Source organism: Butyricicoccus sp. OF10-2 (genome assembly GCF_003481925.1).
GTDB classification, from domain to species: Bacteria; Bacillota; Clostridia; order Oscillospirales; family Butyricicoccaceae; genus Agathobaculum; species Agathobaculum butyriciproducens.
Genome location: NZ_QUMC01000001.1, coordinates 112,312 through 169,982, shown reverse-complemented (window position 1 = coordinate 169,982; position 57,671 = coordinate 112,312). Strand labels below are relative to the sequence as shown.

Genomic DNA, 57,671 nt, shown 5'->3' with positions numbered 1-57,671 from the left:
GCTGTGACAATCCCCCGTTCCGGGTCGAGTGACAGGGTACCCGCTGTCAGCGTATTCCCGGCATTGAGGCCCCGCGCTCGCCGCAGGAGCGCCAGTGCCTTGGCGTACAACACCGCCAGCGAGAACGGCTTGACCACATAATCGTCCGCACCGAGGCCGTAACCGTGCAGCTTGTCCTGTTCGTCCTCGCGCGCCGTGACGAACAGAATGGGCGCGTCTCCCTGCCGCCGTGCCGCGCGGCACAGCGCAAAGCCGTCCGTGCCCGGCAGCATGATATCGAGCAGCAGCAGGTCGAACCGCCGGGTTTCGATTAAGTGCAGCGCCGTGTCGCCGTCCGGCGCAGCCACGACCGTAAAATCGCCGCCGCTCTTCGCGGTGAAGTAGTCGGTCAGCACCTCACGCATGGCCTGCTCATCCTCGGCCAGTAAGATCGTTGCTTTCATGCTCTCTCCCTCCTTTGATTACAGTATAGCATGACCGTCTGCCCTTTTGATGTTCTTTGCAAATTTGGCCGAAAAAAGTTTTTCAAAAAAATTTGAAAAAAGATGTTGACATTATAGGGTTTTATTGATATACTAAATGAGCGTCAGAAAGACCCGCGGGTGTAGTTCAATGGTAGAATGTCAGCCTTCCAAGCTGAACACGTGGGTTCGATTCCCATCACCCGCTCCATTTTCTTCGAATGGGTTTATCGGAATTGATATGCGCCAGTAGCTCAGCCGGATAGAGCAACTGCCTTCTAAGCAGTAGGCCGGGGGTTCGAATCCTCCTGGCGTGCCATTTCCGTCGGCTGCAAACTTTATATGGTGGGTATAGCTCAGTTGGTTAGAGCATCGGATTGTGGTTCCGAGGGTCGAGGGTTCGAGTCCCTTTACCCACCCCATATAACCCTGTGACGCGCTGCGAACGCAGCGCGTTATCTTTAGGGTAACGCTGTTTCGAGCAAACGAATACGGGGGCGTCGCCAAGCGGTAAGGCATCGGCCTTTGACGCCGACATTCGCTGGTTCGAATCCAGCCGTCCCTGCCATTATGGCAGATTTTGAATCCTTGGATTCGAAAGGCGGCTCTTGAGAATAATCCGGTGGATTATTCGAACCGCCGTGGCTTTCCCGTTGGAAAGCGAATCCAGCCGTCCCTGCCATTACGGCATACGACTTAATTTCATACTCAGCGCAAAACTTTTTTGACCTGACCCAGTAGCTCAGTCGGCAGAGCACCTGCCTTTTAAGCAGGGTGTCCGGGGTTCGAATCCCCGCTGGGTCACCAAAATGGAAGTTTAGCTCAGCTGGGAGAGCATCTGCCTTACAAGCAGAGGGTCACAGGTTCGAGCCCTGTAACTTCCACCATCAAGCACTTACGAAAGTAAGTGCTTTTTCTTTGCCTTTTTGCAGCCGGGTTCGTCATGTACCAACCGGCAGAGGGTCACAGGTTCGAGCCCTGTAACTTCCACCAGTAGCCACTCACGAAAGTGAGTGGCTTTTCTTTTGCCTTCTGCAGAGGCTTTGCTGGGCGCACGAGGTGCGTATGCGCTACGCCCTTTCCGGGCGGCAGCCTTTTTCAGCACCGGCTGAGCGGAGTACTCGAACTGCGTAAGCGTGTTCGTCCCTAACGGACGGAATGTTTTTCGCTGAGATTCAGCGGGGATTTGCCTACCCGGCAGGGGCACAAGAGGGTAAACACCTACGGTTTCCACCCTCTAATTTTCATCCCTTTCCCTTGTTTGTTAGTCTGGCGCAGACCAGAGACCGGCGACCGCTCCGAAATGGGGAACGGCAGTCGGTTACCGTCGAGTGTCTTTCGTGAAATATTCGCAGTGCACAGACAGCGTACTGCTACACATACGGTTAAGACAATACCGCAAGCGCGACACGAGGTGAATCGCCGAAGATCAAGAGAGGGGTCCTGGGTGATAACAGTGCTGCACAACTCGTCAGTCTGGTGGCGATGGACAACACCTGCGAATCTAACAATTAGTACAATCTGCCCCACAAGGTGCGCCGAGGTCGGTACATCATCCGGAATGTCAACGGTCGGCTTGCTGCTGCCGCCGCCACCGCCGGACGATCTGCGGGTCCATACGCCGATCAGCTTGACATCCTGCTGAATGTCCTTGATCTCGGTTACAACATCACCACTACCGTTGATCCGCCAGCCGCTGAACGTGTAGCGGCTCTGCGAGGTGGTCTGTACCGGTGCGACGGTGTAGCTGCCGCCCTTCTTCACCTTGGCTGCCGCCGGAACTGCGCCTGCATCAGACGGAATGTCGCCGGTTACTTCGTAGGTTACGCTGCAGAGCTGACCGTGTGCAGCCTTGAGCGCCAGTGCATCGGAAACAGCCTCTTCGCTAACCGTATATTCGTCAGCGTAGTAGGCATCGCCTTCACCATCACCGTTCCAGCGCTTGTAGGTATTGTCCGTCAGCTTTTCCTTGCCGTCGTGATACCAGCCTACGATCGGGTCGTTGCAGTCGTCCAGTACCCAGTCCTTGCCGACAGGTGCAAAAGTGATGCGGCCATCGCAAGTGTAAGTTTTATACTTATAGGTACCGTTGTAAATATCATCGCCAGCAATCAGTGCATGGTTGTTATACAGCTGTGCACCAGCAGAAACAGTAATTTCACCGTAATTGCGGATACCGCCGCCATACTGAGTTTTGCTGCCGTTGCTCTTGATAACCGTGTCGGCACCGATTTCGATCATACCGCAGTTTCTGATTGCGGAAACTGCATTGTCAATCAAATTTACGGTTGCATTATCTGCAAACCGGACATTTGCGTTAGCCGGATCAGCGGTTCTTATAGCCAGAGCACCGACATAGTAACCCTCTACGACTTCCTTGGATACAGAATTACCGGTGCCGGTAATTGTCAGCGCTGTACCGTTCTGTGCATCAACTTTGCCGCCGTACATGAAGATACCGCTGTGAGCGTTATCCTTATTTGCTTGTAATTTTTGTACAGCCTGTATAAACTGCAGAAAGCTTCAATTTTCAGGCAAAAAGGACGTGCCAAAAGGCACGTCCTTCCGTTTACGCTTTATCCAGCAGCTTGATGATCTCTGCGATCTTCTGCTCACGCTCGTTCTGATCTCCGGTCTCAAACGCATCCTGCACACAGCCGGAAAGATGTCCGCGAAGAACCTCTCTCTGCGCCTTATGCACCAGCGATTCCACCGCCTGCAGCTGCATCATAATATCCATGCAGTAGCGGTTGTCCTCGATCATTTTGAGCACGCCGTCGATCTGCCCGCGCGCGGTCCTGAGCAGCGGCTCGACCTTTTTACGATCTGCCCTCATTTGATGTCAACCACCTCATAGCCCGCCTCGGTGACGGCTGCGGTCAGAACGGCATCCTCCGGCAGCGTTTTGCCCGAAACAACTGCCTTGCCTGCATCCAGATCGACCGCAACATCACAGCCGGCTGCTGCACCCTCGAGCGCCTTTTTGACATGTGCCACGCAGTGCTGACACATCATGCCATCAACCTTGATTGTCTTTTCCATAACATTTTCCTCCTTTTTATGTGCCGTAAGCGGCTTTTCGCCGCTTATGGGCAAAACAGCAGGCGTCCCCGCCGTTTTTCGCGGTGTTGCGCTGAAAAAGCGCAGGCGCAGCGCGTTGGATACCACGCAGACGGACGACAGGCTCATTGCCGCCGCGCCAATCATCGGGCTGAGCTTGATGCCGAACGGTACCCACAGCAGACCCGCCGCAATCGGAATGCCGATGCAGTTGTAGAAGAACGCCCAGAACAGGTTCTGGCGAATGTTGCGCATGGTCCGGCGCGACAGCCGGATGGCGTCCACCGCGTCCATCAGGTCGCTCTTCATCAGCACAACGTCCGCAGACGAGATAGCCACGTCCGTGCCCGCACCAATCGCAATGCCGACATCGGCACGCGCAAGCGCCGGTGCATCGTTGATGCCGTCACCGATCATGGCAACCTTGCGGCCCTTGCCCTGCTTCTCGCGCACGATACGCTCCTTGTCCTGCGGAAGCACCTCAGCGATCACATCGGTCACGCCCAGCTCGGACGCGATGGACTGCGCGGTTTTCTGGATGTCGCCGGTGAGCAGCGTTACGTCAATGTGCATACTGCGCAGTGCTTCGACTGCCGCCTTACTGGTCGGCTTGAGCACGTCAGCGACCGCAAAAATGCCGACGATCTGACGGTTTGCCGCAAAGAACAGCGGCGTTTTGCCTGCTGCGGCGAACTCGTCACCCAGCTTCTGCATCGAGCCGGACAGCGCGAGTCCGTTAGCGAGCAGCATCCGGCGGTTGCCCGCAAAGCACGGCACGCCGTCCACAGTTGCGCGGATACCCTGTCCCTCTATCATCTCAAAGTCGGTGACCGAACGCTCCTGCGCATTCTTTTCGCGTGCATAGCGCACAATGGCGTCCGCCAGCGGATGGTCGCTGCGGCTCTCGAGTGACAGTGCCAGCGAGAGCAGGTCACCGGACTCCACGCCGAAGGATTTTACGTCGGTTACGACCGGACGTCCTTCGGTTACGGTACCGGTCTTGTCCATGATGACCGCGTTTACGTTGTGCAGATTCTCGAGCGCCTCCGCCGACTGGAACAGCACGCCGTTTTTCGCACCGACACCTGTGCCGACCATGATAGCGACCGGCGTAGCCAGTCCCAGTGCGCACGGGCACGAGATGACCAGAACCGAAATCGCGCGTGTGAGCGCAAAACTCGGCGTTTCGCCGGCCAGCAGCCAGATGATTGCCGTCACGAGCGCAATACCCATAACGACCGGCACAAACACGCCTGCCACCTTATCCGCCAGCTTGGCGATTGGCGCCTTGGACGCGCCTGCCTCCTCTACCAGACGGATAATCTGGCTCAGGGTCGTATCGTCGCCGACACGCAATGCCTTCATAACAACATAGCCGCTCTTGGATACGGTTGCGCCGATTACGGTATCGCCGACGTGCTTTTCGACCGGCATGCTCTCACCGGTGATGGCGCTTTCGTCCAGATAGGCGCTGCCCTCGGTAATCTTGCCGTCAACCGGCACGGACTGACCGCCGCGCACGATAACAAGATCGCCAACCTGTACCTGCTCAATCGGCAGCTGCATGGTCTGACCGCCACGGATGACCTCGGCAGTCTGCGGACGCAGGTCCATCAGTGCCGCAATGGCTTCGCCGGTCTTGCGCTTGGCACGCGCTTCAAAGAACTTGCCGAGCGTTACCAGCGTCAAAATCATGCCTGCGGACTCAAAATACAGGTCGTGCATAAAGCTGTGGGCTGCCTCCGGCGTGGGTGCGAGCGCGATTTGAATCAGCGCGTAAATGCCGTACACGAGCGCCGCACCCGAGCGACGGCGATGAGTGCGTCCATAGTCGGGGCACGATGCAGCAGCGTTTTGAAGCCGTTGATATAATATTTGCGATTGATAATGACAATCGGCAGCGTGAGGATCAGCTCCGTGAGCGCCAGATTGAACATGCCGTCCATACCTGCCGCATAGGACGGCAGCAGCAGCCCGACCATCTCACCCATCGAGAAGTACATCAAAACGACCATGAACACCGCCGAAACGATAATGCGGGTCTTCATTTCCTTCAGCGCCTCGTCCGCCTGCGGGCTTTGCGCCGGAGCCGAGGTCTGCCTGCCATCGTCCACCGCAGCCGTGTAGCCGCCGGACTCGACCGCCTTTATAATCGTCTGTGCGTCGCACGCGTTTTCGTCGTACTCGACCGCCATGCTGCCGGCGAGCAGATTTACCTGCACGCCGCTGACACCCGGCACCGCCGAGACGCTTTTCTCCACATGGGCGGAGCAGGCCGCGCAGCTCATGCCGCCCACCCGAAACCGTTGTTTCATATCGCATCTCCTATCTGCACCCCTCCCCCAAGGGAGGGGGTTCTCATTTACAGACACAGTATACACCCAGGGAACAGTATTGTCAAGAACGAAGTTAGCCTTGACGAACACCCACAAAATATGGTATGATATTTATAATTAATGGTAGTTGAAGTAGTCCATAGGACGAAGTAGACGAAAGTTTACTTCGTCCTATTTTTTTGCGTTCAGCTGCATTTCTATTCGTTATCAAAAAATATTTCACATACACAAAAAGGAGAAAACAAAATGCCAAAAAACAAATTTCAGGACGTTATTTACACCATTATCATGGCTTCTGTCATGGTATACGGCATGGTAGCGTACAACATCGTGCTGAACACCGGTTCCATGCAGAACTGGGTATTTCTCGCAGTGTTCCACGAGTGGCCGATCATGACTGTTATCGCAATTCTGCTCGAGCTGGTGTTTGTCGGCAAGCTGGCGATGAAGGTTGCATTCCGTCTTGTCAATCCGCGCGAAGCCAGCCAGACCAGCATTATGCTTGCTATCTCGGCCGCATCCGTATGGCTGATGTGCCCGTGCATGAGCTTCTTTGCCACCCTGCTGTTCAAGGACAGCCATAACTCACAGTTCTTTGCAATCTGGGTGCAGACCACCGTTATGAACTTCCCGATGGCGCTGCTGTGGCAGTTCTTTGCAGCCGGTCCGCTGGTGCGCCGCATTTTCGGTCTGCTGTTCCGAGAGAACGCAGACAAGTCCTCTGCGGCGGAGATGGAGTCGGTTTAATCTTCAATCGAAAATTTTGATTTGCCGGTTTACTCGGCACCGGTTTTGCGGGACACACGAGTTGCGTTAGCAATACACCCTTTCCGGGCGGGAAGGTTTTCGCTTAATCCAAGCAGGGAATTGCGCTCTGCGGAGCGCGGGGACGTGCGCTGACGCCGCGCGGGCGCATAAGAGGGATGGACACCTAAGGTTTGCCCGTAGGCCACTAAACCTTTTTCCCGCGCCGTGCGCGGATTTAATGAGTGCGTACCCCTCTTATGAATCTCCCCGTTTCCTCTTAGCACGGCGAAATTTGCAGAACTGAGACTATAAAGGAACGGCAGAGGATTCTTTCTACCGTAGGGGCGGCCATTGGCCGCCCATTTCTTTCCCTCTACGCAATGCCAGATTCCATACTGCTACACATATCGGCTACTCTCCGCAGGCGCGACACAAGGTGAATTGCCCGAAGGGCAAGAGAAGGTCCCCTGAGGGATACCCGTGTCGCGCAACTCGTTTGTCTGGATATTACGGACGGCACCTGCGGATTTCACCTATCCATCAACTCCTACCTCCTACCTTGCAGAACCGCTCACCTTGACACCAACAAAAAAGGAGAACCCACCCGGGTTCTCCTTTTTCATTACGCCATATCCTTGAGCAGACCATGCTTCTCATAGGTGGTGGTGCGGACGATCTTATTTTCCTCATCCACGAACACGACCTGCGGAGCATAGCCGTTCTTGACCTCCTCCGGCGTCAGCTGCGCGTACGCCATCAGAATGACCTTATCACCGACGCTGACACAGCGTGCTGCGGCGCCGTTCAGGCAGATCATACCGCTGCCGCGCTCACCGGCGATGGTATAGGTCTCAAAGCGGTTGCCGTTTTCAATATCCACGATGGCAACCTTCTCATATTCGTAAATGCCGGCCGCATCCAGCAGGTCGGCGTCAACCGTGATCGAGCCGACGTAGTTCAGCTCGGCCTGCTTGACCGTTGCACGGTGGATTTTACCCTTGAGCATCTGTACTGTCATGACTTAGCCCTCCACCGAAAAGTTGTCGATCAGGCGTGTTTTGCCGATATAGACCGCCATAGCGACCAGTTCGCCGCCGTTGATCTCATGCACCGGCAGCATGGTCAGGCCGTCCACTGCGGAAACGTAATCAATACGCGCGAGCGGCTCCTGCTCGATAAGCGCACGCATGGCACCCACGACCTTATCCGCGTTCTTCTCGCCGTTCTGTACCAGCTCCTGGCCGAGCTTTACAGCGCGCGACAGCACGAGTGCCGCCTTGCGCTCCTCTGCGCTCAGATAGGTATTGCGCGAGGACTTCGCCAGACCGTCCGCCTCACGGATGATCGGGCAGCCGACGATCTCAATGCCCATAGACAGGTCGAGCACCATACGGCGGATGATCGCCAGCTGCTGTGCGTCCTTCTGACCGAAGAACGCCTTATCCGGCGTTACGATGTTGAACAGCTTGGAAACGACCGTGCACACGCCGCGGAAATGAATCGGACGGGTCTTGCCGCACAGCTGGCGCGGCATTTCGGACTGCACCTCAACAAAGGTGGCAAAGCCGTCCGGATACATCTCGGACACCTCGGGATGGAACACCATGTCACAGCCGCACTCGGTCAGCAGCGCACAGTCGTGCTCGAAATCACGCGGATAGGTCTCCAGATCCTCACCCGGACCGAACTGGGTCGGATTGAGGAACACGGACGCTACCGTGCGGTCGCACTGCTGCACGGACGTTTTGACCAGACTGGCGTGTCCTTCATGCAGATAGCCCATGGTCGGCACCAGACCGACGGTCAGACCCTGCTGTTTCCACTCGCGCACCTGTGCGCGTACTTCTGCGATGGTTGTTGCGATTTTCATTGTATATGCTCCTGTTTCTCTCAAAATTCAGCGTCGAGTTTGGCGAGATATTCATCGCTGCAGTCGGACTTGACAAAGCTCTGCTTTTCGGTCGGGAACGTGCCGTTCTGCACCTCGTTCATGTAAGCGCGGAACGCGTCCACCATGCGCTCACCGATATTGTCGAACTGCTTGGCGAACTTGGGCGTAAAGTCCATGTTCATGCCGAGCATATCCTGATAGACCAGCACCTGTCCGTCACAGCCTGCGCCCGCGCCGATGCCGATAGTCGGGATGGTCAGCTTTTTCGAGATGAGCGCCGCCAGCTTGGGCGGTACGCACTCGAGCACGACCGAAAATGCACCGGCCTCCTGTACGGTAAAGGCATCCTCGAGCAGCCGCTTTGCCGCATCCTCGCCCTTGCCCTGTACCTTAAAGCCGCCGAACACGTTGACGCTCTGCGGCGTCATGCCGATATGTGCCTGCACCGGAATACCGGCGTCTGTAATCGCGCGAATCTGCTCGGCAACGGCTGCGCCGCCCTCCAGCTTGACCGCATGTCCGCGCGCTTCCTTCATCAGCCGGCCTGCGTTGCGCACGGCTTCGGAAACCGACGCCTGATAGCTCATAAACGGCATATCCATGATGACCATGGTGTTCTCGCACGCGCGCACGACGCATGCACTGTGGTGGATCATATCCTCCATCGTAACCGGCAGAGTCGTGTCATAGCCCATCATGGTCATGCCGAGCGAATCGCCCACCAGAATGGCGTTGATGCCCGCTTTTTCCACCAGCTTGGCGGTCGTGTAATCGTAGCTGGTAATCTCGGTGAGGCGCTCGCCGTTTTGCTTCATCGAGAGAAATGTACTCACTGTGTTCTTCATTCTTTCTGCTCCTTTTCCCTGTTCAGCAGGGCGGCAAGCGTGCCGTAATCCTGCTCAGGATGTTTTTCCTGTGCCATTTTGACCTGTTCGAGTCCCAGCAGCGCGTAAAGCTGCCGATCGTCTCGTTCCGTCAGGCACGACAGATGCTTTTGCACGGTCTGCGTGTCGCCGCGCTCAATGGGGCCGGTCAGCGCTGAGACGGCACCGTGCTCGATCACATGCGCCAGATTGCTCCGCATGAGCGGCGCAAGCGCGTGCAGTGCGTCCGTTTCGGAGATCCGCAGCCGCTCAGCAGCTCTGCGCTGCGCTGCACGAGTGCACAGACAAAGTTGCTCGCCAGCGCACAGCTGAGGTGGTACTGCGCCTTGCTCTCCGGCGAAATGGTCTGCACCTGCAGTCCCAGTCCGCGCAGCAGTGGCACAAAGACCTCGACCGCCTGCGTGTCTCCCTCGACGCAAAAAAAAGCACCTGCCAGCTCCCGCCAGCAGTTATACTTGCTGCTGATCGGAAATAGCAGATGAATGGATATTGCATAGGCTCCCTGCGCGTGAATACCGGGAAAGGCTTCCCCGGCTGTGCAGGCGCCGCTGCAATGACATATATACTTGTCCTGAATTTCAAATTCTGCGACCTGCCGATATACCTCGGTAATCGCATTATCCGGAACGGTGATGAAAATCGCGTCACTATCTTCGATGAGTTTGCCCAGGTCGGTATAGTGTCCGGAATTTGTAAATTCTGCGGCTTCTCTTGCGCTGTCGGAATTGCGGCTGTAATAGCCGGATATCCGCACGCCTTTTTCGGCAAGCAGTCTGCCGAAGGAAAAGCCGACTTTTCCTGCTCCAACAATGCCAATGTTCATGCTGTCACCCGCTTTCTGTGGTGTGACGCAACGTAAAATCACTGTCGGAAAAATTTGAAAAACATGTTGTGACAAGGTATAGCTTCCGCTCTGCGGAATGCCATCCATCAATGGGTATTATACCCGCTTGAAATGAGAATGTAAAGGAAAAGTTTTCGGCTCCGGGGAGTCAATCAATAATGAACGTCAGTTCATTTATGCGAATTTCGTTCTGTAATTCTGTTCATAATCGTTAAAACCGCTCTGTATCAAAAGATACAGAGCGGTTTCCGGTTATGCGTAATACGCGATCCTGAGCAGCTCCTCCGGTGTAGTAACACCCTGTTTTACCAGCTCCAGACCCTTTTCCTTCAGGCTGCGCATGCCCTGCTGCTCCCGCGCGTAGGCCTCGATCTCCTCGGTTTCGGCGCCGCGGCTGATCATGCGGCGGATATTGCGGTCGATCGTGACGATCTCATGCACAGCAATACGGCCGCGGTAGCCGGTGCCGTTGCAGTGCGTACAGCCTGTGCCGCGCTTGATGGTCGTGATATCCTTGCCGAGCAGCGCCTGCTCCTGCGGCGTAACTGCGACCTCTCTGCCACAGTGCGGACACACCTTGCGCATCAGTCGCTGCGCGACCAGACCGACCAGCGAATTTGCGATCAGATAATGGTCGATGCCCATATCGGCCAGACGGACGATACTCGAGACCGCATCGTTGGTATGCAGTGTACTCAGCACCAGGTGACCGGTGATGGCGGCACGAACCGAAATACCGGCTGTTTCGCCGTCACGGGTCTCACCGACCATGATGATATCCGGGTCCTGACGCAGCAGCGCGCGCAGACCGGACTCAAACGTCAGTCCGGCAACCGGATTGACCTGCGTCTGGTTGATGCTCGGCACGTTCTTCTCCACCGGATCCTCAACCGTGGAGATATTCACCTGCCGGTGCGACAGATACTCGAGCGCCATGTACAGCGTAGTGGACTTACCCGAACCGGTAGGACCGGTGATATAAATAATACCGTTCGGTGAGTTGAGCATAGGCAGGAACCTTGCATAGCTTTCGTCATCCATGCCGAAGTGGCTGGCGTGATCGACCTGACCCGCCGTTGCCAGAATTCGCAGCACGGCCTTTTCTCCGAACACGGTCGGCAGCAGCGATACACGGATGTTAACGTACTCGCTCTGTCTCACACGGATACGGAAATGACCGTCCTGCGGCAGACGGCGCTCGGCAATATCGAGGTTCGCCATGATCTTGATTCGCGCAATCAGCGGCTGATGCACACTGCGCTGCAGCGTTACATAATCGACGATCGTGCCGTCGATACGCATGCGCACGCGCGTGCTGCCCTCAAACGGCTCGATATGCACGTCGCTCGCACCGGTGCTGATTGCACGGTCGAGCAGGCTGTTGAGCAGCTTGACGATCGGCGCTTCCGGATCGCCGCTTTCGCTTTCTTCGACCTGCAGCATCTCCACATTACGCTCTGCAAAGTCCTCGTTGGCGGTCTGTGCCGCCTGCTGCGCGCCGACCTCGGCGTAATAGTAGCGAATCGCGCTCTGCAGCGGACCCATTTCACTCAGGCGGATGACCACCTGACAGCCGGTCAGCTGGCGCACTTCCTCAAAGGCAAAGTAGTTCAGCGGATCGTTCGTCACGACCTCGAGGCTCTTGTCCGCAAAGCCGACCGCAAGCAGGTTCTGCTTTTCCGCCAGCTCGCGCGGAATCATGCGGACAGCGGTCAGATCGACCTGCATCTGTCCGATGCTCACAATTTCCAGTCCCAGACGGGCAGCCAGCGCCTCGATCACCTGCGTCTCGGTGACAAAGCCCAGCTCGATCAGGATTTGACCGACTCGCTTTTCACGGTGCTCCTTCTGGTAGGCGAGCGCCTGCTCCATCTGCTCCTGCGTGATGTAATTGCGCTCCATCAGCACTTCGCCGATACGCAAATTGGTTTTCATGCGTCTGCCTCCTTGTCGCTGACACACATATAGATCTCCAGCGTGCCGGTGATCAGATTGGTGCTGACTGCCTGCGTGTTGTTCTCCACATAATCATAGTCTGCAATACTGAAATTGGTCACGCGCAGACCCTTATACCTGTGCTCTACCTCATCGAGAAAGTTCAGCCACTGGGTTACGGCGCCCTGCGCCGAGATAGTCGCAGTGCCGATGTAAACGCAGTTGACCGGCTGCACCGGCGCTGCCGATGTATCGTCGGTCGAATCGGCGGATTCCGCATCGGACGAGGTGTCCGCACTGCTGTCCGTCTGTGCAGCTTCCTGCTCGGCGAGATACGCGCTGACCGCACCCGGAGCGGCCTCCGTCAGCGTCAGCGACTGCGGAAACAGTCCGTTCTCGAGCGCGATACCCGTGATGATATCGTCCATCTGACGGGTTTCCAGATCGCCCTTGTAGTATTTTTCGCTTGCCGTGTTCAGCGCGGCTTCATTCTGCGCGATAATATCGTCAATCGTCGCGAGTGTGGCAATCTGCGTCTGATATTCCTGTTGTTTCTGTTCGGCGGCGTCATACTCGTTCTGCAGCGTTTCGTGATTTTTCATCGCAGGACGGATGAGATACATGCCGAAAATGACGATTATCGCCAGACAGGCCACCAGCCGGAGCAGCTTTTTATCACGTTCGGTTACAACGATGTTCATTCGGCTGCCTCCTCTCCCAGCAGGATACAGTTCAGGCTGAGAACGTACACGCCGTCCTCATAGGTATAGCCGGTGTAGTCCACCTTGCGAAACAGACCGGTTTTCTGCAGCTTGAGCACATAGCTCGGAATGTCGATAACGCTGCCGCTCTGTGCATCAAACTGCAGCGCGCCGGTGGCCGCATCGTAGCCGGTCAGCACCATGCTGACCTGAGCGCCGCCTGCCGCGCCGATTTTGCTCATCAGGGTGCTGTCCACCTGCGGATAGGTGGCAAGCGCGTCCGTCAGATTGCGTACCTGCTGCAGTCCCTGCACCAGATTGTCATTGCGCTGCTGCTTTTCGGCAGATTCGTTGTACTGCTCGATCACGGTCGGATCGTTCAGCCAGTCGTTGATGTCGTCGGTTCTGTGGCTCAGGCTGCTGTTCATCCGCAGGAACACACACCAGACCGCGGCGCACACCACCAGACACACCGCAATCGGTGTGTAGAAGCTGTGCAGCAGGCCGGTCTGCTTTTTGCTGCCGCGGGACAAACGCCGATAGCTGCGGAGCAGATCCAGTTCCTTGTTTGCACGAAGCACGGTTCGAATCAAAGCCTCGGCACAGCCGAGCCAGTCGTTCAGCCGCTCGCCGTTCGGCAGGGCGCGGAACGCACGGCATTCGGGCAGACGGCTCACTTCCAGACCCAGACCGCGGATACCCGCCAGACACACCTCGAAATCATCATCCGAGCAGCCGGCGTAATACACATCGGTCAGCGTGCCGCCCGAGCGGCTTGCCGTGTGGAACTGCATCGTACCGGAGACATCCCTCGTCATCTCAGTGCCGAAATCCACCGTGCCCGGCTCACTGAAAATACGGCTGCGGCTGGAATAACGGTACTCTCCGTTCTCGACCAGCAGCGAAAGCACGCTGCTGCCCTCAAAGCACAGCCAGATACAGGTCTTGCCCTGCATGGGCTGCATGGCATGCAGGAGCTTGAGCCGTCCTGCCATGGTAACGGTAACGTTTTCCAGGCGCAGACCGAGCCGGTCGGTCATTGCAAGGTATTCCTCCATCGTTTCCTTGCGGCAGGCAGCGCAGAACAGCTGCTGACGGCCTTCGGCATCTGTGCCGAGCGGCACATAGTCCGCCGCCACAAGCTGATCCTCCCGCGGACGCATTTCGTGCCGCACAAGCTCCTCCAGCTTGTTTTCCGGCATGCTCGGTGCGGTGATAGTCTTGGTGGCAACCGCCTCATCCGGCAGGACGAGCGTGATGCCGCGGGTCGGCAGCCTGTGCTGCTGCCAGAGTGCGCCTATCGCCTTCTCCCAGTTTTCCATGCCGCCGCCGTGTGCGGGGGCACTGTAAAGCGCCTGCACGGAAGGCTGCGCGCCGGACTTGCCGACCGCGACAAGCACCTGCTCCTCCTGCAGCGCCAAAACGGTTGTGTTCATTCTCATTTCTCCCCTTTTGTGAGGTTTACACGTTTCCGAGGTTATACGTTCCCCGAACTCTCTATCGCGCTGTACGAGCCGATGATCGGCGACATGACCGCGATGATGATAAAGCCGACCACAAACGCCATCAGCACGATCAGCATCGGCTCCAGAATGGTCATCATGCGCTTGCTCGCCTGCTGTGCATCGTACTCCATCGAATCCGCAATGGAATCCAGCATGGAGTCCAGACGGCCGGTCTCCTCGCCAACTGCAATGCTGCTGCACAGCTTGCGCTGAAAGCCGTCTACGGTTTCGAGAGCGGCGGACAGGCTGACGCCCGAACGCACCTGCACGAGCACATCATCGAACTGCGAAACGATGTAGCGTTGCCGATGGTATCACGGGCGGTCTGCAGCGCAGTGACGATCGGCAGACCGCTCGAGTACAGGCTGCTGATGGTTCGTGCGAACCGCGCCGTGCAGATAACCTGATTGAGCGGACCGAAAACCGGCATTTTGAGCTTGCGTCGGTCCATTTCCAGCCGGACGGCCGGAATGCGCAGCAGAGTGCGGATAACCATGACCACTGCCGCGACACCCAGTATCATCAGATACCATTTGGTAGCCATAAAATTTGAAAACGCCATCAGCGCCAGCGTAACGCCCGGCAGCGAATCCATTGTGGAGAACAGATCGCTGAACTGCGGCAGCACGAAGGTTACGATAACGATAACAACCGCGATCGCCAGAATCGCAAGGATCATCGGGTACATGAGCGCCGACTTGACCTGCTGGTTCATCTGGTGCGCCTTCTCGTAGTGGATGGCGAGCCGCTCCGCGACCTGATCCAGCTTGCCGCTGCCCTCGCCTGCGCGGATCATGCCGAGCATGAGCGTCGGGAACACCTGCTGTGCCTCGAGTGCGGCAGAAAGGCTCGAGCCTTTCCGGACTTCACCCAGCACACTCTCGTAAATGCGGCGCAGACCCGCGCTGATGCCCTCATCCTGCGAGATGATCGTCAGCGCGCGCACCAGACTGACACCCGAAGCCAGCAGCGTGGACAGCTGACGGCACAGGTCGCTCAGCTCCTGCGGACGCAGGGTGCGCGGCTTGCGGCCCGCACCGCGGCGGGTCGCACTCTGCAGATACAGCCCCTGAGCGAGTAATTGGGTATACAACGTGTCATAGTCCGCAGCCTCCATTGCGCCGCGGACTATCTTTCCGTCTATGTCCTTTGCCGTGTAGCGGAACAGCGTGTGACTGCTGTTCGGTTTGACCGTGACGGTCAGCCTGCGGTTGTTGGATGCAGCCATGCTGACCCTCCTCTCCATTCATTACAATAATCCCATATACCAGTCCGCGATCGTTTCTCCGAAAAACATGGCGATCGCAATGCCGATGCACAAAAACGGACCGAATGCGAACTGGCTTTTCCGGTTTGCCTTCTTTTGGGCGAGCAGCAGCGCGCCGAAGCCGCCGCCGAGCAGAATGCCGATGAACGCGGCAACGACCGTCAGCTTTGCGCCGAGAAAAAAGCCCGCGCCGAACATCAGCTTGATATCACCGCCGCCGAAGCCGCCGGGCACGATGAGCGCCAGAAGCAGCATCGGTACGCTGACGATCACGCAGCCGATCAGCCGCGATTTTATCCCCAGGCTGGGGATAAGTATGTGCGCAGCGATGCCGCAGACAAACAGCAGCGCCGGAAACCGGTCGTAGATTTCAAGCGTGTCCATGTCCATGAGCGCCACGACCGTCAGAATACCGAGCACGACGAACGCCAGCGCCGCCTGTGCGCTCTCGCCGCCAAAGGCATATGCACAGGCACAGGAGCACAAGCCGCCGAGCACCTCGATCCAGAAATCCCTTGCGGGGATTTTTGCACCGCAGCCGCGGCATTTGCCGCCCTGCAGAAGATAACTCAGGCACGGGATCAGCTCCGCCGCCGACAGCGTGCGCCCGCACGCCGGACAGTGACTGCGTCCCTTCACCACGCTCTCTCTGCGCGGCAGGCGCCATACCACCACTCCGAGAAAGCTGAATACGCATGCGCCCAATGCAAACCGTAACAGCCATAATACAGCATAGGCAATGTAAAGCATTGGTTTCCTCCTCGTTTGGGTTGGTTTGGAATGATTTTTTACAAATAGAATCTACCATGCAAAAACCGCATGACAGGTCACAGCCACTTAAACGTTAAGGGGCTGTGACCCGCCATACCGTCCGCAAGCCGAACGCAGGCACCGTTACTGCGTTCCGCATCGTTACAGCGGTATGAATCAAGTCACCACCGACGTGCACCGTACCGCACCGTGGTTAGACGGTGCGGTGCGGGCGGGGTGGTTGATGGGGTTAGGCATTAATCGCCAACTACATACGTACCCGAGCCAGTAGCCGAACCCGTGTAAGTGCATGCTTTTCCATCGGTATATACCAAGCTAGTAATCTTGCCACCACTTGCCGCTACGCTAGTAATCTTGTTTTCGTCAACCTCTGCCAGCTGTGCAACATTCTTCTTGGTGAACTTACCGCTAGTAGCAAAATCGGACAGCGCGCCCGTATTGTTGCCAGCACCATAATCTTCATCCAGCAACGTCTGTGCTGCCATTACACACTGACGAGTCTCAGCAACGATTCTCTTCTGCTTCGCCTTATCGATATAACCAGTCAGCGCCGGAATCAGCAGCGCTGCCAGAATTGCCAGAATAACCAGAACCACGATCAGCTCTACCAGCGTAAAGCCGCCCTTCTTGCTGCGGCGCTTCTGCTGCAGCGCGATCATTTTTTCCATCATGATCTTATTCCTCCAATTTCATTTTTGTTTTTCTATCTCTGTAAGCTGCGGCGGTGCTCCGCAGAATTACACATATTACATTGCCGTTATGCCGGCTTTTTCGTTGCCGTTACCTCGGTTTTCACCGGAATATCGTACCGCAGGTCGATAATGAGCGAATCCGAATAGATTTTATCGGTCAAATCCTTATCGCGGTAAATTGTCACGGTGGCGGTAACGGTGTGCTTTGCTTCGTCGATTTTGAAATGCAGTCCGGCGCGGAGACCCATATAAAAGCCCTCTGCGTAGGTTTTCGTCATGGCTCGGGCAATGGGATTGCCGTCCGCATCCTGACTGTAGCCATCTTTATAATAACGCTCGACAAGATAACCCTTTTCCACCCGAGGCTGCTCACCGGAGTCCTTATCGGCAATCACGATTTTGGTTGGTTCGCAGCCGTCTGCCGTCAGCAGTTCCGCCGCGTTATATCCCTGTTCAGTCTCATAGCCAAACTCGATCGCCGAGCCTTCGGACGAACCGGTTTTATTCGTTACGTCCGTGCCGTTATCGTAGCATTTGATGTAATCCGTGGCGGTCTCCACCTTGCTGCGCACGGTTTCGAGCAGGTCGTCCGCGATCAGCTCGGCGCTGTTCAGCTCCTGCGTGCGGTGCGATACCTCGGCCGCCGGCCGCAGCGACGCACTGAATACGCCGATGACCAGACACAGCAGTCCGGCGCCGACCACCAGTTCCACCAGTGTCATGCCTTCCCGGCCGCGCAGGATTGAGCGAATGCGTTTCATGCCGTCACTCTCCCTTCGCAAACCGGTAGAAGGGCACGGTTTTGCCGTCCTCGGTTTTGGCGTTTACGGTCTGCTTTTTTACCTTTACGCGGAAGGCGTCAATATCGGTATCTTCGCCGTCCGACGTCGTCACCTTAAAATCGTATGCGGCAGCTTCGCCGTCCGCGACTTCTGCATTTTCGCGCACGCTTTCCTGCAGTTGGGTCGCGTCCCTGCGGAGCTGCTCCGACTTGCGCTGCGCATTTGAGGCAAAGCCGACTGCGCCGTTCAGCGCGCCCAGCAGCAGCATGAACACCACCGTGGAAACCAGAATTTCCACCATGGATTCGCCCCTGCGGTCGCGCAGCACGCGAATCAGTCTATTCATCGGCTGCACCTCCGGTTGTCCGAGCTGCCGGCTTGTGGATGGGTTCGTATCGGCTGTACGTTGGATTGTTGATATCATAGGTGTAGCTGATCTCTACATGCTCCGTGCGGGCATCCTTGCCCTCGCCAATGACCTTGGGTTCTACCGGCTCCTCGCCGTTGGCACTTCGGCAAAAGCGGCCGTTTACCCAGTAGACCGGGAACTGTCCGCTGACGCCGTCTTCCCCTTCCCATGTGTAGATCGGCTGAAAACTATCCTTCCGGCGGTATTCTGTGGTGTACATGTAGCTGTCCGCTCCCTTTTCCGCCTTGACGCCTACCCAAACCTGATGTCTGTTAAAGGTTGTCTGCTCTGCCTTTTCGGTGCCTTTGTCCCGAGCATCGTATGCAAAGGTATCGCCTGTGATCGGGTCCTGCGCATCGGTAACATCACGGAGCAGAATCGTAATCCTGCCGTAGTTATCCTCGGTCGAACCCGCATTATAGCAGGCAGTGGTTTCATCCGAACGGTCCGGATCGTAAATACCCAATCCCGTATCTTCCGCTAAAATGTTGTTCACTTCACGGTAGAAACAGCCTTCCGGCGCAAAATTGGTATCCAATTCCGGCTTTATTGTTTTGTATTCCTGCAGTTCGCTGTCCAGCACCTGCGCAAAGGACTGCGCCAGCTGATAACAGCGTTCCCTGCCGATCTTGCGGTTGGCCCGCGAGAGCAGCATGGATGAGGAATACACGATACTGAGCGAAAGCCCGATCAGGACGGCGACAGCACAAAGTGCTACGATCAGCGAAACACCGCTTCGCCTGCTGCGCCGCAGGGTGTTCCATCCCTGACGTATCCGCTTCATGTCTGCCGCCTCCCTTCGTAACTAAAATCTGCGCTCAGCAGGATCGGATTCCGTATAACGGTCGCTCTTGCTGTCCGCAATGACAGTTACCCTGCTGATCTGTATACCATTCGTCAGCTGCAGGGTCTGATTCTCGTGCGTTACCACGGAGAAAATGTTAGGCAGCTTCAAGGTAAATGTGCCGTCCTTCACCTGCAGCATGGTATCCGGCTGATAGCTGTAATAACGAATGCTGCCATTGGTAAGGCTGTATCTGCCGTTGACCGCACTGCCCTGTTTTACAGTATACCAGTCATCCCCTGCAACTGCAAACGTATTTTGACCATTCATGATAATCTCCGGCAGGTTCCCGCTCATATCGACGGTAACCGTCGTGGAATGATCGTCCTTATCGGTCAATTCAATCCGATACAGGTCAGCCTCTGCCACCTCGTCCCACGAGAGCGCGGTAAGCTGTGCAGCCCACTCTGCCGTGTTGATAAGGCGATTCATCGGGCCATAGCTGACAGCAAGCGCCTCATTCACGTTTGCCAGCGACGCGCTCGGTGCTTCCAGCTTCACACGCGGGAATACCACATCGCCGCTCGATACCCAGGCCGAGCTTACCTGTCCCGCCGACTGCGAAATACGAGCCTCAAACCGTACAGAACAGCCTGCGTATTTCGTATCCAGATCGGTCAGGCTGCAGACGTAGCTGCCGCCGCTTTCGCTCATTGCGGAAACGGGGTAAGTTACCGTTGTGCCGTCCGTCCCGGTGATTTTTGCCCGCAGCAGATAGGTGCTGCCGCCGGGCGGTACGCTGGCCGCATTCTCCGGCGTAACGGTGACCTGCAGGCCGCCGCTTCGGAAGCCGGCCGCCGGAATCGGGTTGTTTGCTGTCGCATTCCAGTTGTACGACCACTTGACGCTCGGCGTATCCAGACGCTTCGGCACGGTCATCGTGTACACGATACCGTTCGGGCTGTCCGCGTAACCGGAATCGTCAGCAGCCACCGCCACCAGATAGAGGTCGATGGTCTTGCCGGCGTAATCTTCCAGACTGCGGCTTACCGAGCAGGTGCCGCCCCTGACGGGCACAAGCTCACCCAGGGCAGCGGCCGTTTCGCCCTCCGGCTGCACATAAATCTGATAGCCTGCACAGCCGTTTTCGCTGCCGATGGCACTCCAGCCGATGGTGTATTCCAGCTCGTTGGTATCCGGGTTGATTACCAATGGCTGTCCCGGACGCTCGAGGCGCTGCTTGACAGCGTACTTCTTCGTCGTACTCAGGCCAACCTCGCCGTATGCCTGTCCCAGACGGGTAACGGTCAGCTCAACCTCGGCGTACTGCCAGTCGTCCGCGTTGATGGTGAACGATTGGGAAGTATTCGGATTCTCCTGCGTACCGTAAACCTCGTTGACCGGAATGCCGATTCTTGCGCCTGCCGCAGTAATGCCGGTCAGCTTGACGCTGTAGTGCGGCGCTGCAGTCCCCTGCCCAGGCTGCGTCCACGAGAACCGGTAGCTGATACTGCCATTATCTTCCTGCATCAGTTCCGGGTCGTTCAGCTCCGGCGCCGTCAGCGGCTTGATGTTCAGTACCGCGGTTCTAATGTAGTTTGCAAAGTCATTCGCGTGGCCAAGGACATGACTGTAAATGATCTTGTCCTGCTGCTGAACGCCCTCTGCGCTGTAAGTCCGCAGCGTAACAGACGCATCGCCGGTCTGCCGGGTATCACCATAGGTGTAAACCGGTCCCAGACCGGAGGCGGCGTACCATGCACGCACCCGACGATTTGTGACATTCTCCGCGAAATACTCCTTCGGCAGGTCGCGGAAGTTTGCCGTAACCGTGTTGCCCGCCGAGGTCAGCACATCCTCATACGCAAACACATACTCATTTGTGCCAACCGTGCCGAGCACCTCGATACGGTAAATCGGCGGTGTTTCCATCTGCGGCTCGTTGACCGTCAGTGCAGCCGTGACCGTGCAATCATCCACCGTACTGCCCGAGTACGATACCGACAGCTGGTTAATACTGCCGTCCGGCTTGTACTTCGGCGTGTCGGTCGGGATGGTATCCGTCACGGAGGCCGGCTGAATGCCGTTCGTAATGCCTGCCGCTGCCGTGACGATCAGCTCCTTCAAATCATCGCCGTTGATCTCGGCGGTATGGCTGTTCCGATCAATGGTCACGGTCTGCGAGCCAAGCCTGAAGGTGACTTTCCAGTTGCTGAATACCGCATAATCCGCAAGGTTTTTCAGCGAGATCTGGTATTTAGCGCCATTGTTCCAATGGCTCACCAGTCGGATATTGACATCCGGTGTCGGCAGTACCGACACATCCTGCGTCGCCGCAGTTTTCCATGCAGAAGGCGCGGTATCCTCAAACAGACTGACAGCACGAACCGACAATGTAATGGTCTTGCCTGCTGTGTCTGCCGCAAGGCTTGCCGGCAGCTGGAACGAACCGCTGGTCGTACCGGAGCCGTACGCCTGCGTGCCGTTCAGCTTCGGGTCCCACTGTCCCTGTCCCTTTTGGTTCGGGATAAAGCGCAGATTGGACATTACTTCCTTGTCATCAACGAGCACTGTACCCTCGTAGTACAGAGGACGGTCCGTATCCTCGATGGATACATCGAAACTGCCGTCTGTCTGCTGTTTCAAATCGACCATGAACGAGGCATCCAGCTTTTTGTCGGTTTGGCCGTGCTCCATGTCGCGATAGTTCTCTCGAACATACTCATCAAACAGCTTTTGCTTTGTGTTGAACACCGTATTCTTTTGATACAGCAGCGGGCGCAGCCACGAAGCACCGTGTCCATTCGTCTGTGCAATCTCTCTATATGTTGGTGTATCCGGCATGGTGAACAAAATCCGTCCCGTAATTTGGTCAGAACCATTGATATTCGTACGGATAATGCCATGCTCATCGATCGTAGAGTTTGCCGTTGTTACATTGTAATACATCCGGTTGTCTGTATAGTCGATCACGCCAAGCTGCGGACCGGCAATGGCGGCAAAGCTCTTATTCGCCCATTTTCCGTCACTGCCTGCCCAGTATCCATAGGCAACCATGCGGGAAAATCCCTTTCGTGATTCATTGCGCGTATTACTGCTGTCAAAGATTCGTCCGGCAGTGTTCGTCAAGCCCCATGTATCAAAGAAATAATAATTGTTTCCCACCTTATCACCGCTCAGGGAGCTGCTCAGGCTGGCGTTATTCAGCGATACGATGCCTGTACTGGTACCCGCATCCGAACCGATGACCGAGTAACAGTTCTGGATATAAGTATTATCCTGCGCCACAGTGCCGTCCTTATACCGGTCGCCAAAGATGCCGGCGATATAATTGTTGCCGCCGACCAGTGTTTCCGCATAGTTGCGGCAGCGGTCGATATTCAGCACGATATTTGCGGTCGAAGTGCCGATTGGACCGCCGTTCTTGCTGCTTGCCGTATCTGTTGAGAAGTAACCCACGATACCGGAGGCCATGGAGGATGAATAGATCTTAACGCCCGGCGCATTGACACAATCCGAAACGTTAATGGTGAACTTCTGTGCAGCATTTATATCATACGTCGTATAAACCGTAACGTTGCCAAGGATGCCCGCACTGTCGTTCGCGCAGTCCTTGACCTTCCTGCTGTTCTCCCAATGATAATAGCTTGCACCATCCCGGCCAAAAACGCTGCCGTGATTCTGACAGCTGATGATATTGAAATCCTGACCGGAGGCCGCATGATACAGCTGTGCCACGATACCGCCGGATGCACCGACCCAGCCGGTTTCATACGTCGTCTGCAAATTGCCGTAATTGTAGCAATCCTCAACCGTACCGCCGTTATTCGTCCACTGGCCGACAATGCCGCCCGAATAGTGCGATTGATAGCCGTACACCGTGCCATAGTTGACACAGTTTTCGATCGTCCAGTCGGTTGTGGTCTGGTTGGTCTGTGTGCCGATGATACCGCCTGCAAATCGGCTGGTCGCGCCGTTTGCCAGCTGGCGGCCGACAAACGCCTGATTGAGCAGATAGGACAGGTCCTTTTCGCTCTCGTTCATGCCGACAATACCGCCGGTGCCGACACCGATGCCGTCCGACTTGTTGACCAGCAGCCAGCTGCCGCTGACGCAGCGATTCAGCTCACCGGTCGGCGCATTGTAGCCCGCCACGCCGCCAAGGTTGCCGTTGCTCGATACGATGATCTGCATGGTGCGGTCTGCCGCTACGCTCTTGCTGCCGCCGTTGTAGGACAGCTTTTCCACATCCGTCCGGTCTGCCCACTTTACCCAGGTGGAATCCGCAGACAGCTTCTGTGCCTCGGCATTGGACAGCAGGTCGCTCACCTTGCTGACATTTTCCATCAAGGTTTCGGTGCTCTTATCGCCGGACATGGTGATCGTGCCCTTGTTATAGCCGGTCACACCGCCGACCATACCGTTTTTGACCGTGATCGTACCGGTTCCGGTATTGTCTATGTAGCACTGCTCGATGATGCCGGTCGTATCATTCTTACCTGCAATGCCGCCGATATGCGAGGACAGGCGTTCCTTCTCTGCCGCCGAACTGGTGGAGGTTGCGGTGTACACACCGTCCGCCGTCAGCGTCAGCCTGGAAACTGTGCTGCCCTGCAGCAGACCGCCGTTCAGTCCGGCAATGCCGCCGTAGCAGTTGCCGACCGCGCTCTTTCCTTCGTCGATCGTGCCGGAATACGTGCATTCGGTTACCTTGCCGCTTGCATTATTCTGACCGACTACACCGCCGAGATAGGTATACTTCGTGAATTTCTCAAAATTCGAGGTGACCTTCACCTTGCTGACCGTACCGCCCGCTCGATTGATGCCGACTGCACCGCCGACCTGCAGCGTGCTTGCGGAAACGCTGTATGTCGGCTGCTGCGAAACCTCGGTTGCAGTGACCGTACCGCTGTTGTCTCCGACAACAGCACCCAGAATGAATGCACTGCCGGAAATCGTGATATGATCGCCGAGTGTCGCTCCCTGAACCGTACCGCCCTTGTGGTTTACTGCACAGATCGCGCCTGCCGCAGTCTTGTTGCGGGTGATGAGCGTTACCCTGTTATCCGTGCCGACGCTGCAGCTCCTGATCGTGCCGTAGTTTTCGCTGGCAACGCCGCCTGCATAGCCGTCGTTACTGGTGACACTGCCGTTGCCGATACAGTTCTCGACCGTGCTGCTCGCGCTGTTCATGCCGACAATACCGCCTGCCGCACCGACATTTGCGGTCACCTGACCGAGATTCTTCGCGTACCGCAGAACAGCCTTTGCGCCCTCCTGCGCGCCGACAACGCCGCCTGCACTGCCCGCCGCTGCGCGGACCTCTGCCGCCCGATTGGTCAGGCAGTTGATGCTCGTGCCGCCGAGTGTGCCGCGGTTGATGCCGGCAATACCGCCGACCATACTGCTGCCGCGCACGGTCAGCTTGTTATCCGCAGCAATGACATCGCCCTGCACGCTGCCGCTTGCCGGACTGAGCGTGCCGGTTGCGGTATTCACGCCGATCACGCCGCCGACACCGCTGCCGCTGCCGTTGACACGGCGCTTTCCTGCCGGTGTGCTCGAAAGCGTAATCGCACCGCCGTTTTCGCCCGCAATACCGCCGACACGGCCTGCACCGCTGACATTGGCGCTGCTGGTATTGTTCTGTATCCTGCCGCCGCTGAGATTATAGCCGATGATGCCGCCGACCGTGTTCCGTCCGGTGACGGTGCAGTTTTTCTCGGTCGTGCAGTTTTCAATCGTGCCCGCTGTCCTGCTGCCGACATTCAGACCCGCGATGCCACCGATATAATCCTGCGTTGCGCTGCCCATGCTGCCGGAGAGCGTGCAGCCGCGGATGATGCCCTCGTTCAGACCGACCACGCCGCCCATGGCATTCAGGCCGTTCATCGTGCCCTTGCTGGCACAGTGATCTATCACCTGATTCTCACCGTTGACGCCGATCACACCGCCGATAACGGAAACACGCAGCTCGCCGCTGCCCAGCTCATCGGAGAGCGCCTTCGCGGCATCCGTGTACTTCTGCGCCTGCAGATAGGATACCATATCCACACCGGTTTTCAGCTTGCTGTCCGGGAAGGTGTCCTCTGCCGGACGGTCAAAGCCGCCTGCGTTCAGGCAGTGCTCCACCTTCATCCGGGTCTGCGGCTCACAGCTGCCGATAATGCCGCCTGCATACGCATACGCGCGGATGGTCATGTTATTGGAAACCGCAGACAGTCTGTCTGCACTGTTGCCGTCCGCTGTGATAGTGATGGTATGCGTATTGGTAGATGCCTGGACCGTTCCCGGCACATTGCTGTTGTTTGCCGCGATGCCCGGCAGAAGCGCATACAGCGTTCCGCCTGCCCGGTCTTTCTCCGTGTAGGTGCGCTGATAGCCGATCAGACCGCCGCAGAATGCCTCTGCAGTGACCGTGCCAAGGCTGTTATCGACCTTGAGACCGCTGACCGTGACATTCTCTCCCGGGTTGACCACATTTGCACCGATCGCACCGCCGACATAGTACCGTCCCTGCACACTGCTCGGCTTGATGGTCAGCTTCTTCTCGAGCAGCTTTGTCGAAGCATTCAGACCGATCAGACCGCCGACGCAGTCTCCGGTTGCGGCAACACGGCCGCCGATGAGCGTATAATTGATATCAATCGTGCCGTCTGTGTCGTTATAGCCGACCAGACCGCCGACATAGTGTCTGCCGACGACGATACCCGCCACACTCCGGTTAGAGACTGCGTTATCCTTGTCACTGAAGGTGATCGTGCCGCTGTTGTAGCCGGTCAGACCGCCCGCATAGCTGCCGACGGCTCCCCAGTCCGTGACACGCCTGTAGATCGCATTATTGGTGTCCGAAACATAGCTTGCACAGTTTATGATGGCCGCATTGTTCTCATTTGCACCGCAAATACCGCCGATAAATACATTGTATCCTGCAACGACACCTGTGTTGACGCAGTTTTTGATCGTCGAACCGCCTTTATTCTCACCGATGATGCCGCCGACATACGAATTGCCGATGACATAGCTTGCGTTAACGGTTGTTCTGGTGCCGTTTTCACTGAGCAGTGCCGTCTGCGTATCAGACTGATTCAGCGCACCGATGATGCCGCCGACATACTCGCTGCCAAGAACGTAGCCGTTTGCCTCGGTCTCGCAGTCATACAGCACACTTTGTTCGCCGTAGCCGACAATGCCGCCGACATATCTGCCGCGCAGCTTGTCTCTATCCTCCTGCTTATAGGTGTAGCCGTCCGCATATCCGGCACGGCTCCTGCATTCGGAAAGAGACGCGTTATGCGCGTAACCGACAATGCCGCCGATATAATGTCCAGCCAGCGAATGATCATCTGCGGCTGTGCTGCTGAGAATCAGCCCTTCATTTTTGCAGTCAGCCATATCTTTTCCCGTGGCCTGATCCTTGCCGGAAAAATAGCCTGCAATACCGCCAACCGAGCGATTGCCCGTTACAGCAGCGCTGTTGGTGAGGGTTTTGACTGCGGCACCGTTTGTTGTCAGGCTGCCCGCAATACCGCCGATACCGCGCGCAGTATCGCCGGTCGGCAGCGTACCGGTTACGGTACCCGATGCAGACAGCTTGATTACTGACTTAGAATCGCTGACTTCAATCACACCGGCCACACCGCCGATGCCCTGCGCCTGTGCCGAAGTCAGCGCAGCCTCCACCTCGGCTTCGGTGCCGTCCACGGTATCGCCCTTCAAAGAACCGTTGCTGTAACCGCAGACAGCGCCGACACCCTTGAGCTTGCCCGATGCGATCTTCACCTGCGGATTGAGCAGGCGCAGATCATGGATCGTGCCTGCGTTTTTTTGAAACAGACCAAGATATTCTGCGTCATCGGCAATCGAGATCTCATCCAGCTTGAGATTACTGATGGCATTCCCGCCGGTAAACACGCCGGCAATGCGGTTCAGCAGACCGCCTGTGCCGTCCAGTGTCTGATTGCTGCGCAGCGCAGGGATGCTCGGGAAGCCGATATCCTTGCCGGTGGAAACCGAAAGTGCGCCGCGGGCTGCCGTACCGTAAACCTTTACACTGTCGCTCATCCAGTCCAGTGAACGCGCGGTAACGGCAAATGCCGCCGTCGTATCCATATAACGGATATTGGACAGATGACGGAAGGTTTCGATCTCGCACCGGCTGTTATCCGACCGGGTGCCGTCACCGAAAAGCGTGTTCGCCTTATTGGATTCGATAGCGTCACTCTTTTGATACTCCTCACCGCGGGTGTTTTCTGCGTTCGGGTCCGGAAACACCTGCACGGCTGCGTAAACATTCAGCGGGGTTTCCAGCTTGCCGCCGAAGCGCGTGATGCTGGTATCGCTGCTCTGCCGGAAGGCTGCTTTATCATCAGACAGCTTGTCCAACCGGTCGTACAGCTTCGCATTCATCATACCGTCCAGCACGAGTGTTGCCCGCTTGCCGGTCCGGTCATATTCCATGGGGAAGGTATAATTCTTCGTCGCATTATCCTCGGTCGTAACCGCAACCGACTGCGAACCCGTTTTCAAATCCCTGCCCGGAATATTGATCGACAGAAGCTGTGCTTTATCCTCACTGCTGTACAGCTTGACCTCGTAATAAACCTTATCCAGATCCTGATCCTTCACATTGCTCGACCAGTTCAGCGACAAAGTTTCACCGTTTACCAGATTGATCGAGGTGATCTTCAGCTTAGTCGCATCCAGACTGACAGCATTGACTGCATCCTGAACCGAGTAATAGCCCAGCCGTTCTTCCCTGCGCGTATCGCGGCCGCGCTTGCTGTAATCAATATCCAGCCAGCTACCGGACATATCCGCCGGTTTGCTGTCCTCATTCGATCCGTAGTACAGTCCCTTGCAGTTTGTGCCGTAGAAAACCGAATAAACCTGACCGCTTTCCACGTCGATTTCGATGCAGATTGCAGCATTCAGCACACTTTTATCATAGGTATCCTGCGAAAGAAGCGCACCGACGAGCGCACCGTCACCCGACAGCTCACCTTCTGCGTATTCGCCTGCATCCAGACGAATGCCGTAAATACGGCCGACCAGCTTTTTCCGGTCCTCGTCCGACTCATCAAACGACTGATTCAGCACGCCTTCCTTCTTCACCCTACTGCAGAACGACTCCCATTCACCGCCGGTACGAAGGTAGGTCAGCTCGGATTCTGCCGACAGATACATGGTCTTAGCGTACGATTCATTCTTTCGGAACTGCGACAGATGGATATACCCCAGAAGGCTCGGTACAGCGATAGCAAACAGAATGCTCAGAATGACCAGTGCAACTACCAGCTCTACGAGGGTAAAGCCGCCTTTTCCGCACTTTTTGCGCTGCTGTGTCATATTCGCTGCCTCCTTCCCTTCAGATATAGGATAAATGGGTATACTGCCCCAATTTAGTCATTTTATATTTTAGAAGCAAAATATCCCGTAATTACTTGCTTTTTGAGCCAAAGTGTAGGAATAATGCAGAAATAACCTACACGTGACGGCTTCAAATCACATCTTATTTTCCATAAACTACGGTTGAACTGATATCTTTCCCGTCTGCGGAAAAGACTTTTGTAAGACGGGCAAGCTCCTTACCAGCAGTATCCGTAAGAACCGCTTCCATGTTAAGCATGTTATTCGAAAACTTCTTAACAAGCTTCTGCCCTTTAGAGTCGGTAGTAATGATTGTACTGCTGTTATCCGAAAAAGACTTCACAGTACGCCCAAGCTCAACTCCGTCCGGATCAGTTAGAACCGTGGTGCAGGTCAAGAAGTCATTTGAAAAGGTCTTGACCAAAGTCCGACCCTGTGAATCGATTGTGCTGATGATTGTGCCATCGTCCGAAAAATGTTTATAGCCATCTGTTAGACCAGCTGTAAGAATTCGGTCGATTTCATCGTAATCATCGCCAATAAACTCACCAGTTATCATTGTACCATCGGCCTGATGAGCTGTAAATCCCTTTTTAAGGGTTTCCTTGCTGACGGTGTCGGCGGTCAGATCGATTAACGTCCGGCGATTGTAAACGACCTTATTTACAGCCATTTACTCTCACCCCGCAATCGTTACCGTCACTCCCCCAGCAGGATTATCAGCTTCAACATAAGGAATTGCTTCAACTTCTACCTGAGACAAACAGTTATACTCTGCATCAGGTAGAATCGTCTGCTTTGCGGTGGACGGTGTAACTGTCTTAGCCTGCGGTTTCATGTTTTCCGAGCCGGACATTGTACCCTCAATGCCGAGGATAGTTACGCCCTCTCGAATATTGTTGGCAACCAGCTTACCTTTTTCGGTTGCGTCGATTCCCACTTTACCACTGCCATCGTGGAAACCCTGAGGAATTGTAACATCCTCATCTCTGGTAGTAATCTTCTTACTAACGGCACCATTATTCTTCATAGTACCTGTAAGTTTGTTGCCACTGACATACGCGGTCTTACCCGCCAGAATTTCAGCGGCAGCAGCAGTTGCATCCGTAGAATCTACATCAAATGTACAAGTGCCCTCAATCTGGGCGCCACTCTTATCATGAGCCTTGGTTCCCAAAAGAAGCTTACTGGCTTCCACGGTATCACTGGTAAGGTCAATCAGGGTTCTGCCACCATAAATGACCTTGTTGATATACTGATTGGGCATTTAATTTACCTCCTCTGCAATGTAAACTGTAACTCCATTTTGAACGTTACTGGTTTCGAAATATGGGACTTTTTGAACTGTCACATCTTTCTTAAGCACCTTGTTGGCAGTGGGCAAAACCTGAGTATTAAAAGCGCTCGGTACCACTTCATATTCGCCTGAATAGGTGTTGTAATCTATTGCGGCAGATAGTTTGCCGGATAAACCACCTTTACAGGATAATTCGCCAGACAGTGTGCATAGTCCCGAGATATGTCCAGTAAGGCATTCGAACGCTTTTATACTGCTCATATCAATGCACCTCTTCCGTCAGCTTAAGAGTTGCTTTGGTAATGAAGGTGTCCACTTCTCCCGTTACTTTTGTCAGCTCGATGTCGTAGACATACTTGCCAAATGCAAGCGACTTGGTGTCTTCTGGCTCAATTACTAAAATCATCGTGTCGACCGGGATTTCTTTGATGAGGAGAGGCGCTCCGTCTTCGTAGTCAGTTTTCATTGCGAACCGAATACGGTCCCCTTTAACAGGAGCATACTGATTGCCCTCCGAGTCAGTGATTGTAATAAGAGCCGTAAAGGTGTCTCCTCTGGTCAGCGTAATCATTGTTCCTGAAACAGAGTAACTCATAATCTCACCTCCAATTCAAGCATTGTAAGTTGATTTATGAATCGCAAGTTGGTCGACTTCTGTCATGATTCGCTTAGCCGAACCGTTGCCTCCTAATTTTTTATAAGGCTTGTACAAGTATTCGTACAGATTTTCATACTCGTCCTGTGTAATGTAACCTCTCTCAATGTAGACCATTCCGAGATAGATAATGCGATCATGAGCCAGACCAATGAGCATTTGCGTTTCAAGATTGTTCTGTTTATTCTCAGCAGCTTTTCGTTTGCTTCGCTCCTGGATGTATGCCCAAAATCCAGAAGAAGCAAGTATCGTCCCCAAAATGGTTAATAGCGTTTGCAGCCAGGGTTCCATTTCCATATATCATCCTCCTTGAAGTCATAAATGAAATAAGAAGCTTGTAAGAAATATCACCCCAAACCTCTTTTAATTAGGCGAGGGAGCCACCGTGAAGTAGACTCCCTGCCAATTTCGGTTAATCCACCGGATTACCGTTTTCGTCAAGGCCGAGAGCTTCCAAATCATCCTTAACAGCAGCCTTGAACTTTGCCGGAACCTGATTAAAGGTTCGACGACCTGCGATGATGAGTGCGACATACAGTGCTACCATGTTGTTACCTCCTATCAAAATTTTGGATAAAATATAAAACATGGTTACTCCTCCTCAGCGATAGGATCGCCGTTGGTGTCGTAGCCATATTCTAACAATTTTGCTTCGACATCTGCCTTGAATTTCTCAGGCACCTGGTCGAAGGTTCTTCGCTTATTGATGATAAGCGTGGCATAAAGATTGACCATTTTTGCTACCTCCTCATTAAGGAATCATTGCTGCGACGGTGTCATACAGATCAGCAATTGCTTCCATGATGGCAAGCTGCTGGGAATCACCAGTTTCCTGACCTGCCATGAGCTGAACAATGTTGTCTGAATCATTCGTACCTTTAATGGCGTTTTCAGCCATAAGCAGATTGGTGTATTCATTGAACTCCTGAGGGGTTAGCGCCGCTTCCTGATAAGTCCAGTAAGTGGTTTTATCGCCCTGTTCGGAAGTTCGTGCGATACTCGTAATTTCCTTGCGGAGATATACGGTTCCAACAGTAACCTCAAGTGCAGTCGGCTGGACTGTGCTCTCGGCGTACTTGTAATTCAACTCCATGCGACTTTCCTCCTTTCGCAGTGTAAAGACTGACGAGTTTTTGATATACCCGCTTCTCATCGTTTTTGTCATATCGTGAAACCTTTCGCTTCAATTGCTGAAAGCTGACACATGGTTTTATCCACTTCTGATACATCAAATAGGTATCGGTGCAGTCGATCCACCCAAGATAAGACAACATTTGACGAGCATCGAGTATGGTTGCTTTCTCCTTTTTGGAGATTTTGCGAGCTTTTCTCGTGGCCTTGTACATAATGGATTTTCGAAGAATCGTTCGATTACGATAAAAGCGAAAGCCCATGAAGTCCAGGTCGCGCCCCTGGTTATTACCATAAGAAAAGCGAAAGACTTGCCAATTCGCTTTAAGTTCCAAGCCAAGCTCCATTTCCAGATAATCAGAAATTGCTTGTCTCATGCGGTGCAAAACCCTCTTGTTACTTCCGAAAATGACCATGTCATCCATGTAGCGCATATAGTGCACGGCACAGAGCTGCTCCTTGATGAAATGATCTAAGCCCTGCAAATACCAGTTAGAAAGCCATTGAGAAGTATAAAAACCAAGCGGAATACCAACCTCTGTGACATCGATAATGCGGAATAGTAAATCCAGCATTTTTTCATCATGAACGGTCTTCTTCAACTTAGCTTTCAAACGATCGTGTGGGATGGAATCAAAGAAATGGCGAATATCCATTTTGAGGACATACTTACAATTCTTCGGGTCAATCCTGATCCACTTCTCAATAACCTGCTTTCCTTTATGGGCACCTCTGCCCGGAAGACTGGCATAGCTATGTTCATACATTCCCTTGCAGAACATTGGCTTCATGGCATTTACGATGCAATGCTGAACAAGCAGCTCTTCCATCGTAGGGACAATAATAGTGCGCTCCTTGCGAGTAATCCCATCATAAATGTAAACCGGCACATGCTCGGCGTTTTCGTAGTTGACTATCCAGTCTAAGGATTGTTCAACTGCGGCATCGTCAGACATGTGCCGGTGTTTCATGATTTTACGGAATCTCTTGCTGTGCTTTGCTTGAGACAGAGCGTACCGTCGGTTCGTTTCGGATATTGTTTTTTCGTACAAGTGGTTATAGGATTTCATGTTCTCTCTTATCCTCTCATCCGCTTTCGACTTATTCTCAGCTACTCACAGATGCTTGCACCGAGTTAATTTTCACCAAGTGGTGAGGAAGAGATGCGGATATCTCTTGCCATTTTGAAATGGCGGCATACACTGCATTATAGAGAGCTTCTTATGGATAAGATAGAGCCGCGCCATTGTTCGAGTTCGAATTGGACGCCGTATTGTTCAGATTAGCGTAGAAAGGACCGACCATCAGGTCATTGTTCCAGTTGCCGCCGACATACGCGCTGGGCGCAGTGTATACCCCTAATATTTAATTGTTTTCGTTTACCCGGCGAACCTAAGGTTCTCCCGTCCTCTCCTCGCTGCTTACGCAGCAGCAAGCGGTTTACAAGAGAGAGCCGCGCCACGGCTCGAGTCCGAAAAGGACGCCGTAACGCTCAGATTAGCGTAGAAAGGACCGACCAACAGGTCAACGTTCCAGTAGCCGCCGACATACGCGTAATTGACCTGGTTGTTATTGTACCACATGCCGTCAGCCTCATAAGTGCTGCTCGAACCGCTTGCCGTAACAGGCAACCGTCCGAATGCTTCCGTCTTCATGCTGCTGATGTAGCCGCCGGAGCTGCCAGCCGGAGTAGCATTTGCGATCGTCTTATAACCGTTTCCGTCTGTGTTGTAGTCGGTTACAGTAGAACCATCGTGAGTACCACGAGTCAGCTTGACCTTCTGAGTTCCATTGGCATTGATCCAGCCGGCGGTACGACGCCACAGGTTACCCCAGACATTCTCCATACCGAAGACCTTCACACCGGAGGTCTGGTCGTTGGAACCCCAGAACATACCCTTAGTATTCATCGTACCCGGAACAATAGCATTGCTGTTGGAACTCTTGCACCGTCCGTAGCCGAATGCAGTCTGGCACTCAGTAGAACGAGCCATCATAACCAACAGATCCTGAAGCAGCAGTCTGTCAGCCAGCACTTCGGTGTACCAGTCATTACCGTTTGCCTTTGCATAGGTAATTTCATTAGCTGCCGTGGTATTTACGCTGTTAGCTGCACCACTGATAGAACGAAGCTTTCCGGAAACCAGAGAACCGAAATAGATGGGGGTATAGAAATGATCGATCTGGTTGTTATTACGGTCATAGTTGCACCAGCAATCCCAAGTATCGTCCTGAGGAGTATCGGAGCAGCGGAAATGGTAAACACCATTAGACTCCCACCGCTTCGTGTAGATCTTTGGCCATTCCATCATGGCGTTGCCGCCGAAAGAAGTATCCGTAACCTTGGATGTGGTGCCGTTGACCTTCTTGGTATAGTCGTTAGGATTGAGATAGTGATCGACAACGCCTGCATAAGTCAGCATACAAGGACGAGGCATGAACTTTTCGCCCGGGTCGAACGCCCAACCACCACAGTTGAACTTGCCGGTGCTGAAATTCATAGCCGCCGGAGTAAATGCCGCATTATCCACATCAGAAGGATAAGTTACTCGTCCGGTGGGGCTGGAAGTCGCCTTGACCAGGTCATAGCCGAACAGATAGTCTCTCTTCTTCGGCGTTACGCTGGTTCTGTTTGCCTCGCTGCGATTATAGGCACCGGTACTGGTGTAAGGGAATGCGGAATAGTAATACACCACTCCGACTGTCACATTGGTATCCGTATAAGTGCCGTTGGCGGTGATGTTCTTGAACAGTTCACCCTCAGTCTCGCTGGTAGGATAACCGGTCGTGCTCCTACGGATAACTGCACCTGCAACGCCACTCGGAAGCTTCGCCGTAATTTCTACCTTAACGGTATCAGACGCCGAGACATACACCGACTTAGCGGAAAACTCCTGCATCGGCTCCGGTTCATTAACAACTACACGGTTAGCCTTATTCCGATTATACACACCTTGCGTGGTATAAGGGAATGCCGCATAGTAATAGGTTCCGGTAGAAGAGACATCACGATCCGGGAAAGTTGTAGATGCTTTAATATTGGCGACAAGATCGCCATCGAATTCATCCTTCGGATAGTCAGTCGTCTTCCTCCGGATAATTGCACCCTCACGGTGCAGAGCGTCTGGTTATTCACGACCGTGTCGTTGGGAAGTGTAGCTGTAATTATCACGCCTCCATACTGAGCAACAAACGCAGCGCTGAATACCAGCATATTGGACGGCTCAATGCCGCCGAAGAAGTGTCGGTATTTACCGAAAATCAGATCTTCTTCTGCCATTTTGATTGTTCTCCTTTCGCTTTAAGAATAAGTTACAACGGTACTGATAAGTTTGCCGTCGGAGTCAAAAGTTTTGACGGCTCTCGCCACTTCTGCCCCTGCTGCGCTTTTCAGCACATTTGTCATGGTCAGGAATCCATCAGAGAAAGTCTTCGTCAGTGTTCTACCATCGCTCGCAGTCGAAGTGATGGTAGAACCATCATCTGAAAACTCCTTAGTTCCATCTTCAAAACCAACCAGCAAAATGCGTTTAACTTCTTCCTTGTCGATTTCAAGTTGCAGATTGCCGGCGACATCACCGCTGAGCTGGTCTTTCATCTGATTATACCAGGCAAGAAAATCAGCCTGCTCAGATGCGATCCACTGGTCAAGAACGGCCTGCTCCTGTTGAAGGTCAGCTTTCATGTTATTGAACCAAGTCGTGAAATCGCTTTCCTCTTGAGCAATCCAGTCATCGACCTCCTGAGATCGTGCATCGGTAAACCGATCAAGTTCGTCCTGCCATTTGCCAAGTAGCTCATCCAGACTGATCGTCTGAAGAATGCCGGTCACAAACGGCGTAGACTCTGTGCCGACCATAGGGGTAATGTCAGCTTGGTTAATGACCGCAGTGCCGTATTTTCTGTAAATATAACAGAGAGGGTACTGATGGACATTTCCCTCGTTTGTCAAAGTCGGTCTCGACGGTGCGCTGGACGGATTGCCCTTGACAAATTTGATAGTGTTCTCACGCACTGATTCCATTCCGTTTACTTCCAGAACCACGGCATCGATACGATCGAGAAGCACTTCTGCTTCCGGAGCAGTCATCGGCAGGATGCTGTCGTTGACTGTCCATGTATGGTCGAACCAGGCTTTACCGATACCGACATTCACGGTAAGACCGCCTGCCGCCTTCACAGCAAAAGCGGTTCCGATAGAAGCAAATACACCATCGATGATAAGCCCGTCAAAGATTGCCGACATCTGTGCGGCATTGTATTTGCGGTCACCGTTAAGTGAATTGAAAAATCCGCTTGATACGCTCATTCAGTTTCTCCCTCCTTACTTTGAAATAGTTTTGAAGGTCGGATAAATTGACAATCCTTCCTCACTGTTTGAGATGACCAGCTCTGAAATGTAAGCTGATCCCTCATTGCCATATTCATTGGCGATTTGAACGATGTCTCCGATAAAGAAGTCCTCGCCGTATTTGAAAAGTCGAGTAACTTCAACTTCTCCTTCGAATGCAGTGGTTACAATATGGTCTGCCAGATTCTTCAAACCTTTTGTCTGAAGCTGTGCCATGTATTCTGCATCGGATAGTGTTCCGCCCTCAGTGTCAGATGAAATATCGCGAGCATCTGTAAAAGCTCACGCCGGTCAAGTCCAGATGCTGAGCCAACAATAGCGGTTCGCCTTGATGCTCCTTCACCTTCTCCTGCGACCAGAGTCACATTTCGAAAACTCGCTTTGGATGAATAATAGTTGCTGTTGATGATGTTCTCAAAGTTTGGAGAGAAAACAACATACGGATTTTCTGTCTGCTCATAAGAGCGATCAACGCCGGCATACAGACTGAATGCAAACTTGTTTTCATCGGTCAGTACAATCTTGAACCCTATATTGTTTTCCTCACAAAGTCCTTTGATGACATCGTACAGGCAGTCACCTGTGTATTGGTTGTCGATTTTCAGTCTTGTGATTTTAGGGTCGGTAGAAGGCACGAACACAAAGTTGGAAATCTTTCGATTAGCAATAGACGGTGAAATAATGCACTCATTCAACATGGTCTGAATGCCATTTTGAAGATTTCCATTAAAGACTCGCTGCCCCCAGATGATGCGGCGTTCAAGAATAGATTCCAGTGACCTTCCAGTCACGATAAGATGATTTCCTTCCTCTGTGTCGGCATTGATCTTGATGTCCTCAATAATCATACAGTGCTCTGAATCCTTCAGCCACAGATAGTAGTCCTCCTTCAAATACTGCAAGAGTTGTGTGTCCATAGCGAAGAATATCTCGAAGTCTCCATATGAGTTGTATCGATCAGTCCATATCATGGATTCATAGGTATCTATGACGGCTATGGACTCGAAATCGGTGTTTAAGACCAAAAGCTCCATAGTTATACCCCCTCATAGATGACTTTGTTTTCGATTCTGAACTGAAGATTCGTAACACCGCTGTCAGCAGTAAAGGCGAAAATGTTATCACCCTTTGCTAAGGTAAACCAGTCGGTATTCTTATCCAAACAGTTCAGGATGTTGTACGAAACGCCTTCACGAATCAGAGTAATGCTCTTATCACCCTTTGAGGTGTTAATGACGATATCATCACTTGCGACGATACCCTTTCCAGTCAGCTTTTGGAGCTTCACAGTATCAATCTTCATGACTTCTCTGGTTTCCGTATTGTAAATATTGATGTTGCTTGCCGGGCCTATTGCATGAATATAGATCGTTACACCGATCTCGGCATCGCATAGTAAGTGATGACGCCCTCTGTCTTGATTTGGATTTCGCCAAATACAAGCAAAGGCTCCGTCAGGGACTCATTTGAGAACGGAAATTCAAACATCGGGTCAATACTGTAGAAATCCGTTACGTTATTTCCATCCTCGCCGGCCGAATAGAAGAACGGGTCGGGGCAAATAATCGAGATCGATGTCCCCTCCTGCGAACTGAAAATGTTTGGTTCATTCGATTCTACATAACCGTTTGTTCGTACATACCGGTTATCGGTCTCAATAACGAGTTCAACATTTTTCTTTGCCGGAAAGTATTTGTAGGATTTCTGCCGTACATCTTCGATCGTTTCTCCGTAGACTGTATCAACAAATACGATTTGGAAAACAATATTCCGCTGACTCAATCTGGCGGAGTTAAACATAGAGCCGTCATTAGTGACGACTTCTGTCGTGTTGACAGTTGCTTTGACCGGACCTAAGCCGGTTACAGACTTGATGAGGAAGCCCGAAACCTCAGGCTCCCTCAAGTCAAGTTTGATCCTATCACCTAAGTAATTGGTGATAGCGAATGAGTGAATCATGTTTCCACCAATCCTTTCAACGCCGAGAACTGATTCTTCGTCTGACGATAAATGTCAATTCTCGACAGTGCCTTAGGTGAATAGTTGTTTTGTGTGAAGTTGTAGTTGTTTCCGGAGGCAGGCGTAGCGCCGCCATTTTGAACGACGCTGGCACCCTCACGCTCCATACCTGCGCTGATCTTCATTGCCTGATTCCGGCTCAGAAGTGCGGATAGTCTGCCGACTCCTTCTGTTACATCGGACAGATCGAGCAGCGGTCGAATTGTCGGTTGAGAGTCAATTCCGTTTTCGATGAAATCACTGATCTTGGAAACCGCATTGCGGAGTCCCTCTTTAGCCGACTTTGCAACAGATGCACCGGCGTCATAAGACTTATCAGTGTAGTCGATCAGAGAATTGACAAAACCCATACCAAAGAACCCGCCGATTCGATAACCAACTTTGGACGGTGAGTTGATGTCAAGTTCAGCTTCCGCAGCCTGTGCAGCTGCTCTTGCCATAGCTCTTGCTCTCGCTTCAGCCATGTATGTGTTGGCAGTTATGCCAGCGGCAAACCCCTCAACAAGATACTTACCGGCGTTATAGAAGTCGGTGTACTTATTTCGGATTGCTGTCAGACAACTGTTAATGATCTGAACAAAGGCATCTTTCGCAAGCTGGTTCTTTGTTCGAACGCCAGCAATGAGATTTGTCATCGTAGTCTGTCCAACGGTGTTAAACTCGTAGAACTTATTTCGGATTGCTGTCAGACAACCGGATACGATTGTGACAAACGCAGATCGAGCCGATGCGTCGCCGGTACGAATGCCAGAGATAAAGTTGGTCATCATCGTCTGTCCCATGATTGTGAACTGACTGTACTTGCTTGTAAAAGTAGCAACGATTCCGTTAATCATGGTAGAGAAGGTGCTTGTCAAATTACCTTGCTGTGCTTTAGCAGCATTGATGAATGTGGTAATCATTGTGTTTGCAGCAGTGCTCACACGAGAATTAGCATTCGTAAAGGCATTGATAAAACCGTCGATTCCCGCATTACCCAAATTCGTAAGATTCTGAGCAAATGTAGACATTCCACTTGTATCAACGCTCTTAATGCCGTTTGCCAAGTCCACAAGGTTTCTGAACTCAACAACTACCCCGCTTAACTTAGCCACATCCACTCCGCTGACGCTGTTATAGTACGCAGCAAATGACTGACCGAAGGACACCAACTGCTCGCCGAAACTTGCAATATCGTTGTCGCCCGTAAACCAGGATACGATACCACCGCTATTCGGCAAATTGTTTGAAAGCTCGACCAGAGCTTTAGCCGCATTTGCAGAGTTTGTGACGACAGATGCGTCCAATCCCGTAACAGCCAAAGAATAGTTCTTCATCGCAGTACCAAACGGAACGAGCTGTTCGCCAAAGGTTTCAAGGTCATTATCTCCCGTAAACCAGGATACAACGCCGCCCGTATTCGGCACCGTATTTGCAAGTTCAAGCAAAGCCTGACCTGCGGTAACGCTATTTTGAATGACATCGGCTTTTAGTCCGGAAACGGCGTCAGAGAAATTCTTCATTGCTCTGCCGAATGGAACCAGCTGTTCTCCGAAATCGCCCATATCGTTCTCTCCGGCGAAGAAGCGACAACACCGCCACTATTCGGAACAGTGCTTGCCATCTCTGCAAGTGCTTTACCAGCGGTAGCCGCTTCAGTGATAACACTGGCGTCAATTCCGGCGACTTCGTTTGCAAAGTTACGCATGGCACGACCAAATGGAATAAGCTGTTCACCGAATGCATTCATGTCATTCTCTCCGGCAAAGAAACCAACGACACCGCCAGTATTGGGAAGTGTATCAGCCATCTCTGCAAGAGTCTTACCTGCGATTGCAGCATTGGAAACTGCTTCTCCATCAATGCCGCTGATTTCATCAGAGAACTGTTTCATAGCTTTTCCAAACGGAACCATCTCTTCAGCAAAGCCGGAGAGCGAACTTCCGCCGGTGAACCACGAGGTCAGTCCATCCAAAATATTTGCGGCTGTCAGGATAAGAATTGTTTCTGCAAGAGCCTTAACGCCGTCCAGCATAGCCGGATCTATAGAAGCCGCACCGTCAAGGAACGGCTGAACATTGGTCATGAAACCGGAAAGATCGGAGCCGATTTGCGGGAATTGACTGGACACGCCACTCATAAAGCCGCCGACGATACCGCCAACAAACTTACCGATCGCCGTACCAATTCCCTGGAGCAAATTACCGCCTTCGTTGATAAGCCAATTCAAGCCCGGAATTTGCGCCAAAGCACCGACCGCAGCAAGAACAAGAGCGAGTTCAGCTATGACAGCACCCATACCGAGAACACCCAGCATGGCACCAGGAACAAGAGCTGCTACTGCACTCAAGGCAGCCATGATTGCTGCAAGCAGACCAATACCGACAATTCCTTGAAGAAGAGTTTCTGTATCGATACCCTTAAGTGCATCAACAATGCCGGAGAAGAATGCCATCAATACATCAACAGCAGCCTGAATCAGACTGGGAAGATTCTTAGCTACACCCTCAAGTACGGCAATAAGAAACTGAAAAATGGAATCGACGATAGACGGGGTATATTCTACTAATGCTTCAAGAACACCTGCAATGAGCTTCAATGCCCCATCAGCGATAGCGGGAACGCACTCAACAAGTACATCCACCAGCATAAGAATAACCGCCTTGACTGCTTCTCCAATGGCTCCTGCACTATCAGCGATAACTTTGCAGAATTCGACAATTGCCTCGCCGATCTTTGCTACTATAGCGGGAATAAGCCCTGCTACGCCTGTGATAATAACAGTCAAAGAAGCGACGATGGCTGTAGCGCCAGCGGTTCCTGCCGCTGCAAGAGCCGTCAAGCCTACTGCCAAAGCAGATAGACCGGCACCCGCCAGAGCAAGCCCTGCACCAATACCGACAACTGCTACCCCGATTAGTGCCAGCGAGCCACTCAAAGCGAGAATGGAAGGAACCAGGGGAGTGAGTACAGCGCCTGCAACACCGAGGATAGCAAATGCACCTGCCAGGGTAACGAGACCTTTCACGATGGAACTCCAACTCATGGCGCCGAGAATAGTTAGTACCGGAGTAAGCACCAAGAGGGCACTTGCAGCAACAAGAAGCGCCGCAGAACCTGCAAGAGTGCCTGTCATGGCATTCAGACCGATTGCAAGAATGGCCATTGCGCCGCCAAGGGTAATAAGTCCTTTTGCTACCTGCTCCCAACTCAGATTTCCCATCTTCTCAAGAGCAGTCGAAAGGACGACGAGTGCCGCAGCAACGATCACCAAACCGGCGCCGATGCCAGCCATATTATTCGGCATGAATTTAACCGCTACAGTGATCGCAGCAAGTGCGCCAGCCATAGCAGTCAGACCACGAGCAATCTCATCCCACTGCATGGTTGAGAAGTCCTTAACCGCAGAGGCAAGGATTTTCATAGCGGTGGCAATGGCAATTAACGCCACACCAGTAGAAATGACATTTTGAGCATTTCCGGTAAGTTTTGTGAATGCAGTGATCTCGGCAAGAAGGACGGCAATGGAGGCAAGCCCCTTACCGATGTCTTCCCATTTCATTTCGCCGAAATCTTTGCAGGCAGATGCCAGCACCTTGATTGATGCCGAAAGAATCACGATGCCTGTAGCCGTAGTAATGGATTTGCCGCTGAATTTTGCGGTTCTCAGGAACAGAGAAACCTCGGCAAGCAACACACCAACGCCGACAAGACCTTTCGCAAGCTGGTTCCAGTCCAATTTAGCAAGTTGCTCGCAAACAGAAGCAAGAATCTTGATTGCGGCTGCAAAGATCACCATTTGAGTAGCACCCTTGATAATAGCTTTACTGTTGGAACTCATAGCTTTGGCCGCGGCAACCATCATAGTGGTCAAACCCGCAACACCAATGAGGCCGGTGGTAAGCTGTTTTGCGTCCAGATCTGCGATCTTTTTAAGTGCACTCGCCAAAATAAGCACCGCCGTAGCAATACCGAGCATAGCCGTTACACTCTTCACCACACCAGTTACCTGACCACTGATCTTGTTAAACACTGCCATAGAAGCGAGAAGATCGGCAAACAACACAGTGATTGCTCCAAGAGCCACATTCAGCTTTTCGCTGTCTACAAGACTGAGTGCAATTAAGGATGCTGTGAGAATGGCAATAGCTGATGCAATTTTCAGCAATGTACCTGCCTGCAACTGATTCTGGTAAGCTTCAAAGCATCCTCGAACACTGTCAAGAATTCCGATAAAGGATTCCTTGAAACTGCCGATATCTTCAATAGCTTTTCGGAATGTACCGACAAACTTCGTGATGCCGACAGCAATAGCACCGAACGAGATACCATTCAGCAGATCGATGATTCCGCTGAAATTGGCTTCACCAAGATTCTTTGCTAAGGAACTGCCGAGTTCGCCAAGGATTTTAACGATACCACTTCCGATTGTCTTAACAGCATTCCATACGGCAGAGAGAAGCTGAACAAACTGACAATTAGCGAGAGTTTCGCCAATGACCTCAAAGGCGACGATAACGCCGGATTTCATCTCACCGGCTGCTTCTCCGACCTGCGCCATTCTCTCATGAATTCGCTCAAGCAGAGAATGAAACACTTCAAAATTGACAGATTCGAATTTCTCTTTGATCTTATTCTTCAGCGTCGATAAAGCGGTCATAATTGTCTGAATGACCGTAGCAATACCCTCACCGACTTTCTGGAATGCTCCGCTGGTTTTGATAAACTCATCAAATGCCACGATAGCATCACCAACACCGCCAGTGAAACCAAGAATTCCATCTCCGAGTGTTCCAAGCCCGCCGAACAACGGTTTGATTGCTGTAAATATAGCAGAAAAGGCTTGCTTAACGATATCCAAGATCGCAAACAAACCCTTGAAAGTGGACTTCAAATTTGCCGAAGCAGTATCACTGAGTTTCAAATTCGCTGTGAATTTTCGCAGATTTTCAGTGATATCATAAAGCTGCTTGGCTGTGGTAGGAGGAAATATCTCACGGAATGCTTCATAGATCGGTTTGATAACACTCTGAACGCCTTCAAAAGCATTTTTAAGTGCTTCGATCAGTTTGGTTCTTCCGCCAAGATCTTTCCACCCTTGCAACATCTCATTGCGAGCATCTGCTTGGGCATCGATAAATCCACCGATAACCTGACTGAGTCCAGTCCAAAGCTCTTTGGCTTCCTCAAAATCACCGAACAGAATTTCCCATGTGTTCGCCCATCCTGAACCTACAGCTTCCTTGAGAGTGTCCATCAACTGAGTGAATGTCTTAACATCCTGTGCAGCAGCGAATGCTTTAGCACCGATTTCAGTCGTTTCATCCGCATAATTACGAAGAGTGCCGACCAGAGCTTCCGTGGTCATCCACTGATCCTGCAAAGAATCATTGAACCCATGTGTAGCATCAATGACATTACCCTTGACCGTCTTATACATACCATCAGCAGTTTTAGTCAAGGTGCCGCAGGCAACAGCCGATTCAAGAAGCTGTGTCTTAAATTCAACAGTTGCCATGTTAGCATTCTCGATAGATTTCCAGTCGATTAACTTGACATAACCGGCGGACAAAGCCTGCGCAAAGTTGTACATGGCACGGGATGCCTCATTTGCATTGGCTCCGGAAACGGCAGCAACATTCGACACACCCTGAATAGCCATTACTGCATCCTCAAGACCGACACCCGCGTTGGTAAATTTACCAATATTGGAGGTCATATCCTGGAAAGAGTAAATAGTCTTATCCGAGTATGTATTCAATTCCTGGAGGTACTTATTAACTTCTTCAAGAGAGGCACCGGTACTCATCATGATGGTCTGAATCGACCCCATCTTCAGCTCGTATTCCTCAAAACCCTGACTGATAGGTTCAATTGTCAAGGAGTGGAGCATCTGTTTGCCGGTATTTACAACCGAGTTGGTGATGTTTGCAAGGGCGGTTACAGCCATGATCTCCAATGCCGAGAATCGAGTCTTTACTGTTTCAACCGCAGAGCCAAGCCCCGACATATCGACTTTCTTAGCAGCACTGTCAATGCTTTCAAGACCTTTTGTAGCGCCGTCCATATCCAAACTTTTCTTTAATTTTTCAATGGTGGACAAACTGGTTTGAACATTGCTCTCAAACTGCTTATTGTCAAACCGCATTTCTACGACTCTTTCGTCGATTGTTTTACTCATAGCTTCGTAACCTCCTTCCATGCTTCATTTGCAATTTTATCGAAAATAGGCTGGATAGCAGGATTGATGTAATCTCGACCCTGTACCCAGCCTCCGTTGCGAGTCCCGTGACCATATTGCAGAATGATCGCAATTGGAACCCCATTTTGAATATTTGAGTTGTAAAATGTGATCTTTGCAGATCCATTTCGGTTTACGATCTCGTAATACCATGAACTGGCGGTCAAACCGGAATCGACAGGCGTTGCAGACGCAAGAGCAGCGACCCCTTCTCGGCCATACTTGTCGAGGTCTCCGAGATGGACCACTTCTTTTGCCCTCTCCAAAAAGCGTGTAACCTTAGAGAAGTCTCCCTTGTGACTGAACCTTATCATTCACGGACCTCCTTATTTAAGAAGCTGATTAACCCGATTCTGTATTACGGAAGGATCGTAACCAGCCGCCTTCAGACGATTAGTCCTGTCCGCACCGTTACCCCACAGACCCTGAATTACTTCACGGGCGATCTGGTCAGTGCTTTTCTTCGCAGAAGATGCAGAGACTGCCGTCCCACTTTTGGTTGTTATATAGGTGTCAAAACCAGCAGCTTTCAGCTTTGCAGCCATAGCGTCAGCATTTGCTTTCTTACTGAATGCGCCGACCTGAATCTTGTAAAGATTATCGACCTTAACCATGTAAGTATCAAAACCAGCAGCTTTCACCTTCTGAAGCATTGCATCTGCATTCGTCTTATTGCTAAAGGCTCCTGTCTGCACTCGATAAAGTGCCTGATTATCGGCAGGCTTCTCAGTTCCGCCAGCAGAGCCCCCAAGCTTAGCCGTAACTTTGGATGCAAGATCTCCCATTCGAGCATACATCCAATCACCAGGGCAACTCTTGTTGGCAAACCAACGATGTACGGTCAGAACCATTTCATTGGAAGCCGGCTCGTAGTTCAGAGTCTTAGTCTTATCGCCGAACCAGAGCAGCTTGGTTTTTCCGTAACGCTTGCAAATGTCTATGCAAAGCTCGATCAGTTTCGCATATACAGTATCGTTGAATGCATAAGGATGTGTGGCATCGCTGGCACACTCGATTGTGATCGCACGCTGGTCATTTGCATTAGAGGAAGAACACCAGGAACGGTTCTTTTCTTCCACATACATACCCACTCTACCATCCACGCCGATACCATACTGACAGGAAGCCTGTCGGGAAGTCGGAGCAAAAATATTACCCAGAGTCTCTACAGAGCACTGACCGACTACGCAATGAGGTGTGATACGATCGACTGCATGGGTTCTCTGCCCGGAATGATTAGGACTTAACTTGGTATAGGATACCAAAGGGCTGTTACTCATTTTTCGTTTCCTCCTTCACGCTCTGAATCTGTTTCAGCATCTGAATGACCTTGTCATAACCGACCGTAGAGATCAGGAAGCCCAGATACATCAGAACGACGATCTCAACCCCAATCTTCATAGTAAAGACCGTGTCGGTCATGATAAGGTAAATCACGCTAACAGCACAGGCGATCAGGACGGACAGAACTGCCGCAAGAACATTAGAAGAATACTTGACCTTCGTTCCGTCAAGCAGTTTCTTAATGCCCTCCACTGTCAGATTCGTGATAACGGATACGATTAACAGTGCTGTAGTCAAAAAACTGATAGGCATAACTAAACCTCCTCATAATTCGTATTTTCTTCTGGTTCGCTTTCCTGCTTGAGTCGTTCTTCACGCTTTTCGAAGAATGTTTCGAAAAGGGCTTTGAAGAAGTAGCCAAGCATAACCCCGACAACGGTCGACGCTATTGTGCTGGAAAGCGATTCCGCAATTTGTACTTGCCCCATAAATGCAAGTACATAAGACAGTTGCAAATCAATCAGCGAAACCACCAGAATAATTGCTACTGCTTTTTTGGTAAAAGTTTTAGCCAGTTATTATAAGGCTGTTTCTTATGGCAAACTCGCCTTAACATGCATTTTCGGCATCGTCTGTTCATTCGATCACCCCTTAGAACCAAAGCGTTTTCGATTGGCAGCGTTAATGGCTGCATTCCGATTCCACATTTCACGCTTACTTCTTCGCTTAGGCGGTGAGTTCTTGACATTACATACCCGTATAAGGGTTAACAGTCTGTTCAAATGCCATTTTTGGAACTCTACAGGGATGTTATAAGAAATCATCCAGTAGTAAATAAGCTCCGATGTAACCGTTTCTTTGTGTCCTCTGGCCTGCTTGTCCTCAATAAGGCAAGTAGCGGTCATAGGCGCTTCGATATATGCATTGATAGCGGCGTAGTTTTCAGCAGACAGCCGAGTATATACTTCGGGATCGACATTTTGGGTCAAGGTCATACATCGTACATAATCAAGAATTTCCTCATCGGTTTTTTCTTGTTTTCCGAGAAATGCCTTGTTCCATTTGCTTTCCCATTTTGAAAGAGAGACTAAGGAATGCTCCAACTGTAAAGTCTGCTCCTTCTTGTAGACAAATTCCTCATGGATTTCATCCCAAAACTCGGCAGCCGGAACAGTAATTTTCAGCATTCCTTAGTCCTCCGAGTTTTCTTTAATTGGATGCAATGGGTGCAGCCTGCTTATTGCCGTTGGCGCGCATCACACGGTTGACAAATTCGGATGCAGCACCAGCATCGGTGACAAGCTTCTCGAACAGCACCTCATAAGCAGGAGTTTCCATAAAGCCTCTGGAAATTTCCTCAGACTTCATGAAGCGTCTGCCGTCATCGCTCTTCTCACCATAGGCGGTCTTAATAAAGTTCTCGAAGAACTCCATAATAAGAGCCCCATTCGGACTGGCAGCGATACTCTTGAGCTGAACATCGTAGCCGCCCTTGGCGCTCGCCTGCATCTTTACGATTTCAGGCTTGGACAGGTCGAAGTAAAAATCTTCAGTTCTCTGAACACCATTCAGATCAGTATAAGTGATAGTTTCCTTAGTCATTGAAATTTTCTCCTTTCAAATTAAAAAAGTTGGAGCCGCCAGCTTACCTGAATACGGCTCCATAATTTTTACAGATTAGCCCTGCGGATTCAAAGTCTTATCGAACAGTTCGATAATCTCATCAGGCAGAGGCAGACGAGGTTCAACACCATCGTTACCGCCATCGGTGGTCGGGTCCTTACCGTACAGGATCTCTTCCAGCTGAGTCATGAACTCGGCACTAAACTTAGTGGAGTCAAAGGTCAGGGTGGCAGTCGGCTTCAGCTTCTTACCATTGACCAGCTTGTTGATGGAGACAGGCGTGGTGCTGATCTCCCAGGACAGAGTAGCTGCCTCAGGACTGTCATTGACGGTGCTGTAACCTTTCTCGGAAGGCGCTGCCAGACAGCCGTAAACCAGATGCAGCTTATAACCATAATCGTTCAGGTCGGTATCATTACCCAGAATAGTACGATACGACAAACCAAAAGTCTTACGGGACTGCTGACCGGCATACATACCGGGCATGATCTCGACAGAGCCATCGCACTCGGCAAACTCATCGGGGTACATATACGCCTCGACAGTGGCACCGAACTCCTCGTTGGAAACCAGGTTCACATACTTGATGTTGTCGGCGTAAATAGGGGAAGCCTCAGCACCGGAAGGGCTCTCGGTAACGGCAGTCAGACCATTCCATGCAACACCCTTGTTATAAACGCCGCCGATCTGCATCGGATAGAGAACGCCATGGTCACAGCCAGTTTCGTACAGGCGCTCACCAGTTTTATCCCAAATAATTTTAGGCATAAAGATATTCCTCCTTATTAGAAATAGAGCGAGAAATTCCAGTGATTCAGGTTCTCGCTTGGATAATGTCGTTCAAATCGGCAGGTAGGTATAGAAACCACCTTACCGACAAGTTCACTATCCGGGTCAGAGTCAATGACAGTGACGGAATAGTGTCTGTGAGATGAATAAACCCCGTTATCGGCGTGCACGTTTTCGATATCATCGAGTGCATAAACGATAGCGGGGTATTTCATTTTCACTGACTCAGGAGGTTGAAAATACACATTTTTACTTTTCAAAAGTTCTTCCAGAAAAGTTTGCAGATCAAGCCTGCTCGCCATTGTATACACCTCCTATAGCCAGTATAAGTCTTGGGTACTGAACTTCAACACTTGTAACTTTCCATTTAGCACCCATAAACTCAACATACCTCATCGAATGAAAATTCTCATTGGCAAATGGATCGGCTACGATACTGATCTCATTCGCAACATTGATGTTGTCGTTGAGTTGTTCCGCAGACTGAAGCCTACGGGTGTTACGGGTTAAATCACCATAGTACATACGCTCAACGATCTTCTCCGTCCAAACACCCGGCTTAGTCTCTTCTGTTACAGCGTAGCCAATTACTCCATAAAATTTAGCCATTTTGAATTTTCACTCCTCGCTGAATTTAGCCGCCAATAGTGGCAGTGACATCCTCTTCCAGAGCAATGGCGGACATGACGCGAGTATTGGCGCCGGAGCAACGAGTCTCCAGCAGGCTCTTTTCCTGGTTGAAGTCGATATCGAAATCAGTGAAGTGAGTGATTTCGCCACCCTTGGTAGCACCAAGGGAGTAATCAGCTAGGTTGACCATCAGTCCCAGAAGCTTCTTGGTCTTGCTGTCCGTGGTAGTACGAGTCTTGCCCTCGAACTGTTCGGCAGTGATGATCTGACCAACATTCAGAGCAGCAGCCAGATCACTGACCTTGTCATAAATGCGACGACCATTCAGGTCACGGGCAAGCAGCATGACATTGACCAGATGGGGCGTGCAGTAGAAGTCGGGAGTGCCGGAGCCCTTGTACTTCTCACGAGCATACAGCAGAGACTGGATCACAGCTTCCGCATAGATGTAATTCTCGCCAAAATTGGCGGAAGTATTGGTGCCCTGGAGCGTAGTCTTCATGCCGGCAATGTCGACATCAGCATGAATGGTATACAGCTCGTCATCCAGCCAGATCGGGCGGATCTTATCCTCAGCGATCTTACCATCAGCACCAACCTCGCGACCGTCGCCGATCATGATAGCCGTAGCCAGTTCCTCGTTCAGGTTCATACGGTCAATGCCATACAGATACTGCACAACATCAAAGTCCTGAATATCGATGATGTCGTCACGGTCAAGCTTACTCTTTACATACACGGTCTGAGGATCAGTCGTTCTGTGGAGCAGCTGAATGTTGCCGACATAACCCTTCTGGGCACCCTTCTTGTAACCCTTAGCGCGAAGAGCCTCAATGTTACGCAGGTCAGCCTGACGAGTACGGATACGGGAAATAGGGCTCTTATGAACCTTCTTCAGAACCTCATTCACCCAACCCTGGTCAGTGGTAAGCAGTTCGGGAGCACCCGGACGGACATCCTTGTACTCAGGGAACAGGGTTTCAATACCGTCGATACCATGAGCCAGAACGCTGTCAGGATTCTGCTCTGCATAAATGTCCATAGCAGTACGAAGACTGCCGACACTGTTGGACTTAGCCATAGAAATGATGCTTGCCTGGTCAGCATGAGACAGAACCTCGGTCTTCTTCTGCTGATCGTTGTCAAAGACATTGTGTTTCATTGTTTTATCCTCCTTATTGGATTTAGATTTGTTGTCGGAATCATCCTTGGATTCCTTTTCGGGTTCGCCTTCGAGAGCCTGTGCAATAAGTGCATACATGACATTCTGCTGTTTCTCGGACATGGAATCGATCACATCAGCAATCGTCTCCTCATCATCCTTCTTCTCTTCCTTGTCTTCAGCAGGCTTGTCCTCTTTGGAATCCTTCTTCTTTTCCTCTTCCTTCGGTTCATCCTTAGACTCCGCAGAATGAGAAAGACAGAGAGGCATTCCGGTATAGATGATAGCTTCATCGTCGGACATTTCGCCATGCTTCAACATAGAATCGATAAATGCACCGGGGTTAGCACCCTTATGCACCAGACTCACTTCGCAAATGCAACCATGCAGTACATCAGGGCCAGCCTGCTGAAGCTGATTGGCGTAAATGGACAGAGCACAGATGTCACCATGCTTGATAAGGACTTTCGCAATTTCACCATCAGCGGTGTCATTGAGGAAGCCATAGGTGTAAACACCCTCCTCACGGTTCTCAAGCCATGCATGACCAAGAACATCACGAGGACTGTTGTGCTGATGATTCCAGACCAGAGGGACTTTAATGCCGTCATTATTCTTAAAGGCGTCCCGACGAATCACTCGTCCATCGGAACACTTAAGGTCGTTTCGGGTTGCCCAGCCGCTGAAATCACAAGCCTCAACCGAAAAAGGTCTACTCATTTTGAAATTCCTCCTTACTTTTTCGATTTTTGCTTAGAGATTTTGTCGTCCAAATCACTTGCTGACTCTTCAGCTGAATTAACTTCAGTAATAGGCATTTCTTCCGACTGCTGATCGGAACCGGATGGCGCACTCAGGTTCTTATTTCTAAGTTCATCTGCTCTCGGGTCCTCAGAGGGTTTCATACCGACTACCTGACGAATTTCATTCGAAGTCATGATTTCATTTCTTGTAAACTTGTCAGCAATTTCAGCAATATCATTGACAGGAACCAGTTTGAACGGGTCTCTGAAGAATGAAATTGACTGGTGTTGTGATCGGGCAGTTTTGGTCAGAAACTTTCGTTTCATCTCATCAACAATAGCGGAAATGATCGGCTCGATTGTCCGGTTGTTATAGTTCAGCATTGTCTTCTCGTCCGCGGTTCCATCCAAAATGCTCTGAGTGATTCCCAACTGGCTGTATAGCATACTCGTCAAGTATTCAATCTGGGACATCAGGTTGTTGTTCACGGAACGATTCAACTGTGTGATATGCTCAGTACCGTCAGTGTAAGCAATACCATACTTTGAACCTGACAACTGGTTTTCTATATCTTTACGCCGATTTTCGGCCTGTTGACGCCTTGCTTCTGTCTTGATTACATAAGGAAGCTGAATAATCAAATCGAGTTTTCCAGATCCGCTTTGCTCATCAATGACATCAAGTAGGTTAAGTTTACGAATGAGCCGCTGCATAGTAGAATTTGGCTCATTGATAACTGCGTACAGCGGGTTCTCAATGATAGCCACTGCACTTTTCGGCACCACAATATCTTCTTTTCTGCCCGTTTGTTCATTGTACACACGGGCACGAATATACTGCGGATACCAGTCTAAAATCTGTCCGACACGCAGAGACTGAATGTCATACGAACCGGACACATTAGGATCAGTCGTTGTATCGACCGGAACAATTGCGACGCTTCCTTCATCAAACATAGAGACCACTACATCCTGAATGAACGATCGTGCTGTCTGATCGATATTCGCTTCCAAAGTGAGGCAATTATTCAATCCGTCATCGATGACCGAAAGAAAACGCCCATTTTCATCCAGACGGACATGCTGAACATTCAGAGCCGCGACATCAAGCGCAATTCGGTTATAAACCGATGTAACGATTGATCTTTCATTGCCTCTGGACATTCTTGGTCTGTCAGCTCGATATGAATACCCCATACCTAAATCCCGGTAGTTCATTTGAATATTACCGGTAAATGCATTCCAAGCATGTTTCAGTCTGGAACCAAAAGACATCTCCATTTTGAATCATCACCTCCTTAAACCATATCAACATTTTTCTTCTTGTAGGCAACCCGGCCGGAAGCCCAGATGCCATTCTTCAGCTGCTGCATATCATAGCCTCTGTCGGCCAAAGCCATATGCACGCCAACTTCTCCTCGTTTTGCAACGAATTGAACGACACGCCCCGAAGGTGCGGTAACATTTTTAACAGACTCATTCATCAGCTCAGCCATTTTCCGATTATAGGAATTGATAGCCGAAGAACTGATCTTACCTTTCGATGTCACAGAAGAAGGATCTTTCAATAGTTGATTGGCATACTGATCGAGTTCTTTGGAAACATCTTTGCGGGCTTTAGATACGATTTTGTCGTGATTTCTATGAGCCCACTTTGCGTCTTTCTTTTCCAAACGCTTTTGACCTGCGGCGGTCAAAGTTCCGTCTTTGTTCTGGAAACGGCGAACGCCCCATTTCTGACCGAGAATACCGTGATGGTACATCTCATCCAACTTGACCACCTCCTTATTCAAATGCATCTCGATTGAGTTTATAAGCAATATAAGCATCCATCATTGCCGCAACAGCATCGATTTTCTGCTCATATCGCTTCTTCAAAAGCTTACGGTTTCCGTTTGTATCTTCAAGGGTAATGCAGTTACCCATAGCAAAGGTCATGAGGTCCTCATCAAAGATAAGCATTCTTTCTTCAGAAAGCTTTTTCAGCTCTCCAAGCGGAACCGATTCGGTTTTAGCTCCCTGAATAACTTTCTCAATTCCAAACGGACCGTTTTCAGATTCCCATCTCGCTACAAATTCTTTTGCATTATAAGGGTCGAACCCAAGGCACCGAACATCGTATCCGCACTCCTGAATGTGGTTGTCCAAGTCTTCATATACATCCATCATGTTGAGGACCGCACCCTCTAAAACAATTAAGCTGCCCTCCGCCATAAATTGATCGTACTTGATCCTCATAGCAGCAGGCAGCTTCATTAAAGTTGTAGAGGTAATATAGTTTCGTGTCTTGATACCAAAAGAACCGTTTGGCAGAGGGAACAAGAATGTAAATGCACAGAAGTCATCGCCCTGCGATAAGTCTGCACCGAGCGAACAGGGCATCTGCCAGAAGTCCCTCTTTCGATGCGGAAGAGTTTCTTCATAAGTGAAGTAATAGGTGTAACCCTCCATAGGCAGTCCAAATCTCTTTGCCAGAATATCGTTTCGGGCAGCAGGGGCTTTTTCAGCTCTTTCCACATCCAACTGGTAAGTTTCATAACTTACAGTTTTTCCGAGATTCGGATTAGCCTTGAGCCACATTTCCGGGTCTCCGACTTCATCAATGGAATCAAGCTTGTACCACCAAATCGAAACGTGGGGGTTGATGTAGTCGCCTTTAAGGATGTCCATCAACTCCATTTTGATGGTGTCGCCGCTTCCGTTACGAACCGTACCTTCCGAGCTGATTGCAACAATGATGTAGTCGTTCACCTTGGATGCGCCCTGCTCAATTGCACCGATAACATCCTCTCGAATGTCTCCGGAAAGCCACTCATCAACGGTTGCGACCTTGATTTGTAGACCCTGGAGTTTATTGATGCTCATTGGCCTGACCTCAAGAAGCGAACCCGTAAGGAAGTTTTCAACGCCCTTTTTTGTAGAGGCTAACTTTGTGCGGTTCGCTTTGGAACCGGTTGTGTTTTGTAAAGAGCCTTCTGTCAGGAACTGAAACAGCGGTCCTCTCGAACGAGTGATAGCAGTGCGAAGAGGGGACATGACCTCCTCCGCTTGCTTCATTGTTGGGGCCGTTGTGATCTGATGAGTAGTAGAGGTATCAACATTCAGAAAATAACCTTGCAGAGTGGAGCCGTACATTGACTTAGCAGCGCCTCGTGCAACGATCAAATACTGCTTGTTAATCAACCTTTTTTTCACATTCTTGCGAACATAATGCCCACCATGACCATCTGGATTCGGCTGATACACGCTTCGCTCAACAAAATAGTACCAGCCAAAGATCTGTTCACCCCAAAGTTTGAAGCTATCCAATAGGCTAAGGTCAGAGCCATCTGTTAGAGTAAGTTCGGACTCGCAATAAGCGATCCATCCCTCAACAGCTTGGTCATCATAGTACACACCCGGATTAGCGATGAGATCATCGATACGGTTCATCTCCATGGAGATCTCTTTACAAACCGGAATCTCCCCTCGAATTACGGCATCACGAAACATGCCATAATACTTGGGAACGGCAGTGTTTGATAATGCCATAAGTACCTCCTTAGCCAGCCTTCTTAGCCATACCGTTTACAATTTCTTTGATCTTGCCATAGTTATTGTAAATAGTTAAGGCGGTCGAAGTAGCGGTTGCAATTGTACCGGCGACTTTCAGGGTTTTCGATACATATTCCTTTCCGCGATTCACATCAGTCGAGGACAACTGACTGTACTGTTTCTCCATCTGAAGACGGTTCAATCGGTTACGGAGTTCTGCATCACTCATAGACTTAACGCTCTTACTGCTATGAGCTTTACTATAGTCCTCATGAGCAGGAGCATCAGACTTAGAAGAACTTTCTCTTTTCTTTCCGGCTGCGGTACGAGTGCCATCTTTATTCTGATAGCGCCGGACTCCCCATTTCATGCCAATGATGCCATGATGGGAAAGTGCTGTATTATCCATTTTGAAATCCTCCTCTCGTTTTTAATCAGGGTCGACTGTCACATTGATTCGCCATTCAAGCTCGCTGATCTGCCGGTTAATTGCTTCCATCACTGCCGAACTCAACGGCGGGTCGAACGCCAGCCTCACCTTCAGGTAGATAAAGGTTTTAACAAATTCAAGACGAGGATCATCGTACAGGAATTCAGACCAGGTCTTACTTGCATCTTTGATACGGAATCCTTCTTCAGGACCAACACCGAGCTGCGTCAAGACCGAGAATGCCGAATTGATGTACATGACGATGTCCGGGTCAAAGTGCTCATACTCTTCAGCAATTCCGAGCAGCTTTTTTATCGATGTCAGTATACTGTCCATATCGTTTTCTCCTTACTGCCTGACGGCTACAAATTTCTTCATGCAGAATCCTTCGATACCGGTAGCAGTACAGACAGCGTACCAATCATCATTGGAATCGCCCATGTCAATTTCCAATTCGTCAAGGCATGTCACAACCGTTACTACTCTGGAATCCTTACTCGGCTTTTCACGAATGTTCAGCTTCAGGCAATCAGTAACAACACCGATCACATTCCGAGCCGCATCTTCGCAAAGCTCTGTTTCCTGTTCCTCGATGGCTTCAGCCGAATCATCAAGAACAGAGTTTTCATAGATTTCCTTTGTCATTGAAATTTTCTCCTTTCATTATTTTCGCCAGGGGCATGTATCATTTTGTGTGCGCTGTACTGGAGGGAGAAGTAATAAACTCTCATCACCATAGTGAATAGCATTATGCGTATTCAACTTGGTGCATATTACATTCTCCGGATCGAAGACGCATGGACTCTGATTCAACAGGTCTTCATAAGTGATGGGGTTCAGATGATGAATCAATATTGAGCCAAAGATTTCATAACCCGGTACTCCGAGATCACAACCTTCATCACGAATGATAATTTCATCTCTGAATCTTAACCACTTGTCTGAATGATAGAACTCTTGGTTCAGCCAGCGCTTAAAACCGAAAGTCTCTTTCCCAACAGAGCCATCGAGTTTCAAATAACAAAACCGTTCTTCAAATGTCGGCAGTGTAATCAACTCTGAATAAGTTTTAATATTCATCGTCATCACCGCCTGCACCTGAATATCTCCTAAACGCTTCAAGAGCTTTGTTGTACAACTCTTTGGCTTCACTATTGGAATTTAGATTCTTGGTTTTCGCTTCGATAAGCTCTTTCTGCTTCTCCAGAATCTCCTTTTCGATTCGTTCCTTACTGGAACCAAGTTTCAAATAATGCGTTATGACCTGAGAAGAAGCAGTTCCGTCTCTGAGCTGCTTTTCAGCACATTGAACCGCCAAAGAAATCATTAAGTTCTCTTGCGCTTCGAGAGATGTCGGTGGTCTCAATGGGCTATTTGAGTCGGAAGAGCTTGCAGCTTTACCTTTGGGCATTAGCACTGCCTCCTCTCTTAAAAATTTGGTGCGGATAACAGGAGTTGAACCTGCACGGAGTTACCTCCAATAAATTCTGAGTCTATTGCGTCTGCCAGTTCCGCCATATCCGCATACTTGTGCTGCACTTTCTGTCCAAACTGATACTCTTTTAGGTGGGAATAGGTGCAGTATTTGAAAGAACTTACAGAGCTGAATTTCCACCAATCACCGAAAGGAGAAAAGAAACATGAAAGGAGATGTTCACACTTTATGGAAAATGCTTCAACCCTGTAAGCTCGTTCAAATACTGCACCCGAGGGGGTAAGTCCCATTCCCAAAATATCCCTCCGGAGATTTTTTTAAGACCGCCGCGATGAGGTAGGGGGTGCGATTTTGGAGACCCCCTCCCCATGTCCTTAAGCCCTGCGGCAGCAGTGCAGATCAAGTGATTATTTGTTTGTATTGGCTTCAAGTTCAAATGTTTTCAGAGAAGAAAACAAAAACTTTATTCAAAGAGCATTAGACCTCAACCTATAGCTCAAGCCTTGTCTGCTTTTGTTATTTTCGTTCTCTTAACTTTCTTGTAAATGTTCATGAAGTCGTAACGAATGATCTCGTCAATCGCTCTTTCAATCTCTTGATTGTTCTCTTCTTCAGAGAATTGGTCAGAAGTGTGAGCAATTCGATCGAGATAAGCGCAAGTGTTGTAACCCTTTTCTACATCAAACAGGAACCAATCGGAGAACTGTTCAAATGGATTGTAAGGGTTGTCAAATGTGGTAAGGGCACAAGAACCATTCATACCAGTCACTCCTTTCAATTCAAGTAATTAGACACTGTGCTTGTTGAAATACCAAGAGCTTCAGCAATTTCCGATGTGCTGTAACCAGAAGCATTCATTGAAGCGATCTTATTCTGCTTTGCAGTGCTGAGAGTTGTTGTCGCTCTCGGTGTTGCACGCTGTCTAAGACTGTCAATGTCCACATTGTCGATGATTTGGGTAAGCTTATTCTCGCTAATAGCGCCAGCTTGAATTGCTTCCCATTCACGGTCAGTAATCTTGATGGTCTCTCGCTTTGCACCAACAGAGGCACGAGCCTGAGTAAGCGCCTGCTGGCTTGCTTTCTTGAGCTCGCCCTTTGTCATATCCGGATTGTCCTGCTTTTTAGCAGCCACTACCGCATTAGCCATAGTCTGAGCCTGCCTTTCTCTGGGTGCATTCTTCAGAGCTACATTGAGCTTAGCATTCAGAGAATCGACCTCAGCTTGATAGGTCTCTTTTGCAGTGGCGGAGTAGGGTACTTTCCCAGTGGAGAGGATCTCAAGACGAGCCTGGTTGCCCAGGGCTTTCATTTTGTTGGCATAGTTAGCATAAGCACGCTCCACGGGGGTATCAGCTTCGGACACCAGGGTGTAGGCATCCTTTGCCTCAGCCATCTTAGTGCTGGGCTGAGTACGCTCTTTGACCTTGCCAGTTCGCTTATCGACATAAACAGGATCATCCACATCTTTCCATATGTATTCGCCTGTCTTTTCATCGATTTTCGGACTACCTTGCCTCTTAGTGACAGAAGTCTCCGATTTAGCACGGGAAATCAGAGTCGAAGCACCCTCGTGGTATCTTCCGTCTTCATCAACCGTGCCCTGATACTTCTTTTTCAAAGAGCTGATGCCATTGTCGATCTCACTTTGCTTATAGTCCAGCTTGTGTTTTTCGGCATCGATAACTACCATGCTATGGCGAACGGCTCTTGCAAGCTCATCCTGCGTGGCACCCTTTAAAGTCATATCGGTAATCAGATTAGAAATGACACCCATCTCTTTCTGTGTGTTCTTCATAGGCTTGAAAGTGCCAGCCGGTTTTCCACCATACTCCAATTTTGGGTCAAATCCTTCAAGTCCCTTCAGAGGAGGAGTGGAAGTAATCTTGACCTTGCTTTTACCAGAGTTACAGGGGATGACCATGACAGTA

The 57,671-nt window shown here is 51.3% G+C and carries 55 protein-coding genes, 7 tRNA genes and 2 pseudogenes (2 of these 64 only partly in view); 7 read left to right on the top strand and 57 right to left on the bottom strand.

Annotated features, from left to right (window positions below; genetic code table 11):
* A protein-coding gene (locus tag DXB00_RS00905) for a response regulator transcription factor (RefSeq protein WP_118728859.1) crosses the window boundary here: on the bottom strand, positions 1 to 443 show its 5' portion. Its footprint begins 256 nt before the window's first position; only the first 443 of its 699 coding nucleotides appear in the window; the start codon lies at positions 441 to 443; its stop codon lies beyond the left edge, outside the window.
* A gap of 155 nt (positions 444 to 598) precedes the next feature.
* Here DXB00_RS00905 and DXB00_RS00900 point away from each other — a divergent pair.
* The 6 genes from DXB00_RS00900 to DXB00_RS00875 all read left to right on the top strand — a co-directional run bounded on the left by DXB00_RS00900 (position 599) and on the right by DXB00_RS00875 (position 1,348).
* Positions 599 to 672 (top strand) — tRNA-Gly (locus DXB00_RS00900).
* 32 nt (positions 673 to 704) lie between these two features.
* A tRNA-Arg gene (locus tag DXB00_RS00895) sits at positions 705 to 780 on the top strand.
* A 26-nt stretch (positions 781 to 806) separates the two neighbouring features.
* Positions 807 to 883: transfer RNA gene (locus DXB00_RS00890), tRNA-His, on the top strand.
* 71 nt (positions 884 to 954) lie between these two features.
* Positions 955 to 1,029: transfer RNA gene (locus tag DXB00_RS00885), tRNA-Gln, on the top strand.
* A gap of 163 nt (positions 1,030 to 1,192) precedes the next feature.
* A tRNA-Lys gene (locus DXB00_RS00880) sits at positions 1,193 to 1,268 on the top strand.
* Between the two features lie 4 nt (positions 1,269 to 1,272).
* A tRNA-Val gene (locus DXB00_RS00875) sits at positions 1,273 to 1,348 on the top strand.
* 334 nt (positions 1,349 to 1,682) lie between these two features.
* Here DXB00_RS00875 and DXB00_RS00870 read toward each other — a convergent pair.
* The 4 genes from DXB00_RS00870 to DXB00_RS17865 form a co-directional block, all read right to left on the bottom strand.
* Positions 1,683 to 2,912 carry a hypothetical protein gene (locus DXB00_RS00870; protein WP_118728858.1) on the bottom strand — a complete coding sequence of 410 codons (1,230 nt, stop codon included), beginning with the start codon at positions 2,910 to 2,912 and terminating at the stop codon, positions 1,683 to 1,685.
* 118 nt (positions 2,913 to 3,030) lie between these two features.
* Entirely contained in the window at positions 3,031 to 3,297 is a 267-nt protein-coding gene (locus DXB00_RS00865; RefSeq protein WP_118728857.1) for a metal-sensing transcriptional repressor, read from the bottom strand.
* Positions 3,294 to 5,312: a heavy metal translocating P-type ATPase gene (locus DXB00_RS16845; protein WP_243107118.1), complete on the bottom strand. Its 2,019-nt coding sequence runs from the start codon at positions 5,310 to 5,312 to the stop codon at positions 3,294 to 3,296. The genes DXB00_RS00865 and DXB00_RS16845 overlap by 4 nt, the downstream gene beginning before the upstream one ends.
* On the bottom strand, positions 5,291 to 5,836 hold the full coding sequence (locus DXB00_RS17865) for a cation transporter (RefSeq protein ID WP_199697225.1): 546 nt from the start codon (positions 5,834 to 5,836) through the stop codon (positions 5,291 to 5,293). Before DXB00_RS17865 ends, DXB00_RS16845 begins: the two co-directional genes overlap by 22 nt.
* 267 nt (positions 5,837 to 6,103) lie before the next feature.
* On the opposite strand from DXB00_RS17865, the gene DXB00_RS00855 reads away from it, so the two are divergent.
* The gene (locus DXB00_RS00855; RefSeq protein WP_118728855.1) at positions 6,104 to 6,604 is read left to right on the top strand and encodes a DUF2798 domain-containing protein; all 501 of its coding nucleotides are present in this window, start codon (positions 6,104 to 6,106) and stop codon (positions 6,602 to 6,604) included.
* 622 nt (positions 6,605 to 7,226) lie between these two features.
* Here the strand turns inward: DXB00_RS00855 and panD are convergent.
* From panD to DXB00_RS00610, 52 genes and pseudogenes are all read right to left on the bottom strand, one after another.
* A complete protein-coding gene (gene panD, locus DXB00_RS00850; RefSeq protein WP_117751412.1) occupies positions 7,227 to 7,622 on the bottom strand; it encodes an aspartate 1-decarboxylase in 396 nt (131 codons plus the stop codon).
* A gap of 3 nt (positions 7,623 to 7,625) precedes the next feature.
* The gene (gene panC, locus DXB00_RS00845; protein ID WP_118728854.1) at positions 7,626 to 8,474 is read right to left on the bottom strand and encodes a pantoate--beta-alanine ligase; all 849 of its coding nucleotides are present in this window, start codon (positions 8,472 to 8,474) and stop codon (positions 7,626 to 7,628) included.
* 20 nt (positions 8,475 to 8,494) lie between these two features.
* Positions 8,495 to 9,340: a 3-methyl-2-oxobutanoate hydroxymethyltransferase gene (gene panB / locus DXB00_RS00840; protein WP_117489630.1), complete on the bottom strand. Its 846-nt coding sequence runs from the start codon at positions 9,338 to 9,340 to the stop codon at positions 8,495 to 8,497.
* Positions 9,337 to 10,202 (bottom strand): annotated as a pseudogene (locus DXB00_RS00830) (Rossmann-like and DUF2520 domain-containing protein). The gene panB and the pseudogene DXB00_RS00830 overlap by 4 nt, the downstream one beginning before the upstream one ends.
* A gap of 273 nt (positions 10,203 to 10,475) precedes the next feature.
* A complete protein-coding gene (locus tag DXB00_RS00825; protein ID WP_118728852.1) occupies positions 10,476 to 12,158 on the bottom strand; it encodes a GspE/PulE family protein in 1,683 nt (560 codons plus the stop codon).
* Positions 12,155 to 12,859, bottom strand: a complete 705-nt coding sequence (locus DXB00_RS00820; RefSeq protein ID WP_118728851.1) for a type II secretion system protein M — start codon at positions 12,857 to 12,859, stop codon at positions 12,155 to 12,157. The genes DXB00_RS00825 and DXB00_RS00820 overlap by 4 nt, the downstream gene beginning before the upstream one ends.
* Positions 12,856 to 14,295: a type IV pilus biogenesis protein PilM gene (gene pilM, locus DXB00_RS00815; RefSeq protein ID WP_118728850.1), complete on the bottom strand. Its 1,440-nt coding sequence runs from the start codon at positions 14,293 to 14,295 to the stop codon at positions 12,856 to 12,858. Before pilM ends, DXB00_RS00820 begins: the two co-directional genes overlap by 4 nt.
* Before the next feature lie 41 nt (positions 14,296 to 14,336).
* On the bottom strand, positions 14,337 to 14,639 hold the full coding sequence (locus DXB00_RS00810; protein ID WP_158581245.1) for a type II secretion system F family protein: 303 nt from the start codon (positions 14,637 to 14,639) through the stop codon (positions 14,337 to 14,339).
* The gene (locus tag DXB00_RS00805) at positions 14,585 to 15,592 is read right to left on the bottom strand and encodes a type II secretion system F family protein (RefSeq protein ID WP_158581244.1); all 1,008 of its coding nucleotides are present in this window, start codon (positions 15,590 to 15,592) and stop codon (positions 14,585 to 14,587) included. Before DXB00_RS00805 ends, DXB00_RS00810 begins: the two co-directional genes overlap by 55 nt.
* A gap of 21 nt (positions 15,593 to 15,613) precedes the next feature.
* On the bottom strand, positions 15,614 to 16,381 hold the full coding sequence (locus DXB00_RS00800) for a prepilin peptidase (RefSeq protein ID WP_118645984.1): 768 nt from the start codon (positions 16,379 to 16,381) through the stop codon (positions 15,614 to 15,616).
* A gap of 257 nt (positions 16,382 to 16,638) precedes the next feature.
* The gene (locus DXB00_RS00795; RefSeq protein ID WP_118728848.1) at positions 16,639 to 17,073 is read right to left on the bottom strand and encodes a prepilin-type N-terminal cleavage/methylation domain-containing protein; all 435 of its coding nucleotides are present in this window, start codon (positions 17,071 to 17,073) and stop codon (positions 16,639 to 16,641) included.
* A gap of 86 nt (positions 17,074 to 17,159) precedes the next feature.
* Complete coding sequence (locus DXB00_RS16565; protein WP_199677239.1) at positions 17,160 to 17,855, bottom strand: type IV pilus modification PilV family protein; 696 nt, start codon at positions 17,853 to 17,855, stop codon at positions 17,160 to 17,162.
* A gap of 4 nt (positions 17,856 to 17,859) precedes the next feature.
* Positions 17,860 to 18,222 carry a type IV pilus modification PilV family protein gene (locus DXB00_RS00785; protein WP_118728847.1) on the bottom strand — a complete coding sequence of 121 codons (363 nt, stop codon included), beginning with the start codon at positions 18,220 to 18,222 and terminating at the stop codon, positions 17,860 to 17,862.
* The gene (locus DXB00_RS00780) at positions 18,215 to 19,069 is read right to left on the bottom strand and encodes a hypothetical protein (protein WP_118728846.1); all 855 of its coding nucleotides are present in this window, start codon (positions 19,067 to 19,069) and stop codon (positions 18,215 to 18,217) included. The genes DXB00_RS00785 and DXB00_RS00780 overlap by 8 nt, the downstream gene beginning before the upstream one ends.
* Positions 19,070 to 19,090: 21 nt before the next feature.
* Entirely contained in the window at positions 19,091 to 28,417 is a 9,327-nt protein-coding gene (locus tag DXB00_RS00775) for a prepilin-type N-terminal cleavage/methylation domain-containing protein (RefSeq protein WP_119214400.1), read from the bottom strand.
* Positions 28,418 to 28,580: 163 nt separating this feature from the next.
* The gene (locus tag DXB00_RS00770) at positions 28,581 to 29,111 is read right to left on the bottom strand and encodes a hypothetical protein (RefSeq protein ID WP_119214399.1); all 531 of its coding nucleotides are present in this window, start codon (positions 29,109 to 29,111) and stop codon (positions 28,581 to 28,583) included.
* A gap of 6 nt (positions 29,112 to 29,117) precedes the next feature.
* A complete protein-coding gene (locus tag DXB00_RS00765) occupies positions 29,118 to 29,705 on the bottom strand; it encodes a hypothetical protein (RefSeq protein WP_119214398.1) in 588 nt (195 codons plus the stop codon).
* Entirely contained in the window at positions 29,706 to 29,996 is a 291-nt protein-coding gene (locus tag DXB00_RS00760) for a hypothetical protein (protein WP_119214397.1), read from the bottom strand.
* Between the two features lies 1 nt (position 29,997).
* Positions 29,998 to 30,330: a hypothetical protein gene (locus DXB00_RS00755; RefSeq protein WP_119214396.1), complete on the bottom strand. Its 333-nt coding sequence runs from the start codon at positions 30,328 to 30,330 to the stop codon at positions 29,998 to 30,000.
* A gap of 15 nt (positions 30,331 to 30,345) precedes the next feature.
* Entirely contained in the window at positions 30,346 to 30,687 is a 342-nt protein-coding gene (locus tag DXB00_RS00750) for a hypothetical protein (protein ID WP_119214395.1), read from the bottom strand.
* Between the two features lie 115 nt (positions 30,688 to 30,802).
* Entirely contained in the window at positions 30,803 to 30,937 is a 135-nt protein-coding gene (locus DXB00_RS17605) for a CD1375 family protein (RefSeq protein ID WP_305143081.1), read from the bottom strand.
* Positions 30,938 to 30,981: 44 nt separating this feature from the next.
* A complete protein-coding gene (locus tag DXB00_RS16560; RefSeq protein ID WP_187116379.1) occupies positions 30,982 to 31,125 on the bottom strand; it encodes a CD1375 family protein in 144 nt (47 codons plus the stop codon).
* A gap of 16 nt (positions 31,126 to 31,141) precedes the next feature.
* Entirely contained in the window at positions 31,142 to 31,483 is a 342-nt protein-coding gene (locus DXB00_RS00745) for a hypothetical protein (RefSeq protein WP_119214394.1), read from the bottom strand.
* On the bottom strand, positions 31,431 to 32,591 hold the full coding sequence (locus tag DXB00_RS00740) for a reverse transcriptase domain-containing protein (protein WP_119214393.1): 1,161 nt from the start codon (positions 32,589 to 32,591) through the stop codon (positions 31,431 to 31,433). Before DXB00_RS00740 ends, DXB00_RS00745 begins: the two co-directional genes overlap by 53 nt.
* A 351-nt stretch (positions 32,592 to 32,942) precedes the next feature.
* Positions 32,943 to 34,472 carry a hypothetical protein gene (locus DXB00_RS00735; protein ID WP_243107117.1) on the bottom strand — a complete coding sequence of 510 codons (1,530 nt, stop codon included), beginning with the start codon at positions 34,470 to 34,472 and terminating at the stop codon, positions 32,943 to 32,945.
* Positions 34,473 to 34,822: 350 nt separating this feature from the next.
* Positions 34,823 to 35,830, bottom strand: a complete 1,008-nt coding sequence (locus DXB00_RS00730; RefSeq protein ID WP_119214392.1) for a hypothetical protein — start codon at positions 35,828 to 35,830, stop codon at positions 34,823 to 34,825.
* A 15-nt stretch (positions 35,831 to 35,845) separates the two neighbouring features.
* A pseudogene (locus tag DXB00_RS00725) lies at positions 35,846 to 36,843 on the bottom strand (siphovirus ReqiPepy6 Gp37-like family protein).
* Positions 36,844 to 36,908: 65 nt separating this feature from the next.
* Positions 36,909 to 37,202: a hypothetical protein gene (locus tag DXB00_RS17600; protein WP_305143082.1), complete on the bottom strand. Its 294-nt coding sequence runs from the start codon at positions 37,200 to 37,202 to the stop codon at positions 36,909 to 36,911.
* A gap of 41 nt (positions 37,203 to 37,243) precedes the next feature.
* The gene (locus DXB00_RS17595; protein WP_305143080.1) at positions 37,244 to 37,831 is read right to left on the bottom strand and encodes a phage tail domain-containing protein; all 588 of its coding nucleotides are present in this window, start codon (positions 37,829 to 37,831) and stop codon (positions 37,244 to 37,246) included.
* A complete protein-coding gene (locus DXB00_RS16840) occupies positions 37,828 to 39,435 on the bottom strand; it encodes a hypothetical protein (RefSeq protein ID WP_243107116.1) in 1,608 nt (535 codons plus the stop codon). The genes DXB00_RS17595 and DXB00_RS16840 overlap by 4 nt, the downstream gene beginning before the upstream one ends.
* The gene (locus tag DXB00_RS00715; protein ID WP_243107115.1) at positions 39,390 to 44,051 is read right to left on the bottom strand and encodes a tape measure protein; all 4,662 of its coding nucleotides are present in this window, start codon (positions 44,049 to 44,051) and stop codon (positions 39,390 to 39,392) included. The genes DXB00_RS16840 and DXB00_RS00715 overlap by 46 nt, the downstream gene beginning before the upstream one ends.
* Entirely contained in the window at positions 44,048 to 44,425 is a 378-nt protein-coding gene (locus tag DXB00_RS00710; RefSeq protein WP_119214391.1) for an HK97 gp10 family phage protein, read from the bottom strand. The genes DXB00_RS00715 and DXB00_RS00710 overlap by 4 nt, the downstream gene beginning before the upstream one ends.
* 12 nt (positions 44,426 to 44,437) lie before the next feature.
* A complete protein-coding gene (locus tag DXB00_RS00705) occupies positions 44,438 to 45,391 on the bottom strand; it encodes an SPOR domain-containing protein (RefSeq protein WP_119214390.1) in 954 nt (317 codons plus the stop codon).
* Complete coding sequence (locus DXB00_RS00700; RefSeq protein ID WP_119214389.1) at positions 45,384 to 45,707, bottom strand: hypothetical protein; 324 nt, start codon at positions 45,705 to 45,707, stop codon at positions 45,384 to 45,386. The genes DXB00_RS00705 and DXB00_RS00700 overlap by 8 nt, the downstream gene beginning before the upstream one ends.
* Before the next feature lie 2 nt (positions 45,708 to 45,709).
* Complete coding sequence (locus tag DXB00_RS00695) at positions 45,710 to 45,928, bottom strand: hypothetical protein (RefSeq protein ID WP_243107114.1); 219 nt, start codon at positions 45,926 to 45,928, stop codon at positions 45,710 to 45,712.
* A gap of 111 nt (positions 45,929 to 46,039) precedes the next feature.
* A complete protein-coding gene (locus DXB00_RS00690; RefSeq protein WP_119214388.1) occupies positions 46,040 to 46,582 on the bottom strand; it encodes a hypothetical protein in 543 nt (180 codons plus the stop codon).
* 22 nt (positions 46,583 to 46,604) lie between these two features.
* Positions 46,605 to 46,997 carry a hypothetical protein gene (locus DXB00_RS00685; protein WP_119214387.1) on the bottom strand — a complete coding sequence of 131 codons (393 nt, stop codon included), beginning with the start codon at positions 46,995 to 46,997 and terminating at the stop codon, positions 46,605 to 46,607.
* Between the two features lie 75 nt (positions 46,998 to 47,072).
* Positions 47,073 to 47,786, bottom strand: coding sequence for a hypothetical protein (locus tag DXB00_RS00680; protein WP_119214386.1), 714 nt, complete (start codon positions 47,784 to 47,786; stop codon positions 47,073 to 47,075).
* A 17-nt stretch (positions 47,787 to 47,803) separates the two neighbouring features.
* Positions 47,804 to 48,109: a hypothetical protein gene (locus DXB00_RS00675; protein WP_119214385.1), complete on the bottom strand. Its 306-nt coding sequence runs from the start codon at positions 48,107 to 48,109 to the stop codon at positions 47,804 to 47,806.
* Positions 48,093 to 48,416, bottom strand: coding sequence for a DUF7253 family protein (locus tag DXB00_RS00670; RefSeq protein WP_119214384.1), 324 nt, complete (start codon positions 48,414 to 48,416; stop codon positions 48,093 to 48,095). The genes DXB00_RS00675 and DXB00_RS00670 overlap by 17 nt, the downstream gene beginning before the upstream one ends.
* Positions 48,417 to 48,441: 25 nt before the next feature.
* The gene (locus DXB00_RS00665; RefSeq protein ID WP_119214383.1) at positions 48,442 to 50,319 is read right to left on the bottom strand and encodes a caudovirus prohead protease; all 1,878 of its coding nucleotides are present in this window, start codon (positions 50,317 to 50,319) and stop codon (positions 48,442 to 48,444) included.
* A gap of 14 nt (positions 50,320 to 50,333) precedes the next feature.
* Positions 50,334 to 51,623 (bottom strand): phage portal protein, encoded by a 1,290-nt coding sequence (locus tag DXB00_RS00660; protein ID WP_119214382.1) that lies wholly within the window; start codon positions 51,621 to 51,623, stop codon positions 50,334 to 50,336.
* 17 nt (positions 51,624 to 51,640) lie between these two features.
* Complete coding sequence (locus tag DXB00_RS00655) at positions 51,641 to 52,105, bottom strand: hypothetical protein (protein ID WP_243107128.1); 465 nt, start codon at positions 52,103 to 52,105, stop codon at positions 51,641 to 51,643.
* Between the two features lie 22 nt (positions 52,106 to 52,127).
* Positions 52,128 to 53,873 (bottom strand): terminase TerL endonuclease subunit, encoded by a 1,746-nt coding sequence (locus tag DXB00_RS00650; protein WP_119214380.1) that lies wholly within the window; start codon positions 53,871 to 53,873, stop codon positions 52,128 to 52,130.
* A gap of 10 nt (positions 53,874 to 53,883) precedes the next feature.
* The gene (locus tag DXB00_RS00645) at positions 53,884 to 54,285 is read right to left on the bottom strand and encodes a DUF7211 domain-containing protein (protein WP_119214379.1); all 402 of its coding nucleotides are present in this window, start codon (positions 54,283 to 54,285) and stop codon (positions 53,884 to 53,886) included.
* 21 nt (positions 54,286 to 54,306) lie between these two features.
* Positions 54,307 to 54,642 carry a phage head-tail connector protein gene (locus tag DXB00_RS00640; RefSeq protein WP_119214378.1) on the bottom strand — a complete coding sequence of 112 codons (336 nt, stop codon included), beginning with the start codon at positions 54,640 to 54,642 and terminating at the stop codon, positions 54,307 to 54,309.
* Between the two features lie 12 nt (positions 54,643 to 54,654).
* Entirely contained in the window at positions 54,655 to 54,951 is a 297-nt protein-coding gene (locus DXB00_RS00635) for an SH3 domain-containing protein (protein WP_119214377.1), read from the bottom strand.
* A gap of 18 nt (positions 54,952 to 54,969) precedes the next feature.
* A complete protein-coding gene (locus DXB00_RS00630) occupies positions 54,970 to 55,404 on the bottom strand; it encodes a hypothetical protein (protein WP_243107113.1) in 435 nt (144 codons plus the stop codon).
* Positions 55,376 to 55,717 (bottom strand): hypothetical protein, encoded by a 342-nt coding sequence (locus DXB00_RS00625; protein WP_009325087.1) that lies wholly within the window; start codon positions 55,715 to 55,717, stop codon positions 55,376 to 55,378. The genes DXB00_RS00630 and DXB00_RS00625 overlap by 29 nt, the downstream gene beginning before the upstream one ends.
* Before the next feature lie 26 nt (positions 55,718 to 55,743).
* A tRNA-Leu gene (locus tag DXB00_RS00620) sits at positions 55,744 to 55,830 on the bottom strand.
* Between the two features lie 407 nt (positions 55,831 to 56,237).
* On the bottom strand, positions 56,238 to 56,501 hold the full coding sequence (locus DXB00_RS00615) for a hypothetical protein (protein WP_119214375.1): 264 nt from the start codon (positions 56,499 to 56,501) through the stop codon (positions 56,238 to 56,240).
* 14 nt (positions 56,502 to 56,515) lie between these two features.
* Positions 56,516 to 57,671: the final stretch of a LuxR C-terminal-related transcriptional regulator gene (locus tag DXB00_RS00610; protein WP_119214374.1), read on the bottom strand. The gene runs 1,565 nt beyond the window's last position; 1,156 of the gene's 2,721 nt are visible here — the last part of the coding sequence; its start codon lies off the right edge, out of view; it ends in the stop codon at positions 56,516 to 56,518.

What these genes read in the sequence shown, in the direction of transcription:
- DXB00_RS00870 (WP_118728858.1), bottom strand. Translation starts at nt 2,912, where the DNA reads ATGTACGGCGGCAAAGTTGATGCACAGAACGGTACAGCGCTGACAATT.
- DXB00_RS00865 (WP_118728857.1), bottom strand. Translation starts at nt 3,297, where the DNA reads ATGAGGGCAGATCGTAAAAAGGTCGAGCCGCTGCTCAGGACCGCGCGC.
- DXB00_RS17865 (WP_199697225.1), bottom strand. Translation starts at nt 5,836, where the DNA reads ATGAAACAACGGTTTCGGGTGGGCGGCATGAGCTGCGCGGCCTGCTCC.
- DXB00_RS00855 (WP_118728855.1), top strand. Translation starts at nt 6,104, where the DNA reads ATGCCAAAAAACAAATTTCAGGACGTTATTTACACCATTATCATGGCT.
- panD (WP_117751412.1), bottom strand. Translation starts at nt 7,622, where the DNA reads ATGACAGTACAGATGCTCAAGGGTAAAATCCACCGTGCAACGGTCAAG.
- panC (WP_118728854.1), bottom strand. Translation starts at nt 8,474, where the DNA reads ATGAAAATCGCAACAACCATCGCAGAAGTACGCGCACAGGTGCGCGAG.
- panB (WP_117489630.1), bottom strand. Translation starts at nt 9,340, where the DNA reads ATGAAGAACACAGTGAGTACATTTCTCTCGATGAAGCAAAACGGCGAG.
- DXB00_RS00825 (WP_118728852.1), bottom strand. Translation starts at nt 12,158, where the DNA reads ATGAAAACCAATTTGCGTATCGGCGAAGTGCTGATGGAGCGCAATTAC.
- DXB00_RS00820 (WP_118728851.1), bottom strand. Translation starts at nt 12,859, where the DNA reads ATGAACATCGTTGTAACCGAACGTGATAAAAAGCTGCTCCGGCTGGTG.
- pilM (WP_118728850.1), bottom strand. Translation starts at nt 14,295, where the DNA reads ATGAACACAACCGTTTTGGCGCTGCAGGAGGAGCAGGTGCTTGTCGCG.
- DXB00_RS00805 (WP_158581244.1), bottom strand. Translation starts at nt 15,592, where the DNA reads ATGGCTGCATCCAACAACCGCAGGCTGACCGTCACGGTCAAACCGAAC.
- DXB00_RS00800 (WP_118645984.1), bottom strand. Translation starts at nt 16,381, where the DNA reads ATGCTTTACATTGCCTATGCTGTATTATGGCTGTTACGGTTTGCATTG.
- DXB00_RS00795 (WP_118728848.1), bottom strand. Translation starts at nt 17,073, where the DNA reads ATGATGGAAAAAATGATCGCGCTGCAGCAGAAGCGCCGCAGCAAGAAG.
- DXB00_RS16565 (WP_199677239.1), bottom strand. Translation starts at nt 17,855, where the DNA reads ATGAAACGCATTCGCTCAATCCTGCGCGGCCGGGAAGGCATGACACTG.
- DXB00_RS00785 (WP_118728847.1), bottom strand. Translation starts at nt 18,222, where the DNA reads ATGAATAGACTGATTCGCGTGCTGCGCGACCGCAGGGGCGAATCCATG.
- DXB00_RS00780 (WP_118728846.1), bottom strand. Translation starts at nt 19,069, where the DNA reads ATGAAGCGGATACGTCAGGGATGGAACACCCTGCGGCGCAGCAGGCGA.
- DXB00_RS00775 (WP_119214400.1), bottom strand. Translation starts at nt 28,417, where the DNA reads ATGACACAGCAGCGCAAAAAGTGCGGAAAAGGCGGCTTTACCCTCGTA.
- DXB00_RS00770 (WP_119214399.1), bottom strand. Translation starts at nt 29,111, where the DNA reads ATGGCTGTAAATAAGGTCGTTTACAATCGCCGGACGTTAATCGATCTG.
- DXB00_RS00765 (WP_119214398.1), bottom strand. Translation starts at nt 29,705, where the DNA reads ATGCCCAATCAGTATATCAACAAGGTCATTTATGGTGGCAGAACCCTG.
- DXB00_RS00760 (WP_119214397.1), bottom strand. Translation starts at nt 29,996, where the DNA reads ATGAGCAGTATAAAAGCGTTCGAATGCCTTACTGGACATATCTCGGGA.
- DXB00_RS00755 (WP_119214396.1), bottom strand. Translation starts at nt 30,330, where the DNA reads ATGAGTTACTCTGTTTCAGGAACAATGATTACGCTGACCAGAGGAGAC.
- DXB00_RS00750 (WP_119214395.1), bottom strand. Translation starts at nt 30,687, where the DNA reads ATGGAAATGGAACCCTGGCTGCAAACGCTATTAACCATTTTGGGGACG.
- DXB00_RS17605 (WP_305143081.1), bottom strand. Translation starts at nt 30,937, where the DNA reads ATGGTAGCACTGTATGTCGCACTCATCATCGCAGGTCGTCGAACCTTT.
- DXB00_RS16560 (WP_187116379.1), bottom strand. Translation starts at nt 31,125, where the DNA reads ATGGTCAATCTTTATGCCACGCTTATCATCAATAAGCGAAGAACCTTC.
- DXB00_RS00745 (WP_119214394.1), bottom strand. Translation starts at nt 31,483, where the DNA reads ATGGAGTTGAATTACAAGTACGCCGAGAGCACAGTCCAGCCGACTGCA.
- DXB00_RS00740 (WP_119214393.1), bottom strand. Translation starts at nt 32,591, where the DNA reads ATGAAATCCTATAACCACTTGTACGAAAAAACAATATCCGAAACGAAC.
- DXB00_RS00730 (WP_119214392.1), bottom strand. Translation starts at nt 35,830, where the DNA reads ATGAGCGTATCAAGCGGATTTTTCAATTCACTTAACGGTGACCGCAAA.
- DXB00_RS17595 (WP_305143080.1), bottom strand. Translation starts at nt 37,831, where the DNA reads ATGATTCACTCATTCGCTATCACCAATTACTTAGGTGATAGGATCAAA.
- DXB00_RS16840 (WP_243107116.1), bottom strand. Translation starts at nt 39,435, where the DNA reads ATGGGCGATTTCGGAGAACAGCTGGTTCCATTCGGCAGAGCAATGAAG.
- DXB00_RS00715 (WP_243107115.1), bottom strand. Translation starts at nt 44,051, where the DNA reads ATGAGTAAAACAATCGACGAAAGAGTCGTAGAAATGCGGTTTGACAAT.
- DXB00_RS00710 (WP_119214391.1), bottom strand. Translation starts at nt 44,425, where the DNA reads ATGATAAGGTTCAGTCACAAGGGAGACTTCTCTAAGGTTACACGCTTT.
- DXB00_RS00705 (WP_119214390.1), bottom strand. Translation starts at nt 45,391, where the DNA reads ATGAGTAACAGCCCTTTGGTATCCTATACCAAGTTAAGTCCTAATCAT.
- DXB00_RS00700 (WP_119214389.1), bottom strand. Translation starts at nt 45,707, where the DNA reads ATGCCTATCAGTTTTTTGACTACAGCACTGTTAATCGTATCCGTTATC.
- DXB00_RS00690 (WP_119214388.1), bottom strand. Translation starts at nt 46,582, where the DNA reads ATGCTGAAAATTACTGTTCCGGCTGCCGAGTTTTGGGATGAAATCCAT.
- DXB00_RS00685 (WP_119214387.1), bottom strand. Translation starts at nt 46,997, where the DNA reads ATGACTAAGGAAACTATCACTTATACTGATCTGAATGGTGTTCAGAGA.
- DXB00_RS00680 (WP_119214386.1), bottom strand. Translation starts at nt 47,786, where the DNA reads ATGCCTAAAATTATTTGGGATAAAACTGGTGAGCGCCTGTACGAAACT.
- DXB00_RS00675 (WP_119214385.1), bottom strand. Translation starts at nt 48,109, where the DNA reads ATGGCGAGCAGGCTTGATCTGCAAACTTTTCTGGAAGAACTTTTGAAA.
- DXB00_RS00670 (WP_119214384.1), bottom strand. Translation starts at nt 48,416, where the DNA reads ATGGCTAAATTTTATGGAGTAATTGGCTACGCTGTAACAGAAGAGACT.
- DXB00_RS00665 (WP_119214383.1), bottom strand. Translation starts at nt 50,319, where the DNA reads ATGAGTAGACCTTTTTCGGTTGAGGCTTGTGATTTCAGCGGCTGGGCA.
- DXB00_RS00660 (WP_119214382.1), bottom strand. Translation starts at nt 51,623, where the DNA reads ATGGAGATGTCTTTTGGTTCCAGACTGAAACATGCTTGGAATGCATTT.
- DXB00_RS00655 (WP_243107128.1), bottom strand. Translation starts at nt 52,105, where the DNA reads ATGTACCATCACGGTATTCTCGGTCAGAAATGGGGCGTTCGCCGTTTC.
- DXB00_RS00650 (WP_119214380.1), bottom strand. Translation starts at nt 53,873, where the DNA reads ATGGCATTATCAAACACTGCCGTTCCCAAGTATTATGGCATGTTTCGT.
- DXB00_RS00645 (WP_119214379.1), bottom strand. Translation starts at nt 54,285, where the DNA reads ATGGATAATACAGCACTTTCCCATCATGGCATCATTGGCATGAAATGG.
- DXB00_RS00640 (WP_119214378.1), bottom strand. Translation starts at nt 54,642, where the DNA reads ATGGACAGTATACTGACATCGATAAAAAAGCTGCTCGGAATTGCTGAA.
- DXB00_RS00635 (WP_119214377.1), bottom strand. Translation starts at nt 54,951, where the DNA reads ATGACAAAGGAAATCTATGAAAACTCTGTTCTTGATGATTCGGCTGAA.
- DXB00_RS00625 (WP_009325087.1), bottom strand. Translation starts at nt 55,717, where the DNA reads ATGCCCAAAGGTAAAGCTGCAAGCTCTTCCGACTCAAATAGCCCATTG.
- DXB00_RS00615 (WP_119214375.1), bottom strand. Translation starts at nt 56,501, where the DNA reads ATGAATGGTTCTTGTGCCCTTACCACATTTGACAACCCTTACAATCCA.